Origin of the sequence: Sphingobacterium sp. SGR-19, from assembly GCF_011043555.1 — a bacterium.
Taxonomy (GTDB): Bacteria; Bacteroidota; Bacteroidia; order Sphingobacteriales; family Sphingobacteriaceae; genus Sphingobacterium.
Genome location: NZ_JAAKGS010000011.1, coordinates 1 through 57,671, shown reverse-complemented (window position 1 = coordinate 57,671; position 57,671 = coordinate 1). Strand labels below are relative to the sequence as shown.

38 protein-coding genes (1 of these 38 running past the window's edge) are annotated in these 57,671 nt (G+C 45.2%); 6 read left to right on the top strand and 32 right to left on the bottom strand.

Going from position 1 to position 57,671, the window contains the following annotated elements; all coding sequences use genetic code 11:
- From G5B43_RS17550 to G5B43_RS19630, 5 genes are all read right to left on the bottom strand, one after another.
- Positions 1-285, bottom strand: the beginning of a protein-coding gene (locus G5B43_RS17550; protein WP_165296106.1) for a LytR/AlgR family response regulator transcription factor. The gene continues 432 nt to the left of window position 1, outside the view; only the first 285 of its 717 coding nucleotides appear in the window; its start codon is at positions 283-285; the stop codon falls past the left edge of the window.
- Between the two features lie 78 nt (positions 286-363).
- Complete coding sequence (locus G5B43_RS17545; protein ID WP_165296105.1) at positions 364-1,686, bottom strand: RagB/SusD family nutrient uptake outer membrane protein; 1,323 nt, start codon at positions 1,684-1,686, stop codon at positions 364-366.
- 21 nt (positions 1,687-1,707) lie between these two features.
- On the bottom strand, positions 1,708-5,034 hold the full coding sequence (locus G5B43_RS17540; RefSeq protein ID WP_165296104.1) for a SusC/RagA family TonB-linked outer membrane protein: 3,327 nt from the start codon (positions 5,032-5,034) through the stop codon (positions 1,708-1,710).
- Positions 5,035-5,046: 12 nt separating this feature from the next.
- Positions 5,047-7,650, bottom strand: a complete 2,604-nt coding sequence (locus G5B43_RS17535; protein ID WP_240904910.1) for a zinc-dependent metalloprotease — start codon at positions 7,648-7,650, stop codon at positions 5,047-5,049.
- Between the two features lie 143 nt (positions 7,651-7,793).
- Complete coding sequence (locus G5B43_RS19630) at positions 7,794-9,113, bottom strand: sensor histidine kinase (RefSeq protein WP_165296103.1); 1,320 nt, start codon at positions 9,111-9,113, stop codon at positions 7,794-7,796.
- Between the two features lie 166 nt (positions 9,114-9,279).
- Between G5B43_RS19630 and G5B43_RS17525 the strand changes: the two genes are divergently transcribed.
- From G5B43_RS17525 to G5B43_RS17515, 3 genes are all read left to right on the top strand, one after another.
- Positions 9,280-11,043: a histidine kinase gene (locus G5B43_RS17525; protein ID WP_165296102.1), complete on the top strand. Its 1,764-nt coding sequence runs from the start codon at positions 9,280-9,282 to the stop codon at positions 11,041-11,043.
- Positions 11,040-11,801, top strand: a complete 762-nt coding sequence (locus tag G5B43_RS17520) for a LytR/AlgR family response regulator transcription factor (RefSeq protein WP_165296101.1) — start codon at positions 11,040-11,042, stop codon at positions 11,799-11,801. Before G5B43_RS17525 ends, G5B43_RS17520 begins: the two co-directional genes overlap by 4 nt.
- Before the next feature lie 142 nt (positions 11,802-11,943).
- Positions 11,944-12,774, top strand: a complete 831-nt coding sequence (locus G5B43_RS17515) for a hypothetical protein (RefSeq protein ID WP_165296100.1) — start codon at positions 11,944-11,946, stop codon at positions 12,772-12,774.
- An 80-nt stretch (positions 12,775-12,854) separates the two neighbouring features.
- On the opposite strand, the gene G5B43_RS17510 is transcribed toward G5B43_RS17515, so the two are convergent.
- From G5B43_RS17510 to G5B43_RS17480, 7 genes are all read right to left on the bottom strand, one after another.
- Complete coding sequence (locus G5B43_RS17510; protein ID WP_165296099.1) at positions 12,855-13,616, bottom strand: glycerophosphodiester phosphodiesterase; 762 nt, start codon at positions 13,614-13,616, stop codon at positions 12,855-12,857.
- Positions 13,613-15,079, bottom strand: a complete 1,467-nt coding sequence (locus G5B43_RS17505; RefSeq protein ID WP_165296098.1) for a RagB/SusD family nutrient uptake outer membrane protein — start codon at positions 15,077-15,079, stop codon at positions 13,613-13,615. Before G5B43_RS17505 ends, G5B43_RS17510 begins: the two co-directional genes overlap by 4 nt.
- A gap of 2 nt (positions 15,080-15,081) precedes the next feature.
- A complete protein-coding gene (locus G5B43_RS17500) occupies positions 15,082-18,411 on the bottom strand; it encodes a SusC/RagA family TonB-linked outer membrane protein (protein ID WP_165296097.1) in 3,330 nt (1,109 codons plus the stop codon).
- 187 nt (positions 18,412-18,598) lie between these two features.
- Positions 18,599-19,792 carry a FecR family protein gene (locus G5B43_RS17495; protein WP_165296096.1) on the bottom strand — a complete coding sequence of 398 codons (1,194 nt, stop codon included), beginning with the start codon at positions 19,790-19,792 and terminating at the stop codon, positions 18,599-18,601.
- 46 nt (positions 19,793-19,838) lie between these two features.
- Positions 19,839-20,426, bottom strand: coding sequence for an RNA polymerase sigma factor (locus tag G5B43_RS17490; RefSeq protein ID WP_165296095.1), 588 nt, complete (start codon positions 20,424-20,426; stop codon positions 19,839-19,841).
- A 234-nt stretch (positions 20,427-20,660) separates the two neighbouring features.
- Positions 20,661-21,299 carry a Crp/Fnr family transcriptional regulator gene (locus G5B43_RS17485; protein ID WP_165296094.1) on the bottom strand — a complete coding sequence of 213 codons (639 nt, stop codon included), beginning with the start codon at positions 21,297-21,299 and terminating at the stop codon, positions 20,661-20,663.
- A 338-nt stretch (positions 21,300-21,637) separates the two neighbouring features.
- Complete coding sequence (locus G5B43_RS17480; RefSeq protein ID WP_165296093.1) at positions 21,638-22,702, bottom strand: NADH:flavin oxidoreductase/NADH oxidase; 1,065 nt, start codon at positions 22,700-22,702, stop codon at positions 21,638-21,640.
- 422 nt (positions 22,703-23,124) lie between these two features.
- Here G5B43_RS17480 and G5B43_RS17475 point away from each other — a divergent pair, with 422 nt between their 5' ends.
- Entirely contained in the window at positions 23,125-23,982 is an 858-nt protein-coding gene (locus tag G5B43_RS17475) for a mechanosensitive ion channel family protein (RefSeq protein ID WP_165296092.1), read from the top strand.
- Between the two features lie 177 nt (positions 23,983-24,159).
- Here G5B43_RS17475 and G5B43_RS17470 read toward each other — a convergent pair whose 3' ends face one another.
- Positions 24,160-25,017, bottom strand: coding sequence for a bestrophin family protein (locus G5B43_RS17470; protein WP_240904909.1), 858 nt, complete (start codon positions 25,015-25,017; stop codon positions 24,160-24,162).
- Positions 25,018-25,167: 150 nt separating this feature from the next.
- On the opposite strand from G5B43_RS17470, the gene G5B43_RS17465 reads away from it, so the two are divergent.
- Positions 25,168-25,869: a DUF3826 domain-containing protein gene (locus G5B43_RS17465; protein ID WP_165296090.1), complete on the top strand. Its 702-nt coding sequence runs from the start codon at positions 25,168-25,170 to the stop codon at positions 25,867-25,869.
- Positions 25,870-26,023: 154 nt separating this feature from the next.
- Here G5B43_RS17465 and G5B43_RS17460 read toward each other — a convergent pair whose 3' ends face one another.
- From G5B43_RS17460 to G5B43_RS17375, 18 genes are all read right to left on the bottom strand, one after another.
- A complete protein-coding gene (locus G5B43_RS17460; RefSeq protein WP_165296089.1) occupies positions 26,024-26,635 on the bottom strand; it encodes a response regulator transcription factor in 612 nt (203 codons plus the stop codon).
- A 1-nt stretch (position 26,636) separates the two neighbouring features.
- Positions 26,637-28,586, bottom strand: coding sequence for a sensor histidine kinase (locus tag G5B43_RS17455; RefSeq protein WP_165296088.1), 1,950 nt, complete (start codon positions 28,584-28,586; stop codon positions 26,637-26,639).
- Positions 28,587-28,864: 278 nt separating this feature from the next.
- Complete coding sequence (locus tag G5B43_RS17450) at positions 28,865-30,985, bottom strand: cation:proton antiporter (protein WP_165296087.1); 2,121 nt, start codon at positions 30,983-30,985, stop codon at positions 28,865-28,867.
- Positions 30,986-30,991: 6 nt separating this feature from the next.
- Positions 30,992-31,579 carry a hypothetical protein gene (locus tag G5B43_RS17445; RefSeq protein ID WP_165296086.1) on the bottom strand — a complete coding sequence of 196 codons (588 nt, stop codon included), beginning with the start codon at positions 31,577-31,579 and terminating at the stop codon, positions 30,992-30,994.
- A 230-nt stretch (positions 31,580-31,809) separates the two neighbouring features.
- Positions 31,810-33,432 (bottom strand): arylsulfatase, encoded by a 1,623-nt coding sequence (locus G5B43_RS17440; protein WP_206367408.1) that lies wholly within the window; start codon positions 33,430-33,432, stop codon positions 31,810-31,812.
- Between the two features lie 10 nt (positions 33,433-33,442).
- Positions 33,443-35,200, bottom strand: a complete 1,758-nt coding sequence (locus G5B43_RS17435; protein ID WP_206367407.1) for a RagB/SusD family nutrient uptake outer membrane protein — start codon at positions 35,198-35,200, stop codon at positions 33,443-33,445.
- Between the two features lie 21 nt (positions 35,201-35,221).
- On the bottom strand, positions 35,222-38,644 hold the full coding sequence (locus G5B43_RS17430) for a SusC/RagA family TonB-linked outer membrane protein (RefSeq protein WP_165296085.1): 3,423 nt from the start codon (positions 38,642-38,644) through the stop codon (positions 35,222-35,224).
- Positions 38,645-38,765: 121 nt separating this feature from the next.
- Positions 38,766-39,908 (bottom strand): FecR family protein, encoded by a 1,143-nt coding sequence (locus G5B43_RS17425; protein ID WP_165296084.1) that lies wholly within the window; start codon positions 39,906-39,908, stop codon positions 38,766-38,768.
- Positions 39,909-40,014: 106 nt separating this feature from the next.
- Positions 40,015-40,581 (bottom strand): RNA polymerase sigma factor, encoded by a 567-nt coding sequence (locus G5B43_RS17420; protein ID WP_165296083.1) that lies wholly within the window; start codon positions 40,579-40,581, stop codon positions 40,015-40,017.
- 194 nt (positions 40,582-40,775) lie between these two features.
- A complete protein-coding gene (locus tag G5B43_RS17415; protein WP_165296082.1) occupies positions 40,776-41,153 on the bottom strand; it encodes a hypothetical protein in 378 nt (125 codons plus the stop codon).
- Positions 41,154-41,447: 294 nt separating this feature from the next.
- On the bottom strand, positions 41,448-42,428 hold the full coding sequence (locus G5B43_RS17410; protein WP_165296081.1) for a TolB family protein: 981 nt from the start codon (positions 42,426-42,428) through the stop codon (positions 41,448-41,450).
- A gap of 193 nt (positions 42,429-42,621) precedes the next feature.
- Positions 42,622-43,758: an MBL fold metallo-hydrolase gene (locus G5B43_RS17405; RefSeq protein WP_240904908.1), complete on the bottom strand. Its 1,137-nt coding sequence runs from the start codon at positions 43,756-43,758 to the stop codon at positions 42,622-42,624.
- Positions 43,759-43,984: 226 nt separating this feature from the next.
- Positions 43,985-48,055, bottom strand: a complete 4,071-nt coding sequence (locus tag G5B43_RS17400) for a two-component regulator propeller domain-containing protein (protein ID WP_165296080.1) — start codon at positions 48,053-48,055, stop codon at positions 43,985-43,987.
- Between the two features lie 96 nt (positions 48,056-48,151).
- Positions 48,152-49,408 (bottom strand): purple acid phosphatase family protein, encoded by a 1,257-nt coding sequence (locus G5B43_RS17395; protein WP_165296079.1) that lies wholly within the window; start codon positions 49,406-49,408, stop codon positions 48,152-48,154.
- 1 nt (position 49,409) lies between these two features.
- Positions 49,410-50,975, bottom strand: a complete 1,566-nt coding sequence (locus tag G5B43_RS17390; protein WP_165296078.1) for a hypothetical protein — start codon at positions 50,973-50,975, stop codon at positions 49,410-49,412.
- A 21-nt stretch (positions 50,976-50,996) separates the two neighbouring features.
- On the bottom strand, positions 50,997-52,610 hold the full coding sequence (locus G5B43_RS17385; RefSeq protein ID WP_165296077.1) for a hypothetical protein: 1,614 nt from the start codon (positions 52,608-52,610) through the stop codon (positions 50,997-50,999).
- A gap of 39 nt (positions 52,611-52,649) precedes the next feature.
- Positions 52,650-55,484: a TonB-dependent receptor gene (locus G5B43_RS17380; protein ID WP_206367406.1), complete on the bottom strand. Its 2,835-nt coding sequence runs from the start codon at positions 55,482-55,484 to the stop codon at positions 52,650-52,652.
- 252 nt (positions 55,485-55,736) lie between these two features.
- Positions 55,737-56,618 carry an NAD(P)H-binding protein gene (locus G5B43_RS17375; RefSeq protein WP_165296076.1) on the bottom strand — a complete coding sequence of 294 codons (882 nt, stop codon included), beginning with the start codon at positions 56,616-56,618 and terminating at the stop codon, positions 55,737-55,739.
- Positions 56,619-56,738: 120 nt separating this feature from the next.
- Between G5B43_RS17375 and G5B43_RS17370 the strand changes: the two genes are divergently transcribed.
- Positions 56,739-57,080, top strand: coding sequence for a winged helix-turn-helix transcriptional regulator (locus G5B43_RS17370; protein WP_165296075.1), 342 nt, complete (start codon positions 56,739-56,741; stop codon positions 57,078-57,080).
- 40 nt (positions 57,081-57,120) lie between these two features.
- Here the strand turns inward: G5B43_RS17370 and G5B43_RS17365 are convergent, their stop codons facing one another.
- Complete coding sequence (locus G5B43_RS17365; protein WP_206367413.1) at positions 57,121-57,570, bottom strand: NAD(P)H-dependent oxidoreductase; 450 nt, start codon at positions 57,568-57,570, stop codon at positions 57,121-57,123.
- Positions 57,571-57,671 lie beyond the last annotated feature (101 nt).

Genomic DNA, 57,671 nt, shown 5'->3' with positions numbered 1-57,671 from the left:
TTGATTCTGAAAAGCATCAAGTGCATAATCATCGTAAGCCGTCGTAAAAATAACAGGCGCTGATACCACTACTTGCTTAAAGATCTCTAAGCTGATACCGTCTGCCAGATGTATATCCATAAAAATCAAATCTGGACTATTTTTTCGTAGCCATTCCACCGCGTCCCGAACGGTATCCAACCTAAACAGCATAGGATTTTCTGCGTCAAGCAATGCCGTCAACATATCCCGGAGATTGTCCCACGCCCATTCTTCATCCTCTACGACAAGTATTTGCCAAGCCATGCGGTAAAAATAGAAAAAATCCCTTATGCTACGGTCATAGCATAAGGGATTTTTCAAACAGTCGATTCCGCGAATCGATTAGAGCAACTCGGGGTTATTCTCGATCGCTTCTCTCGGATAGCGGATCGTATACCGTGGATCTTCCTGCTGTAGCGTATACGTTTCACCCAAAAAAAGATGTTGGATTTCAGGACGGCCCCAACGCTTCAAATCATACCAGCGCAAACCCTCTAAGGCCAATTCCCGTGTCCGTTCTTCCTGCAGGAATTCCAATAGCTCTCCGTTCGATAGCGCATCCAGCTTATTTTGCTGTTCCGATGCAGCCGATGCCGACAATCGATGTTGCGCCAACGTATCAAATGCTTCCAAGGCAACCGTTTTGTTATCTAGATGCAATGCTGCTTCCGCGACAATCAAATAAAGTTCGCCATTTCTAAAGCTGACCTTAAATCGGTTACTCCCCCCTTTAAGCGATCTGTATTCATCATCGGATTTTTTAAAATAGTGTGCAAAACGTTTATCGTTGATCTGATCGTACAGCGCGATGATGTTGTTCGCAACATACGTGCTCGAATGTACTTGCGGTGTCGCTGGATTATCCATTGCTTGGATAGATTCGACGGATTCAAAATCTGTAGGTACCAAAGCGTCACCATTATTCAGATCAACCAGTCCGTCCTCGATTGCCAAGGCCTTTTGCGCTTCCGACAAAGCTTTAGCCCATTCCGAACGATATAGATGGAGCCTGGCACTGAATGCATAGAGCGCCCGTTTGCTAAACCTGTATCGATGTTCAGCGGGTTGATTGCTTACTTGCATCAATTCGGTGGCGCGTGCCATATCGTCTGCGATAAAAGCATATACCTCCTCCATCGTCCTGACCGGGAATTTCTGTTCCAAATCGATCGTCTGCGCAATAGGAATCCCCTTGTGCCGTCTGTTCGTTTCGCTATACACCGGCGCATAGCAGTTGAGCAATTCAAAATGGCTATACGCCCGCAATAGGTAGGCTTCCGCCTTTAGCTGCTTCGTTACCTCATTATCACCCAATTTATCATCGATTTCTGTCAACAGCAAATTCGCATAAAATATACTCTTGTAGAACGTCGCCCAAGGATAAGACAGCGTTGTCGGATCGGGTGCTTGGTCATTCCAGATATAAATATCTTTCAGAACCGCCATGTCCGTGGAAAATTCATCCAATAGCAATTCGTCGGTCCGTAAGGATAATAAAGATTTATGTGTCGGAAAAACCGAATATCCACTGGTCAGCAGCGCCCGAAAGTCGGCTTCGGTCGAGGGTACAACCGTTCCCACAGGCTGTATATCCAAGTATTTATCGCAGGAATGCATAAATACCCCTGCGATGGCTATGCATATATAAATAAATTTTTGTCTCATATCAATAGAATTAAAAAAGCGTTAAAACTGGGCAGATAAACCAAACGTAAACGATTTGGTAATAGGCTGCGCATAGAAATTACCATACGTTTCAGGACCGAAGTAACCATCATACGAATCACCGAAAACGAAAAGGTTACGTCCCTCCACATTGAAGCGGATATTACCCGCACCTATACGCTTTGCGATCTTACTCGGCATGGTATACCCTAAACGAATACTATTAATACGCACATAACTCATATTTTTCGCCCAAATATCGTAATAACCAAAAGATCGTACCGGGTCATGGTCCATCATCCAACTGTACGCAATCCAGCGTGCATTGTCCTCGATATTCGTGCTGCCCAAGGCCGGCAAGCCATTTCCTTGGAGCGCATCCATTACCCTATTGGATTGGTTCATACCCCGATCCACACTTGCCGGATTGTACGGCGGTGTAGCGCGCATCCATCTGTCCAAGTTGAATGCCGCCGATACCGCTAAATCAAAGCGATCAAAGCGGAATCTATTGGTCATACCGCCCACAAATTTCGGATCTGCATTCCCTAAGTACCGGAATTTGCTACGGTATGTATCCGGTGTAAGTTCCGTAGCGACCATATATCCCGGCAGAAAATCAGCCCAAGGATCGTAGAGACCATAAAATTCTTCGAAAGCTACCGTTTCTCCGGTTGCTCCCTGAAATTGCATCAGGCCGTCCGCATCCAGTCCCGCTGTCGGTAACACGAATATGGAGTTGATCGGGTAACCTTCCTGATTATCGAGTACGTACGATTTTGGATCCGCCAGTACTTTCGTTAGCTTATTGTTATTATGGGCGATATTAAAATCCGTTCCCCATTCAAAACGTTTGCGTACGATATTTCTGCTGGAAATCATGAGTTCGATTCCTTCATTTTTCACCGCTGCCCAATTCCGCTGGATATTTTCAAAACCATTCTCTAACGCAAGTTGGCTCACACTGATCACATCGGTACTATTGCGGTTGTAGTAATCCAGCGTGACGTTTACCCTATCTGCCCAAAGTCCGATATCAAGCCCCGCGTTCCAGGTCTGCGTACGCTCCCAACGGAGTTTATCATTTGCGGGCATATCCACCACGATAGTTTCTTCATTAGATCCGGGTAGTAACATTCCATTACTATACTGACCAATGAAAAAGGGATAGGTATTACGGTCCACATTACCCTGTATCCCATAAGACGCGCGCAAGCGCAAGTTGGAAATCGTCGGTACAGCCCTCATGAAAGATTCTTCGGAAACGATCCATGATCCAGCAAGCGACCAAATAGGCAGGAAACGGTATTTGGGATCCACGCCGAACATATTTGATCCGTCGTAACGAATACTCCCGAAGAGGTTATATTTACGATCCAGCGTATATGTCGCATTCGCAAAAAAGGAAGCATACGACGTTTCACCAATACTTTTGGCGTATTGACGGAAACGTTCATCGTTTTCATATCCCGAATTTGGAAAAACGATGGGCTTGGTTGTCAGCGTTGTTGGATTAAATCCAAAACCTTTGGTGGATATCAAGGTGTTTTTGCTACGGCGCAATTCGGTTCCGCCCATGGCTTCCAGTTCATGGCGTTCCCCAAAGCTCGTATTATAACTCAAGAACGACTTCCAATTGTATTGGAAACTACTGTTCGCCGTATTTTCGATCAGACCACCCGCTGGCAAAAAGTACTTTTCTCCATTACTAAAATATCGTGTGCCGTGATACAGCTTGCGCCTGTAATAGCTGTCCTGATCCATAAACCTCTCGGTACCGGTCTCGTCAAACTGCAAACCGAGTTCCGTACGGATATTTAAATTATGTAAGATATCGTACTGCAAGTAGGAGATCGACTTGAGCGCCTTGTTGAATAAGCTATATCTGGTATTCTCCCTCTCTTCAATAGCGTTAAACGGAATGTATGTATCATTCTCAAAGCCGTCAATATCCGGATCATACACATACGAGCCATCCTCATTTCGAATCGCCAAATACGGATTGACTGTACGGGCGTAATAGCTCGGATTGGTAAATCCGTCCGGATCTTGAATAGGGTTTTGTCGATTCGTGATCGATCCCAAGAGGTTTATCCCTGCTTTTAATCGGCTATTGATACGAAAATCATTATTCAAGGTTAAGTTATAACGATTCATATCGACATTGTGCATGCTTCCCTTCTCGTCAAAGTAGCCTGCCGAAACGTAGTAACGATGGTTTTCCGTTCCGCCCGATACCGATGCATTGTATTGCTGATTGATCGCATTGCGGAACAAATTATCCGCCCAATCATATTCTTTGCCACGCAGCGCATCGATTGCATTTCGGGTTTCGGCGGACAATGCTGTTAACCCACCTGCACGAAAGCTATCCCATTCATTGGACGCCGTCAGCAACCGCGCAATGGCCCCCTTACCCGATCGGTACGTCAAATCAGGCCGCTTAGCCATCTCCAGTTCAAAATCGACCTTTTGGGAAGCATTCATCAAGTTCAGACGATCAAAGTCCGGTCGTTGCGTCACAAATGTATTCGCTGAGACGCTTACTTTTGCCGGCCCGGCTTGTCCCCTTTTGGTGGTAATCACGATCACCCCATTTGCCGCGCGCGCACCGTAAATCGCTGTAGCAGCCGCATCCCTTAAAACAGAGATGTCTTTGATATCTTCAGGGTTCAATCCGGCAATCGGCAGATTTCTTAAGGTGTTTATATCATCTTTATCCAAGCGGTTGGGCAACTCCGTACCCTCTATTGGCATACCATCCACCACCCATAACGGGTCCTGCGTACCGTTCATCGAAACCGTACCACGGATGCGGATCTGCGATACACCGTTTGGTCCGCCGTTTATATTCGAGAACTGCATACCCGACACCTGTCCTTCCAGCATCTGTTCGATACTCGCCACACCCGACTGCTTGATCTTTTCCGCATCGATTTTCGTATACGCTGTGGTATTCTTGCGCTTCTTAATATCGCTGTACCCCGTTACAATAACCTCTTCCAAAGCGGTATCGTCTGGTTGGAGCAACAACGTTTTATGCCCTTGATAAACCCTAATCCGTAAAGGCTCATACCCCATAAAAGACACCGTAACCGTGTTGACATCACGCGGTAGGTCAAGCGAGAAATCGCCGTTCGCATCGGTGATTGCCCCTAAGACCGACTGCTGTACCTGTCCCGCTACACCGGTTTGTTCCGCTACAGCAGAACGGTCTACCGTAACAGCCGCACCCGCAATCGCCGTGTTTGTCACAGCGTCCAACACACGCCCTTTCAAAGGCTTCATATCCTGTGCCCAACTTATATGCACACAGCATATCATCAAGATAATTACTATTCTATACATTAAAAATATTTGTTAGTTATTCATATTTAAAGCCACGCCTATACGCAAGAGAAGATCTTCATAATGCGCTTTCGTAGCTGCATCGTTTGTGTTTCTCGCTTTCTTCAGCAACTCATAGATGCGAAGAAGCTCCCCCCTTTTCAAGGTCAGCATATCCGATGTTCTGGCCATCCCTGTTACATGTACGTTCCGTAGTTTCATATCGGTGTAGCCGTGCTCGTGCCACGGGCAGAGTGGTGGATTTAACGCCTCCAACAAGGTATTCACCTGCTGTATTTTCTTCTCGTTAATTTTTTCCATGGCTTTATTGCTCGATACCATCAGCACATCGATATAATTTTGCTGTAGCATACGCGTATCCAAATCCAAATTTTCTTTCTGCATGGTTTTATCAAAAACTACTTTACGCAATGCCTGGAAGAGCTCCTCCGCTGTCCAGGTCATTTCCGGCCCGAATAAGTTTTCCATCTCAATCATACGCAACAGCCGCTCATCCTTAACCAAATTATACAACAAGCTGTACTGAAATTCCCGTTGAAGATTGTAAGGCGCATATTCAAATACACCGACAGGGCTATCGCGTAGTGGAAACGTCTTGGTCATCAGCTCCGGTACAAACAACCAAGAAGGTATCCGAAGAACCTGCTCTTCCAAGTAAGCAAAAGCCTCCTCCTGCGTTGCCCGGGAGACCGGACTGTACGCACTTTTGCCGTCGCCCAATACCGGATTCTCCAAATAGATGCCGCCTATATTATTGACCACGTGGTCTGCGTAGGTATACCACTGTCCGATCCCGCCCATATAAAGCTTACCTGCTTTATAATAGTCTTCTCCAGCAGATGTCGTCCACTGGATAATCTGTGGCATCATACGTTTCAGATTTCGCAAACCATAACGACCCGCTAGCATAGCGTTGTCGCCCAAATCTTCCGATTGCGCCCGCGGGTCTACCACATTTTTACTATCCTGTTGTTCGCCGTACCAATAATTCGGATCGTGTTGGTACTTCTCGATCGCTTGGCGCAACGTGGGCAATTCCTCCCAAGGCGTGTTCACATCGTACCAACGATAAGCCCATTCAATAGCGTACTTATCGTACAAGCCGATTACAGGTGTAATCGCCTGTACACCATCCTCCGGTTGTGCCACGTAATTAAAACGGGCATAGTCCATAATCGATGTCGCTGTCCCTCCCATCTTTTTGGTAAACGACGGTGAACGCAAAGAATCCACTGGGAAAGCATGAGAAGACCCCATATTATGCATTAGTCCAAGTGTGTGCCCGATTTCATGCGAAGAAACAAACCGTATCGCGTGGGCCATTTTTTCGTCCGAGAATGTATTTCCGCGGGCTGCTGTATCGATGATACCCGTCTGTATACGCATCCAGGTATTGAGCACCGTCATCACATTGTGCCACCAGATGACATCCGCTTCCAAAATCTCTCCCGATCGTGGATCTACAACCGATGGTCCCATGGCATTGGCTTGAGAAGAAGCCGCATATACAATAGATGATACATTCGCGTCATCAGGATCAAAGGACACCGTATCGGGCAGTTCCTTTGCCACGATTGCATTCTTAAAGCCCGCCGCTTCAAAAGCGACCTGCCAATCGTATACCCCGGCAATAATCTGTTGACGCCATTGCTTGGGCGTAGCAGGATCTATATAGAAAACAATCGGTTTCTGAGGTTCCACCAATTCACCCCGGCTATAGCGTTCCCGATCCTCTTCCTTGGGCTCTAACCGCCACCTTGTCACCAATTTACGTTTATCCAGTTCCTGCTGTTCATCCGAGAAGTACCAACGCGGTGTTGTAAAGAAACCCACTCTGGGATCGGCAAACCGCGGAAGCATTGGCTGCTCCGGCAGTTCGTAAAGGTTACTTGTTACCGAGATTGAAATCGGGATTGACGCATTACCTTCCGTCACCTTAGTCGAATAGATGGACTTGATAACGATATTATTGTCAAACGCTTTCATCTGTTCTATCGAAGAGATGGCCTTATTAGGAGAAGTGCCGAGTCCCAAATTGGCAAATACGTCCAGAAAGCTTTTTTCCGATCCATCAAATACCTTATTGACTTTAATAAAAGCCGTCGTGGAGTCGGCATTGTAGCACACCACTTTAAATGATTCGATAAACGAAGCCCGATAGTTATCTGCTACAGATTGTGCAATCGCGTCCTGATCCTTTACATCAACTTTTGGATCATATTCGCCTACCCAAATTTCCTTTCCATTTCTCTTGGGCACGAAGCGAATCACTTTGTTCTCGAAATTCATCCCTTTGTTTACGCCAGCCTCATTAATGGCCAACGGTACCGACGATACTTTATGGATCAATAGAAAATCTCTCTCCAGAGCAGTTTTGGGAATCCCAAAATAATAGTCGTCATCCTTCGTCAGGACGGTAAACATTCCACTATCGATACGTGCGCCATCGGTCAACTTTTGATAAGAAGTAGTGGATACTGCCGTATCAATCCGGCTCGTCTTATCGTCCTGCTTTTTATAGCCCTTAAAATTTGGTAAAATGGCACAAGACTGTACGAGCGCCATCAAACACAACGCCAACCCCACGCCGTTGTAAATCTTCTTTTTGTATCTCATGTGTATTGTATACTGATACGGTTAATAGATAATCAGGAGCTAAAATTGCTTACAAATAATTACAAACGCAATCTTCAATACGTGAACACGAGAAGTAAGGGCGTGAACACGCATATTTAACCGACGGGCATATTCTCCATATTTTATAGAAAAGGGAGATAAACTGTAAAATATTCCACATCTACACGATAATCAAAGCCCGTCCGACCTTCTGCTTGATATACCGAATGGATATAACGCAATCCATACCCCCCACTTTCCGTATCGGTATTGCTTTTGGGACGATAGTTGTTGCTTACTACCAGCCGATCTCCGTCTACGGCGATTTGAATGGATAAAGGTGCTACAGGGGTGAACTCATTGTGTTTGATTGCGTTTTCCACGATGATCTGTAAACTCCAACGCGGAAGTAAACGCCGAAGATACTGTTTATTGACCTGTACATCGATAGGTGTAAATGCGTTCTTGAAACGGATTTCCTGAAGAAAAAGATAAGCTGTAGCCAGCGATAGTTCTTCTTCCAATGACGCATATACGTCCGGATCTTGCCGAAGCATTGTCCGATACATCTTTGCCATTTTGCCAACAAACATTTGGGCACGATCTTGATCTTGTTTGACCAGTTGCTGCAGTGAGCCGAGCGCGTTAAACAGAAAGTGAGGATTCATTTGCTCCCTCAGCCGTTCAAAGCGAGCCAGTGCCTGTTCCTTTTGCATATTGGCGTGCGCTAAGGCGAAGCGGTGTTCCTTTTTCCGCTGAAGGTATAAACTTATCGAAAACGCGACCACCGTGAATATCAACGTCGTTCCTAACACCAAGCTGATAAATAACACGTCCCGTACCGCTTGATCTTGTTCAAATATAGGAACCGAAACCAACATATAGTCTTCTGTCCCAAAGTAATTTAGTTCATAGACAAACTCACGGACAGGCAGATCTAGGTATGCAGAATGCAGCACCTTGCCGTCTAGGTTGTTACGCCATCGCCTTCCTTCCGGGTGCATGGTCCCCAATTGAGACGCATCGGGGCTCATCAGACAAAAACCCTCGGCGGTAAAAACAGTTATATATCCGCGCGCATACCTATAAGTATCTCCTAAGTATACATGAAGTTGATCAAGGTCCAGATAAATCTGCAAAGTTTCACCCCGCCGCTGCACCTTTCTGAAGGGAATGACGCTAAGTCGCTGCTCATCGGATGAAAAACGAAATAGCCTAGGCAGTAGCGTATCACTATTGTTATACATTTCTGTCGGAAATCCGGCGTGTCCAACTTGCGAACGCAAAAATATACCCAAACGCTGATCTAGTAGGTCCAGTTCCTTTCTCAACAGAATAGACTGATCCCAAGCTTTTACCATACCATTCTGGCGGTCTACCTGTTCCATCCGGTCAAATATGATCCGTACGGCGGCAATAGCCAAAATCAGCAAAAGTATAAGAACGAAACTAAAAATATACACAGGCTTGATTTTCCAGGAGGACAAGCCGCTTACTCGAGATACCACGAGACAAAATAACGGAATTTTACATCATTTGGTTGTCAAATCCGCAAATAATGCAAGTTGCAGGCTCTCTTTTTTTATATAAGCACGTAATCTCAACAATCTTGCTATTTTTGTTGAACACATGCATAAGCAAATCTTTAGTTCATCTTTTCTAAAAGTAGGAAGTATCCTTTTGCTGCTATATATGCATATGCAGATGTGCGTCGGGCAGCAGCACAGCAGGACAGTATTGATCGACAGTGCAGACCTATTACTCAAGCGCGGCTTAACCGAAGAAAGCAAATCGTTGTATAACGAAATCTTGACGAGCGCCGAAACCGAGGCTTTACCAGACACCTTAAGGCTACGAAGCCATCTCGGCATGGCACGTGCCTGGCATATGCACCAACAACTGGACAGCTCGCTGCAATCCTACCTAAAAGCGCTGCAGCTGGCCAAATCCACCGGACAGCCCTCATTTCTAACCGATATATACATGGGAATCGGCGTTCTGCAGGCACAAGTCAAAAATCTTACAGATGCCATACGCTATCTTCAGCAAGCGGACAGCCTCAGTCCTCAAATATCCATTAAGAAGTTGCAGATCAGAATTAATCTAGCCAACACCCTGATGGATGCCGATCGAGATAAAGAAGCGCTTGAGTACCTGCAGGAGTCGCTGCAAACAGCTCGATTGTTAGGGCAGGAAGCCATACAAGCCATTATCCATACCAATCTGAGTAATCTCTTTATCAAAGCAAAAAATTGGGAAGCAGCCATTCGCCACAGTAGAGAGAGTCTACAGCTTCGGGATCAATTGCAGCAACCCCCATCGATCGTAACGTACAATAATCTGGGGTATGCCCTGATGCAGTCAGGCCAACTGAGCGAAGGAAAAAAGGCCTATCTACTTGTACTGCCTATCGCCCATGGCAAACAGAGACAACAATTGCTGAAAAACCTAAAAGACCTTTCCTTATTGCAAAACGATTACCCTGCGGCATTACAGTATTTCGAAGATTATGATCAACTCAAGGACTCCATACAGCAGCAAGAAATAGAGCAGCGGATCGCCGAGATCACACAGGCCTATGAAAGTGCCGAAAAATCACGGCAGATTCAATTCCTACAGCATGAAAATGCGACAAGCAGGCAACAACTTACGACAGTTATCGTGGGCAGCCTACTCCTTATCCTGTTGATTTGTTTGGCCACCTATCTTTACCTGAAAAACGAACGCGTGAGACGGGAACTTAGCCACTCCAAGACTAAAAACCAATTATTGCGTGCACAATTGAATCCACATTTTATATTTAATTCGTTACAACATGTACAGCACTATCTCTACAAGAACGACAAAGAGACCTCTATGGCTTATTTAAGCAACTTCGCACGTCTTATGCGAGCCACATTGGCGCACTCCAATACCGATTGGATTTCGCTTGAGGAAGAAATCGAATTACTTCGCAATTACCTTTATTTACAGCGTTTAGCATCGTTTAAACCTTTCCACTACCATGTGCATGTCGATCCAGAAATAGATCTTTCTTTCGTACAACTACCGCCGATGCTCTTACAACCCGTCGTTGAGAATGCCATTAAACACGGCATTACGGACCAACCAGATCCCCATGTTGCAATAGATGTCTGTTTAGAAGATCAAAAGCTAAAAATACGTATCTCCGACAACGGCCGAGGTCTATCTACGGGCTCTATAGATCGCTCTAATAACCTCCACAAGTCCATGGGAATGCAATTAGTTAATAAAAGAATTCGTGAAATCAACAAACAATATCCTAATTTCGTAGAGGTCGTGACTGCTAAAGCGCATCCTACGAAGACCTATACCGGTACGAGTGTTGAATTCCTATTTGATCTTACCAAACAATCAGAAAGCCGACTATGAAACAACATATGACCTGTCTGCTTCTGGAAGATGACCACTTGACTATGGCCATGGCGGCAGACGTCATCGCCAAAGCATACCCGCAGCTTACGGTTATTCCCTGCTACCAGATTGCCGAGGCAGAGCAGTATCTAGTTTCTACCAAAATCGATTTTTGCATCCTGGACATCAATCTTCCCGATGGAAATTCGTTCGATTGGCTAAGTCGGCTTTCCAACGAATTAACGTATCCTTTCCGAATCATCTTCATCACCGCTTATTCGGCTTACGCAGCTAAGGCATTCCGCTTCAACGCTTTGGACTTTGTCGTTAAGCCTTTCGCTCCGGCCGATTTATATACAGCTATCGATAGGGTATTACAGTCGATCGACGATGCATTCCGGAAGCTGGAACTGGAGCAGGCTCTAGAAAATTTAGCCCGTCGTGATGAAGCAGAGCAACGTTTGGTACTAAAAAGCCAAAAAACGGTTCATATTGTACGGCTTGGAGAAATCTTATACCTTTCTGCTGACAACAATTATTGCAACTTTCATTTAACCGATGATCGCATAATCTTGGTTTCTCAACCATTGAAACACTACCACGATAAGCTAAACGGTTACGGTTTTCTCCGTATACACCAAAGCTACCTTGTTAACCAGGTATACATCACGTCATTCAAAAAGAAAACCAGCCAACTTATTATTTGCAACACAGAAAGTCTTCCCGTTGCGCAGAGTCGTCGCGCAGATGTAATCGCGTGCCTCGGCCAACTATGAGGAGAATTGGAATTCTCAAAAAATACAGGTGAATACTCTATCACCGGCCTCCCAACTCGTCTTTTCCCCTCAATTCTCCTACATTTAGTTCGCAAAACAGGAAGGAATTACCTTCAACATTATTGTTTTTAAAGAAAAATTTATGAAAAGGATTGTACTTGTTTTCGTTTTTATATTCAGTATGACGGTAAGTAGCCATGCCCAACTATTAAAGAACATACAGCGCAAAATGGAAGAGAAAGTCGAGAAGTCGGTCGATGATATTTTAAATGGTAAACCAGACGAAAAAATACAGCAGTCCAACACCGGCATTCCGGGCACCCCAGGGCCTAAAAACTCGGGAACCTTTGATATTTTGACAACGACAGAACCATTTGTAGGTGGCCATGTACTTTTGTTTGAAGACAGCCTGAACTACGATACACCTGGTCGCATGGCCAAATATTGGCAGACAAACAGTACAGGTACCGTAGTTGAAATAAGCGGAGCACCGGGAAAATGGTTAAAATTGGCCGATCAAGCTTCCTATCAGCTCGATACTTTACTTCAATTACCGCAAAAATTCACGTTGGAGTTTGATCTTCTAACGCGCGCCAATGAAGCTAAGGATCTACAATCGATAGACTTCGGATTTTCAAAGAATAACAGCACACGGAAATACATCTACGGCGTGGCAAACGAAACAAATGTATACACCAGTTTGCGATACAATTACGAAACCATCTATACAACCAGCAATAATAACAATAACGAAAGCAGAATTGAGTTTCCTTTGAGTAACTATGCCAACGCCATCATGCATGTATCGGTGGCTGTAGATGGCAGCCGGATGCAAGTTTATATCGACGAACATAAGATTCTGGACGCTACGGTCTTAGATCCAAAAGCACCCAAGCATTTTTTCCTATCGACAGAAAGCTACCGTAACAACGCCTCTGTTCTTCTCAGCAATTTACGCATTTACGGTTTTTAACACAATATCTATCTCTTCCGTCAAAAAAACTCCCGAGGCTTATGCCCCGGGAGTATGATTATAGTTTTAATGGATGCTTCCTAAAAAAATTTATCAAAACGGCTATCCAACTGGATATATTCCACTCCTATTTCTTTTAATGCCTTCGCAGACTCCTCATAATTATCCTTCTTTGACGGGTGATAGTTGATCACACCCACCACCTGTATATTATTCCGTTTTGCCCACTGGAAATCGTCAGGTGAGGGATTGGAAAATAAATAGTAGTGCTGCGCAGCATAATCCGATCGTTGCTGATAATCTTCAATTTGCATTTTTGTACAGCTTAATTTAATTTTCCCCCTAAAGAAGTCTGTGGCTTCCTCGGTGGGGATAATCAGAGCTCGGTCGGCCAGATGAAGATCGGAAAGCAAGGTATAGATTTCCTCGAATCTACGCGACTGATAGCCTTGTATCTTAAGATCGATCATAACCTGTAGTCTCCTGTCCGCCGCCACGCGCAACATATCCTCCAGCTTTTGTATAGTGTGTCCGTTAGCAGATTTAAGCGATCGTAGTACATCCCAATTTAGCGCATCTACCTTTTTGTCCACACCAAAAAAGCGCTTTAAGTCACGGTCGTGGTGTACGATTAAGACACTATCTTTCGTCATCCGTACATCGAGTTCTACCATGTAGTATCCCTTCGCCGCGGCTTTTTCTATTGAAGCTATACTATTCTCGTCGGTCTGTTCGTCCACCACCCCACCCCTGTGGGCGATCAGTTTAACATGGCCAAACTGTGCTTTGCAGCATAACGTTACTCCCAGTAGGAGCAATGTCATCAATATATATTTGTTCATTTATAATGTTGATTTTGTACCAATACGCCACCGCTCTTGTCAATTTCTACCTGCGGCAGCGGAAAAAAGTAATGTTTCGGTCTTGAAAAATTAATTCGATTACGATCGGCATGATATACAGCATCCGGATTTTTCAATATTTCCGCTACATTGACCCAACCCATCCTGTCCCAGCGGATAAGATCAAAAAAGCGTCTGTTTTCGCCGGCCAGTTCTAATCTTCTCTCTAATATAAGATCATCTTTATCTGCTCCCGAGATAGGTTGAGCGTGTGCTCTTCTGCGCACGGTATTAATTTCGGCATCGCCGGCACCTGCTCCCGACTTCCGGATTTTGGCCTCTGCCACCAATAAATAGACATCACTGGAACGCATAAGAGGAATGAGCAGGTCGAAACTCAATTTGCCCTCAGGAGTGAAGGTTGTATACTTATTAAAATGATAACCTGTTTCCGAGCTATTACCGTCATATCTCATTTCGGAATTCCCGACATCAATCATATCTCCGTCACTCCACATGGTGGCCAACCTGCGTGGGTCGTTACCAAACGCATCAAAAAGATTTTTCATTGGGTGGAAAAAGTTCCATCCGCCGAGCGTACGTGGGCTGAAATAATAAATCGTAGATGAATTACGCCATGCCTGTGAAGATGTCACGTAAAGCAACATTTCGGGAAGAGCGGTTGTTTTCTGACGAAAATTATCCTGAAAGTTGTCGGCCAATCCATACATCGCATTGGCCGTAATATGCTCGCCAGCCTGGATAGCCAGATCCAGCTTATCCTCGTTGTCCGGATAACTTGACCAATGCATGTACAACTGCGTTAAATATGCCCATGCAGTACCTTTATTGACGCGGCCGGCGCTTGACGTTGGGGGAAGCAGCTTTTCAGCGGCCTGTAGGTCCTGTTCGATAGCCTGCAGCACTTCCTCGATGGCCGCTTTCGGCTTGTTATAATTTGCGTTCACAACGTCCTCCTGGGTAAGGAGTGGAAACTCACCATAAGGCAAATACAACCACCAATTGGCAAATGCTCGAAAGAAATAAGCCTCTCCGAGACTTCTATCCTTGATTTCTTGGGAAATATCGGCAAGCGCGGGCACATGCGTAAGAATAATATTAGCCCTCGAAACCATTTCGTACTTCCATGTCCAACCAGCGCTCAACTGTGGGTTGGAGGCATCAAAAGTGAACGTTTCGATGGCTTCGTCCTCCGAATGGTCACCGGCACGGTATACATCGTCGGATGCAATATCCCATGTATAATCCCCGTGCGCTACAAAATCTTCCGCTATTAAGATCCCGTAAAGCCCGGTAACGGCATCCACCACCGACTGTTCGTTTTTGAAATAGTTTTCTTCGGTATACTGTCCTTTTACGTCGATATCCAACAGATCATCGCAGGAGGAAACTCCCCACAACAAACACAAAAGGACGACGGTTAACATACTATTGTTCTTCATCTTTAAAAATCAAATCTAAGCCCTAAATTAATTTTTCTGCTAAATGGAAAGTTCGCGTAATCCACTCCGCGCTGCAGATTTCCATCGGAGTAGCCTATCTCCGGATTATATCCTTTATAAGCGCTCATCACAAAAAGATTTTCTCCCATGACGTACACGTTCATATCCCGGAACAAGCTCCTTTCCGATGTAGGTATCTTATATGATAAGGTAAGCGTCTTCAACTTCACAAAGTTTCCGTTTTCAATAAAAAGATCGGACGTCCGATGGTTTAAATTTGTCCGCTGCGTGCTCATACGCGGAATCGTATTGCTGGTACCTTCGCCGTGCCAACGACCTAGTGCCTCCGCGTACATATTATACGAATAAGTAGGGTCGAGTCCTTGCATCCGATCGGCGTTGTAAAGTTGTCCGCCAAAACTTCCGGTTAGATTTGCATGCAACATCCAACCTTTAAACCCTACCCCCAGTTGCAATCCAAGAATGGCATCCGGATTTGGATCACCTAGATAGACACGGTCCTGCTCATCGATCTGTCCGTCGCCGTTGATGTCCACAAATCGCACGTCGCCGGGTTTTATGTCTGCCTTACGTTCGTCATTTTGAATGTGCACATCGGCATCGATTTCGGCTTGATTTTGATACAGACCATCGCTCTTCCATCCAAAAAAAGAAGCCAAAGGCATATCTTCGTAGGTCCGGGAAATCTCCTGGGACTGGCGTCCATAAAAAACAGATCCTATGTAGTTGTTATTCCCATAAAGTTTGGTCACCTTATTCTTCAGGAAAGTAAGATTGAAGCCTACATTATAAGCAAAGCCATTATCTAGTTGTTTCTGTTGGGTCAGTTCGATTTCCCAACCCCAGTTACGCATCTCCCCGATATTGGAATCCGGAATAGTTGCCCTACCTACGGTACCCATGACGACCGCGGGAATAAGCATATCGCTTGTCCTTTTATCAAACCACGCGACATTTGCCGTCAAACCACCTTGGAATAATACAGCATCTACCCCCAAGTTGGTCATCGCCGTTTTTTCCCAGGTAATAAAAGGATTGGCAAGGCTCGTAATACGGGAACCACCAACTTGGTCAGCGCCGAATGTGTATTTATTACCATAGTCGATATTCCTTTTGATGATGGTGAGGTATTGCAAATCTGCCACTTCTTGGTTGCCCAACATCCCCCAGCCCGCTTTGATCTTTAGATCGTCCAGAAAGGATATATCCGCCATGAAATCTTCTTCCGATATCCGCCATCCTGCAGAAAATCCGGGAAAATATCCCCATCGTCTACCGGGCATAAATTTGGAAGAACCATCGCCCCGCATCGTCATGGTCAAGAGATATCTATTGGCGTAGCTGTAGTTAAGCCTGGCAAAAGCCGAGGCTAATTTTTGTGGCACGTCATAATTTCCGATGATACTGTTCATCGTAGCGCCGTTATCAAATACGATCTGGTCTAGACTTTCATCTGCGTATCCTATCTTTTTTACCGTTTGGAAACTGCCGTTTCTAGATTGCATGGATACCCCGGCTACTGCATCGAGATGATGGCTGCCAAAAGCACGACGATAATCTATATACGTTTCGCCCAAAACCGTATAACTTTCCTGGTTTGTGATCCCCAATTCTGCGTCATTACGTCGTCTCATCTGTTGGGTAACACTTGGGAAGAAGTCCCGAGATTGATAGAGATTACCCTCAAATCCAATATTACCTTTCCATTTCAAATCGTCAGTAATTGCATACTCTAAGGTCATCGAAGCTAACATATTATGGTTGCGTTTCGTCCGGTCCTCTGTGGAAAGCTCGTATACAGGATTGTTGATGTCGCCCAGTTCATTATTTGCCGATGCCGTTCCCCACTCACCGTTTTCGTCCATCACCGGGATGGCCGGGTTAAAACGAAGTGCCTGCCACAGCACACCGCTGTACACCGAACTCGTAGACGGGTTATACCAATTCCGATAGTTATATTGAAAGTTCTGAACCAGTTTCAGTTTATCGGAAATTACGTGGTTCGAGTTGACCCGTGCCGATAGTCGACGAAATTTGGAACTTAACATAATCCCTTTTTCGTTATAATATCCCAAGCTGGTCAGATAAGACGATTTCTCTCCGCCACCTCTGATGCTTAGATCGAAATTTTCCAACCTGCCCGCTTGAAAAAGTTCGTCTTGCCAGTCGGTACGATCTTCCGCATAATACGGATCGTCCCAGAAGACATTCGCTGCGATCCCATCATTGGTATAGCGTTCTTTTTTAAGCATAACGAGATCTTCCGCACCAAGTAAATCCAGTTTATTATTTACGTTGGTGATCCCGGAATATAAGTTGACACTGTATTGCGTCGGCTGACCAAATTTACCTCGTTTTGTCGTCACTAAGATAACCCCATTGGCCGCTCGCGTACCGTAAATTGCCGCTGAGGAAGCGTCTTTTAATACTTCTATCTGTTCGATATCATTGGGATTGATATCGGTCAATTTTCCAGAAGGCACACCGTCAATCACCACCAATGGATTCGATGAATTGACACTACCAGTTCCCCGAATCTGTATCGTAGGCTCTTCTGCCGGAGATCCTCCTCCGGATACAATCTCAAGCCCTGACGACAATCCCTGAAGCGAATTGGACAATTGGCCTATAGGCGCAGCGCTCAATTGCTCGCCTTTGATACTGGATACAGATCCCGTGAGGTCACTCCGGCGTTGTGTGCCGTATCCGACGACCACAACTTCATCCATTTCCGTAATGGCGGGAACCATTTCTATAACCACCTCGCTTCCTTGACTTACCGTAAGCTCCTGCCGTTGGAAACCCACCGATGAGAAAACGAGTAGCGCCGGCCACTTCGAAACACGCAGCTCAAAATTTCCGCGTTCATCGGTAGCTGCAAGGTTATCTGTGTGTTTTTCCGCAACCGAGACATTAGCCAACCCAATTCCGTCGACATTGCTGACGCGCCCCTTTACGACGGCTTGTTGGGATATATCCGCCGGAGATTGTTTGGAGCGATGTACCGCTGTCCTCCTTTTGCTTTCCGTTAGGATAACATTCTTATCTACGACATTATAGTCGATATAAAAAGCAGTCAAAATTTTCGAAAGAGCCGACTGGAGAGATAATCCCCGTAAATCGACATCCAATTTCAGATTCTGCGGCACCAATGCGGAATCATAAAAAATGTGATAGCCACTTTGCTCTTGGATTTCCTGTAGAACATCGACCATCTTCGCATTCTTTCGCTTCAAGGTGATGGTTTGGCCGAAAGTCATTGCGCTGACCTGTATTGTTGCTGCGCACATTAATAAAAGTGCTAGTTTCATGGGCAAAAGCCTGTTTATTCGAGGAATAGAACTTTTCCTACGTCTTGAACTATTATTTTTTTTATACATTTGCTATTGCGGTTGTTTTTTACTTATGCAATCGTTGATCAACATTTTACTATATTATCGGGAGCGTTCGCGGCGTTCCTGATAATTATTTCTTCATACATACGTTTTCTGTATTTATTTAAATCACCTTGATCCTCCTTTCTTTTATCTCAAATTTTACACTGTTTGTCATTTCAATCAACTTCAACAGCGTCTCTATATTTTCATAGCGGGAAATCGAACCTGTAAACCGAACAGGCTCTTTATCAACAGTATATTCAAAAGAAACATCGTACCATCGGGAAAGACAGTCTAAAACTTCCCCCAGCGGCGCATTGTCAAAAGCGAACGAGCCATTCCGCCAAGCGATGGTGTAGTATGGATTTATTTTTTCTATCTGAATTTTTCCCGAACGAGGACTGTAAATGGATTGCTGATTAGGTAGAAGCTCTTTCTCTCTACCTTTAGGGAAGCGTAAGCGAACGGCACCTTCCACTAAGGTTGTCTTTATTCTTTCGGCATAGCTGTTTAAATTAAATGCGGTACCCAGCACCTCTAATTCCTGTTCACCAACTTGCACAATAAAAGGCAATTTTTTGGTACCGGCGGTTTTCTTAACAACACGGAAATATGCCTCGCCTGTGAGCTCAACTTTTCTAGCCGCCTCCCCAAAATTCAAAGGATAGCGGAGGCTGCTTGCTGCATTTAACCAGACTTCGCTCCCATCTGGCAGATTCAGCTTGTATTCGCCGCCCCTCGGTACAACAATCGTATTATATAATCCGTTTTCCAGTGCCTTTCCGTCCAACATCCTGTAGGAGATTTCTCCCTTCTTATTTTTCGTTATTGTGTATCCGTCCATCGCTATGGACGTATTATCCGCAAGTTGCTCCAGATCGATTTCCTGTCCGTTTTCCAATACGATTTTGGCTTTGTTCGTCCCCGGAACGATTGCCGACCATTGTCTCTGCTCCCAATCCGCCCTATCTTCGCTCCGATCGAATAAATCGGTATCTGTAAAGAGGAGCGCTGTAATACCAATCAGTATAAAGAGGGCTGCAGCGACCCTCATAAACCGCCATTTTCGAATACGAGTGGATAGTACCTCATATTGTCTATTTATCCGATGCTGAATAGCACTATAACGCTCATCTACATGTTCAGTGGTCGGCCATGGCAAAGGTGATTTCTCGGCGAGTTCGGCAAAAACGTCCTCCAATAGCTGATCGGAAGTCTCCTGATGAATATATGTTTTCAGTTCTTTCAGCTCGCGATCTGTTATGCTGCCGTCACGGTACCGCCGAACTAAACGATATAGCTTATCCTTTTCCAATATTATTGTCCTTTATTCTTATAATTACCTCAAGCCGGTAAAAGGACTACTGACGAAAGAAATAAATTAAAAAAATAAAAGCGTATAGCTTGTGCAAGCTCAGTCTTATTTTTCGTGATGCACTTATTAATTGGTTTTTCACTGTATTTTTAGAGGTTCCCATCTGCTCGGAAATCTCCTCGTAAGAGTAACCCGCAAATTTGTTCAACTGAAATATCTCCTTTTGTTTGGCAGGCAATTGTTCCACCAATTCCAACAGTAAGGAACGCAAATCATTGCCGGCAAGTTGGTCGATTGTTGCCGTGGAGCCTTCATCCCAATCGCTGCTAAGCTCATCTTTAAATTTCGCTTCGACAATCGACCGGCGGAAAACACGTAGCAAATATCTTTTGGTCATGACGAACAATAAGGGATAAATTCCGCTAGGGCCGTCAACCTTTGAGCGATTTTGGTATAATTGAACAAAACTCTCTTGGACCGCGTCGGATGCAATATCCTCTTTTCCGCATACGGAATACGCATATCGAAGAAGTACTTGCTGGTATGTGTCAAAAATTTTCCGAAAAATCCCTTGGCTTCCATTCTGGAACGCCGTAAACTCTTGTTCGGAAATATCTTTGGAATGTGGTCTCATAAGGAAAAATTCACCTTACAAGGTTACACAACTGGTATAAAGGTTTTGTTAATAAATATTTATATTATCATTAGCATCCCTAAGAGCATAAAGATACCAAAAGAATTCACATCATACCCTATATAGGGTATTTTATTCTGATTTTTTAAACTACTTGCCGGAATCGTACAAATGCACCAATTCTCTCACTATCGACGCTACCAAAGCGCGCCTATTTATTGGTCTGAGGCAGCATTAAAGTGCGTTTAGCAATAATTCTATGTTATTACGGTTCATTTTTATTTTTCCTTCATTTTCCAACGCTTTCAACAGCCGTGAAATAACCACCCTTGAACTATTCAGTTCATAGGCAATTTCCTGATGTGTTTTTATAATGACGGAAGAATTATTAACCTTACTTTTTTCCCATAGATAATTGTAAAGACGCTCATCCATGTGCATGAAGGCAATATTGTCTATGGCAGCAAGCATTTCATTGAAGCGGTTATTATAACTTTCAAAAACAAAGGCACGCCAGCTTTTGTATTTGGCCATCCATTCTTCCATTTTGCCAACAGGAATCATAGCCACTAAACCATTATTTTCTGCTATAGCACGAATTTCACTTTTTTTATCGCCCATACAGCAGGTAAGCGTCATGGAGCAAGTGTCTCCTTTTTCAATAAAATAGAGCAATAATTCGCCTGTGTCAAAGTCCTCCCGCATGATTTTGATAGCTCCGCTGATGAGCAATGGCATGGTTTTGATATACTTGCCTATATCGATCAATACATCACCTTCTTTAAATTCGACAATTTTGGCGACAGAAACAATTTCGTTAATTAGCTCCTTTTCAAATATACCGCTGTAGGTTTCCTCGATTAATTCTTCCATATTTATTTCTATTTGATGAGGTAATTTAAAGATTCTCCGATACGTAGATAGTTCAAACTGGCATTTTTCGCTGTAACATACAGATAGGCGCATTCTCCACTTCCCGGTTCATATCGTTTCCCCCGTCGCTTGCCCGGTAATCGTCACTATCGAAAACTAAACTATGGCGTTCCGTATTCGCTTGTAGCTTATCTTACAATTTATAGTCGTCGTTATAAAAGCAAAAACATAGGAGATCAATTAAATTACGAATCTCATCGGTACATCCATCCTGTACCGTCTGTGCCACAGGGGAGCATGAATAGCCTGTTTCTTATATCTTCTGAATGCCTACTCCTTTACCACTGCGCCCGTTCATACTGTACGGGCCAGTCGATATTGACTTTCAAATCGCGGGCTGCTCGCAGTGGAAAATGGGGGTCTCTCAAGAGTTCCCGAGCAATCATAATTAAATCCGCTTCCTCATTGACCAAGATAGATTCCGCCTGTACAGCGTTCGTGATCAATCCAGCAGTAGACGTCAACGCGCCTGTTTCCCGTTTTACTTTTGCTGCGAAAGGCGTTTGGTAAGCCGGTCCAATGGCTATTTTCTGATGGCGTACCAGACCACCGCTGGTCACATCCATGACATCTACTCCTTTGTCTTTTAAGATCTGGGCAAGTGCCGAGGCGTCTTCCGGCGTCCATCCGCCTTCTGCCCAGTCTGTACCTGGCATCCGGACAAATAAAGGTGTTTCTGTCGGCAACACTGCCTGTACGCTCTCCACGATCTCTAGCAACAACCGAATCCTATTTTCAAAACTACCGCCATACGCGTCGCTCCGGTGGTTGCTCAAAGGCGAGAGAAACTGGTGCAGCAGATAGCCATGCGATGCGTGGATTTCGATGACCTCAAAGCCCGCTTTTAACGCCCTTTCCGTTGCCGATGTAAAATCGGCGATCACCTTTTGAATACCTTCAACATCCAACGCTATTGGTTTGGGATAATCGTTAGCATACGGAACCGCTGATGGTGCGACCGTCTGCCAACCACCGTTTTCCGGCGTCACCTCAACATGACCTTCCCAGGGAACCATCGTACTGGCTTTTCGGCCGGCATGTGCCAACTGTATGCCCGGAATCGCGCCTTGTTGTTTCACAAAAGCGTTGATCTGTGCTAGTTTTTCTATCTGTTCGTCTTTCCACAACCCCAAGTCGGAAGAGGATATCCGAGCCTCAGGCGAAACACCAGTCGCTTCTACCAAAACTAGCGCTGCTCCACCTACTGCGAAGCCCCCGAGATGCACGAGATGCCAGTCGTTGGCAACGCCATCCACGGCAGAATATTGACACATTGGGGACACAATAATCCTATTTTTTAAGGTTACTCCTTTTATCGATATCGGATTGAATAGTTTGGACATATTATTATTATTTGAGCAGTATGCTCTTTTCACGAATACCCGAAGTTACTGACAAAAGCCTTCTTAATCAAGAAGGGTATGTGGAAATCAAGTCATAAGATACCGCTATCCGTCCCAGTAAGAGCGGAAGCCACCAACATGCAGGAAATCAAATTTTAATACAGAAAATCACGTAGCCATGAAAGAATTTTGTTGCAGAAACCCTAGTCCGGCATTCGAGATACTGCACCCCGAAATAGTGGTGGCTCCGTTACACTAAAATCGGAAATATTTTGCCTAAAAATTCGATTTTCTTTTTATATTAGGGCAACTGAACATTAAATTGCTAGTATAAAGTCTAAAAATTTTGAATATTTTAGTAAAACTGCAATAAAAATAGGTACAAACAAAATAGAACTATAAACTTTAAAAAAACGTCTATTATGGATAATCTAGATTTCGATAATGTGAACCAATATTGGGATAATTTCATCACCGCCGCCGTCGCTTGGGCTCCACGAATCCTGATAGGACTTATTTCAGCAGTATTGATATACCTAGTCGGTTCTTGGCTGATTAAAATTATAAAACGTATAGCTGAAAAAACGTTTCAACGCAGAAACATGGATATATCCCTTCAGCGGTTTCTCCTAAACCTCATCCATTGGGCCCTTCATATTCTTTTATTCATTGTCGTGGTTTCACAGCTCGGCGTGCAAACCTCTGCTTTTGTAGCGATGATCGGTGCAGCTGGATTGGCCATCGGCTTAGCCTTGCAGGGATCGCTCGCGAATTTTGCGGGAGGAATATTGATTCTTCTTCTCAAACCTTTTAAAGTTGGCGATTACATTTCTTCTGATACGGGCGTATCTGGCACCGTCCAGGAAATAGACATCTTTAACACCAAGCTTACCACCCCACAAAACCAGTTGGTGGTTGTCCCTAATGGCCCTATGTCCAATAGCAGTATTACAAATTATACACAACTCGGCACCCGGAGAACATGGTTTGACATCCGCGTGCCCTATGATGCCAATTTGAAGCAAGCAAGAGAAGTCTTATTGGCCGTGGCCGAAAATAACACCTACGCGTTTAAGGAGCCGGCTCCTCAAGTTGTAGTCACGGAACTGGGAGAAAGTGCTGTGAATTTATCGGTGCGGGTGACTACTTCCAACGACGATTTCTGGACTATGAACGAACAATTACTGATCGATTGCAAAGCGGCGTTGGAGAACGCCGGAATCGAAATAGCTGTTCCGAAACGAGATATCTCTATTCGCAACGAAGGCTCCAATCAGTAATCCGTTACATTCGGTTACCCATCTTAATGCCACACATTCCTAAGTTTTGCGGTGACGGGAGGTCAATAGATGGATGTATCGACTTTGGAATAATTTAGTATCCTATTGATATTGCGTAGACACATCCTTAACGTAAGGGTTGTTACTGCAAGATTGGAGAGTGGATGACGTCCGAAACTAAAGAATAAAGAAGGTCTTCGGTTTTAGTGGCTCAGGAATTTCTGTTTCTTTTAGTAGCTGCTTGATGTTAATCTCGATATTCCGCGCTATGGCCGTTACGGGTGTATCACTGGGCCGGTTACGGAACGGATCTTGCAAGTTGTACGCGGTTTTTTCAGCAAGAAAAAACACAGCAGCGATAAGTACCAACAGCGGGATTTCGAAAATCGCGTGAACATCTTGTATCGCAATCGATAACGTAATCAGAAAAAGATAAATGGCTGCATGCAGAAAAAAACGATAAGTCACTGGAAATACGGTCGTATTTATACGTTCTGCCCTGCCCATAGAATCCACAAGACGCACTAAGGTCTGATCCAGTTGCACCCTGTAAAATTCGGGGACTGACTGCTTATCTGCGATTTCCTTTATACGGGTTGCCTGCATCTGGGTTATGGCTAAGGGCACATTTTTATGATGTCGAAGCGTATCCTGTTCTGCCGCCGTGAGATTCAGTTGTCTACCCAATGGATTCAGACCCCGCAGCGAATCGCCTAATGCGTAACACCATGCGATCTGTTTATAAGCGACGTCTCTAATTACGTCTTCGTATGCGCTGTCCATATAACTTTGAAGTTGTATGACGAGCGAACGGGAATCGTTTACAATCGCGCCCCATATTTTGCGCGCCTCCCACCACCGTTCGTAAGATTGACTCATCTTAAAAGACAATAACACGGATATGGCTGTACCTAAAAATGCCGGAACACCCAAAGGCATGTCTGGAAGCCGATCACCAAGAAAATACGTAAAGGCATTGAAGATCAAGCCCACAATAGCCACTGTGGCCACTTCGCTTTTGATTTTGTTAAGCATGTAGCGTAACGGTATACCAGAAGAATTTACTATCATACTATGATGAACAAATATCTTTTAGATGTGTTTGTGAACCTGATTTTTTTATTTTGACTGCCTTGGCATTTCCCCTGCTTATCATTTTTAGTATATTTAAAAACTCAACATCATATGAATCACGAAATTAATACAAACCGTATGACACGTACTATCCTTTTAACGAGCCTCTTTAGTTTATTTTTTCTTACCCATATCTTTAGCGCAGAAGATATCCAAGTAGAAAATAAACAAGAAAAGGAAAACCACCATCACCAATTGGCCACTAAAATAATCGGTGGGATGCGTCTTAGTGATACCGATAAATCCGCCAGACTAATCGTAGCTACGGTCAATTATCTGGATACACTTGAAAAAATATTAAAGGTCAGGGCAACGAAGCTACAACATTTAGATCGAGCCTACACAGCAGAATCAGCAGAAAAAACCGCGCTGATCGTAGATGCCTACGAAGTGGCGAGAGACGCGTTCCTACCGTTAAAAAAGAAATATGTTTCACAGCTAGCAGATGGATTGGTACCTTACCAAGTAGATCGTGTAAAGGATGGTTTGACTCGTGATGCGTTTCCCAACTTTGAAGCGATGTACTTCGAAATGGTACCCACATTGAAGCCGGCCGAGCGTGCACATATTTTGTGTTTGCTAGTGGAGGGTAGAGAAAACGCCATGACAGCCACTGACGACGAAGGACAAAAGCAGTGGTGGGATAAATACCGTGGTATCATAAATAACTTTATCGCCTCACAGGGATACGATTTTGGAAAACTCAGTAAGGCGTGGGACCAAGCGAACCCCGACAAGGAGTGGGCGCATTGAAAAATCCCCGAAAATAGATACGCTTCGGGGGGTTACGATGAGGCCACGAATATGTCTAGCGAGCATCAGGCTTTATTTAACTAAGAGATCAAACAACACCTGCGCGTTCAACAAACTCCTCCTGCATAAGATTTGCCTCTTTTCTTTGGGGCTTTCAGATAAATTTCAATTCGGTTGCTCTATGTATCAAGGAGGCAGAATTGCTTACTTTAAATTTTTGGAGTAGATTTCTCCGATGACTTTCCACCGTGAGCGGACTGATAAACATCTGTTCCGCAATCTGGGGTGTCGTCTTGCCGGTTACCATCAAGCGAAGCACCTCGAGTTCTCTCTGCGTGATCTTGGGAACAACGCTCTCCGTTTGTTTCATGATCGGTTCTATCTCGGCACTTAAAATCTTATTGCCTGTATTTACGGCATGGATAGCATGTATGAGTTCGCTGGCAGAAACATTCTTGAGCAGATATCCTGAAGCTCCTGCATCAAGCATTCGCTGTACAATACTACCTTCACTGATATTGCTTATGGCGATAACTCGCGTTTCCGGCTGACTCTTTTTAACCAACAATGCAGCCTCAATTCCGTTCATGCCAGGCATATTAATGTCCACTAAAACAACATCTACCGAGTTTGTTTCCAAAAATAGCAGGGCGTCCTCCGCACGGGTAAAAGTATGTATCAGCTTGATATCCGATTGATTGTCGAGGATAAATTCGAATCCACTAAGCACCAACGGATGATCATCTATTATTATTACAGAAATCATGTTACTCATGTGTAGGTATTTGAATATGAAAAGACGAGCCTTTTCCTGGGGACGTATCTATTTCAAAATGGCCGTTCAGCAGAGCGATCCGGTTTCCGATATTTGACAGCCCCATGCCTATATTATTTACATTTTCAGCACATTGTTCAAACCCTTTGCCATTATCCTCAACAGAGAGGTATAACATATCGTTCTCTTCCGAACATTGAACCCATACTTGACTGCCTTCGCTGTGTTTCAGTGCATTAGTCAGCAGTTCCTGCACGATGCGATACACCGAAATCAGAAAATGGTGTGAATAGCTTCCGGTTAGTTTAGATGATTGAAAATCAACAAATATAGTAGGTTGTGTCATGCTTCTGCACAGGTCTTTCAACGCATCTTCCAAACCTCTATATAATAGTGCAGCCGGCATGAGATTGCGGGATACCCGTCGTAGTTCGTTGACAGATCGGTCAACCTGCCCCATAATGGATTGCAGGTCCGTGATGGTTATAGCATCAAATTCCTGTACTTCCATATTATCCGTCACGGCCGACAGTTTCATCTTGACGCCTGCAAGCATGCCTCCCATTCCGTCATGCAGATCCCTTGCTAATCGGCTACGCTCTTTTTCTTCTCCCTGCAGCATTGCATTGTAAAGGCTTATTTTCGATTCCTGCCGATGATTTTTAAGCTCCTCCCGCAGCAGCAACTCCTTTTGTTCCAACAATCTTTTCTTATTTTTCTGCGTCCTATACCAGGTAAAACCCAATACAGTAAGAAGCATACACAGCGAAACAGAGAGGATGGCGATACTTCGGTTTCTTTGAAGGGCAAAAGATTGTTCCTGATGTTGGGACTTAATTTCCAATAACTCTTTTTCTTTTTCGGTCGTTTGATACCTTTGTTCCAATTCCAATATCTTTGCCCTGTTTTGATTTGTAAAAAGGCTGTCGGAAACAATTTTGTGCACTTCGTACCATTTAACTGCCTCTTGATATTGATTTAATGCCACGGCCGTGGTCGCTAGATGATAATAAACCATCTGTTTGTTTGTTAAAGAAGAAGTCTTCTCTATATAAGGAAGTACCTCCAATAATTTCCCTTTCGCTTCGCTATATTGTCCATTCTGCTGGTACGCTTTGAACTGATCATACAAAAGGGTTGCAATGAGTTCATCATTCTTTAAACTTTTTGCCGAGACAAGTCCTTCAGAAAAATGTTCATGGGCTTTCTTGAAACTTTTAGTAGCGGCATAATAACTCCCAGCTACCGTATGGTACATGGAGATGTAGATCGAGTTAGGTATCAAATTTGCTATCAGGGCGGCTGTATCAAGCATCCTTTCAGATCGGTGATAATCCTTCGCCAACAGGGCATTCCGTGCTGCATTGACATAGAGCGTTAATCTTTCTTCCGATGCATTCTGTTTTTCCCGAAGTAAAGATAGGGCCTTACAGTAATAACGGTCGGCTTTCGCATATTCCTGCTGGTTCATCAGGTTTATCGCGACGTTCTGATAATTGTTCCCGATCAGCGTTGCATCCCTTGTCTGCTCGGCTAGCGGTATCACTTTATCCAATAAAATATCAACATATTCGTTTGCCCTGCCTTCACGTTGTAAAAGCGCGCCGTAACTTCCCCAAAGACGGGCACGATAACGAAGTACTTTCCCTTCTTGACCTGTATTCGCTTTCTGGAACAATCTTTCGGCTTCCATGTATAAGTCTTTTGCCCGATTGGGGTCTTTGTCAAAATAGACAGAAGCCGTATAGAACGCAATTATCCCACCATAATAAGCTGTTTGTATTTTTGCTCTCAACAGATGTTTTGCCTGTGCGATGTAAAGCAAAGCCTTGGTAGTATCGTGATCAGACCAGAAGAAACTTAGATCAAGTAAAGACACCGCCTTTTCTTCCAGGTTTTCGATCTGTTCAAGTTCGCGATACAGACTATCGCTATACTGCATTAGTGGGTCTTCTGACTGGCAATATACCGGAGTAGCTATTAGTAAAAGATATAAAATAAGAAGTCCTATTGTTTTCGGCACGGGCAACACAGTTAATTTTTATTATGGAAATATACATAAAATACATATACTAACAATCCGGTACCATGAGCGTCGATATCTTTTTAAAACTAATCATGCAGAATTTTTTCATACCTTAAAATATTGTGTTGTTTCAAAGTTATCTAGTAATCAAAAGACAAACAATCCACGAAAACTAGGATTTCTCACCGCGTTTTCTATCCAAAAACTTTCCCGATAACTTTACCGATTGCGGCGAAATCATCAAGATTATTGACGGCTCTTCTTTCGATCGGGTTTTCTCGTGCTTCCGAATACGGATAAATCAAGATATAATTATTGTGAAGCAAATTGTTATTTAGGAACTCCGGTACCGCATGCATTGGAGAGGTGTAAGAGAATCGATTTCTATCAGCCATGAGCACAATTAATCCTTGATCTGTCTCCAATCCAAGCAATACATTCTCCTCTTCGTTCCAAGACTCCATTTCTTGCAACTCGGCTTCGATTGCTGATTTCTTTAAAATACGTTCAAGAACGCCCAACATCCTTCTGTTAGCATGAAACGTCATCGTAGCGCCCGAATTACGTGCAATGTTCCAGATTTTTAACAGCGCGTGAAAAAAGCCTGGTTCCTCCTCGGCGTCACGCGGAATAATAACAACATAGTTTTTTACCGTAGATATTGGCTGAATGGCACGGTATATCAATAAATTGACATGTTCGTTTGTCAGGTAACCATTATAAAGATTATAAATAAATGACGCAGAAAACCCCTTTTCACGTTCCAAACCAATGATTAAATCGGTGATATTTTTCTCTTTGATTACATTATTAACACCGGACACAACCTGTTCATCATGCCGAGTTATAGGTGTAATAACGACATCCGCTGCTGCTCCCATTTTTACCGCTGCATCCAAAATACGTTCCGCATTTTTTACCGACGACTCATTTTTATCCTCATTGATAATATTTAGCGCAAATATTCCCTTTTTATTCGACGCTGTTTTAATAAGCAGTCCAAGATTGACCATTTTTTCTGTCATCTGCTCATTATTGATCGGCAGTAGAATCCGTTCACTTTCAACACCTTTACCAGTAACCGTGTTGTCCTTGTCCACATCCGCTATTTTCTGCCCGCTCGACATCGACACGAATGACGATATTGTACAAGACACTAAAATGAGTAAGATACTTCCATTTAACACATGGTCATTTAACAATCTGATTGGTTCGCCATCCGCAGTTTCGCCAATGATAATCGTATAACCGACCATTACAGAAGCCAATGTTGCCGCAGCGGACGCTGCACTCATGCCAAAGATTAAGCGTCCTTCGTTGGCAGTAAGTCTAAAAGTCCGTTGCGTCAAATATGCGGCTACATACTTTCCGCCTATCGATGCCAAGAGCATAATTGCCGCTACCCCAAGCGTTTCCCAATCGTTTATAAAAGCCTTAAAATCAATCAGCATACCCACGCTGATCAAAAAGAAAGGAATAAATATGGCATTACCTACAAATTCTACCCGACTCATCAATGAAGAAGTATGTGGTATGAGTCTGTTGAGCGCCAAACCAGCAAAGAATGCTCCTATAATAGCTTCTATTCCCGCAATCTCGGCGAGAAGCGCCCCCAAATATATCATCACAACTACGAAGATATATTGTGAAATCTTGTCCTCCACACGTTTGAAAAACCATCGGGCAATGACCGGGAACAACATTAACACGATCACCGAAAACAAAGCCGTAGAAACCCCAAGTCTTACCCAGAAGGCCGTACCTACCTCTCCCTGAGACATACCCACAATGACAGCGAGCACTAAAAGCGAAAGCACATCGGTTATCATCGTCCCCCCCACCGTAATATTAACCGATAAGTTTTTCGCAATTCCCATACCGCTAATCAGCGGATACGCAATAAGAGTATGCGACGAAAACAAACTAGCGAATAAAATGGATGTCGAAATGGAGAATTGCAGCACATAGTAGCCCCCAATAAAACCCAAAATAAAGGGAAATATAAAGGTGTACAATGCAAATGTCAGACTTTTCCATTTATTCCGCTTGAAATCGCCCATATCGATTTCTAATCCTGCTAGAAACATAATATAAAGCAAACCCGTTGTCCCTATTACTATAACGCTGCTATCTCGTTCCAGCACATGAAAACCATTAGGTCCAATCAAGGCACCAGCGATAATTAAGCCCAATATGTGTGGAACTTTAATTTTGTTCAATAAAAGGGGGACAAACAAGATAATGACCAATTCAATCAAAAATTTGATTAACGGATCTGCAATTGGAAGCGTGATTGGATGAATAGCAAGCGTCATATATCGTTATTCTGCTTTGGGTGTCAATTCCACGGAAAATACGGTTTCACAATTATTTTTACCTATTAAGACAAGTGTACCTTTCATTACATTGGGAGATATATTATCGAGCTGAGCACGTCTGGTTACCATACTTCTAGTCATATTGTTATCGGTTAAGATATTCAGTGTTATTTCGTTGCCGTTCTGTTGTCCTTTAAATATGCGAATATGTTCGTCGTTGTTGACAACCTGAACATACGATCCAACGGAGTCTGAATAAAACCGCCAGACCTCATGGCGTTGATCACCAACAACATAATTTGCACAACGTGAGGCACGGCAAACCATCCGACTATTCCATTCACCTAATACACTATCTGGCCAAGGTTCATGAGTTGAAGTGGTATAGCCTTCCAATGCTGCCGATTCGGTGGCCAGCAGGCTATCCCTCATCTTTAACAACGTGTGATACTCTTCCTCCATTAATGCCATATTGTGTTCCCGTTTTTCTAGCTCTTTTTCGCGATCAGCAAGCACCTGCCTTCCGCTGTCTTGTCCGCAGCTCATCAGCAGTACTATCACCAGATATATTAGATAAAAGCGTGCTATCATGTCTATTCTTTTATTAATAAACATCATACGGCGCATACTGTTTTGGTAAATGATCTGTGTTACAAAAAAGGGGTGAAAATCCATCGCATTTTTCGTTTGCTTTCAAGAAACAATTTGGGTATGCCGACAGCAATGATAGCCCAACGAAAAGGTTAATAATACAAAACTCCCGAGACTTACGCCCGGGAGTTTAAATCAGTTACGAGTTCTTAGGCTCGATCGCAAAACCCTCACGGATTATTTTTTACCCCAACCTCCACCGCCCACTTCAGGTAGGCCTTCTTCATCTTGTCTACGACAGCGGGCTGTTGTTGACTCAGGTCGCGCAACTCGACAGGATCATCCTTCATATTAAACAGTTTAACTTTTTCGGTCGCATCGCCCCCTATTATCTTCCAGTCGCCGTCTCGCACTGCCCATTTACCAAAATGCTCCCAATACAATGTCCGATCCTTTCTAGGATAGCCTTTAAAAACGGGCAATAAGGAAACACCTGGTGTATCCTTAATTTCATGACCGTTGAATCGTTTAGGATAGGTAGCTCCGGCAACATCGACGCAGGTCGCCATGATATCCGTAATATGCCCTACAGCGTCCGTTTGATTAATTTTTATGTTGCGGACGCCATTAGGCCAATGCACAATAAACGGCGTGATGATCCCGCCTTCCTCCGTCCATGATTTGTACTTTGTATAAGGCGTATTTGAGACATTGGCCCACGGTTCATCGTAAGCCAAATAAGATCCCCGTTGCCCAACGCTTATACCCGGGTTGTGTAATTTCCGTGCGTCAATATTTTCGGCACTTGCCCCATTGTCGGAAAGAAAAACAATCATCGTGTTGTCGAGTTTCCCCTGTTCTTTCAATGTCGCCATGATTCGACCGATGCCTTGATCCATACGGTCTATCATCGCCGCATAAACCTCCATCCGATCTGCCCATTCTTGGGGATCATCCAACAATTCCCATCTCGGTATCCCTTCAGGAGTAACAGAAAGCTTATGCCGCCCATCGATTATTCCCAGCTGTTGCATCCGCTCATAGCGTTTTCTACGAATGTGTTCCCAACCTTTGTCATATACCCCATCGTAGCGTGCTATATCTTCCTTTAGAGCATGCAAAGGCCAATGTGGCGCCGTGTAAGCCAGATACAAAAAGAAAGGCTTATCCTTTTCATTCTGATTGTGCTCTTCGAGGAAAGACAGCGTCGTATCGGTAAAGGCATCCGTCATATAAAAACCTTCATTCGGAGGAGTCCACAAGTCATCGTCGTTCACCATTTGCCTTTTACGCGGTTCTTCCACCAGTTCAAAATAGCTACTAGCCCCACTGATCAGTCCAAAATAATGGTCAAATCCGCGTTGCCGCGGCCAGTGCTCCGGACGCTCACCGACATGCCATTTACCGACCATATAGGTCTTATATCCAGCTTCTTTCAATACCTCTGCTAAAGTCACACTATGGTTATTGAGGAAGCCTTGATAGGGTCCCGGCTCAGGGGCGCTCCCGACGTTACTCACCATCTTTCCCATCCCCGCTTCATGCGGATACAATCCCGTCAGCAGTGCCGCCCGGGAAGGGCAGCAACGTGTCGCGTTATAAAAAGAACGGAACTGAAGTCCATCACCTGCCAGTTGATCAAGGTTTGGTGTACTAATTTCACTTCCATAACAACCTAGATCGGCATACCCCATATCATCAGCCAATATCACGATAATATTTGGCCGGTTGGTCGGTGAAACCTGGCCGAGGGCCGCATGTCCAGAAAGCAGGACTCCCATAGTAAAGATCCCAAAAAGTAAAGCGCCATAACCACGCAAAGTACAAATCGGATAAGAAAAAGAATATCTCATATGCTATTTTTTAATCTGCAATCTCGGTTAACGGCGGCAGATTCCGCTCTGTTCCCTGGTATCCCTCATTCTGGTTAATTACGCCTAGGGTGTTCGTATTAATCGCATCAGCCGGTATCGGAAACAGTACATGGTAGGGACTAATCCGACACTCCGACGCCCCCCATTTTAAATGGGTCTGATAAAAGTTATTCGTGGCCATAACCCGGTCGTACCAAAAATTTTTCTTGCTAAAATCCGCCAACGAATAGCCATTACGACCTTCAGCGGCCATGATATACGAAATCCGTACCAGCTCAGATTTACGGTGTTCTTCCGCGAAGAGCTCCCGGGCACGTTCGTCGAGGACAGTTTCTATCGTCACATCGCCAGGAGCAATCTCAGCAGCATCCGCGCGTCTCCTCACCTGATTGATATCTGCCGCAGCAGATTCCATCCTTCCCAGCCAATAATAGGCTTCTGCACGTAACAGATAAGTTTCTGCCGAGCGGAACACATAATAATCGCCCTGACCTCCATTCGGCACCTGATCTGTTGTTGCTTGCGGCACAAAGGTTTTATAAAACGGAAAAGAATGGTAATGCTGGAACGTATCTACTATGGCCGAAAAGTTTGTAGGGTCTATTGGTTTTCCAAAATCGACCGATGCCGGATTGTTATATAAAAGTTCCTCCTGTAACACCCAGTTGCCATCCTTTCGTCTTAAGTCATCTTCATCCTGCCACAGCTCATAAAGATAGTAATTAGAAGGTCTAAGATTCGAATTACCGCGACCGAGGGAGTCATAGGTGTCACCTCTATCTAAAGTACCTCTTGCCGCTTTACTATCCAGTACACGGGCGTTCCACCATGCTGGGTGATAATTGCGCATCGTATGGAGTCCCCCGGTACGTACTTCGTCCGGCAAATCGTTTCTATCCAACACACCAAGAATCGTTTCGGAATTCGCTGCATGATGCACGTTTATCGGACGGTGTAGGTCCCAGAATAAGTTTCGATATGGCGCAATTTCTACTTCAGGTCCAAACCGTTCCTGCATTAACGGGTGTTTTTCAATGACGTCAGTGGCCATTTCAATCGCCTGTTCATACGCCCGGTTTGCCAAGCATATTTTCGATAATAGATGTTTACCTGCCGACTGGCTTGGTACCCCTGGCCGCATCTGTCCCGGAAGCCACTCTACAGCGAATTCCATATCGCTTTGGATACGATCCAGGATCGTCCAACGCGAATGGGTATAAAAATCCAATTTGGCTTCTAGTAATTCCTTATCGAGAAAGGGTACATCTCCAAATTGATTGACCAGTAGATAGTACCAGTAAGCACGATGGAAGTATGCTTCGGCCAGTATTTCATTCCGATCCGTTTCGTTCTCCCAGGTAATATCATCAATCCGGGAGATAAGCGCATTCACCACACGTACCGGCCGGTACGCCCACTGGAAATTATCCAGAACGTAATAATTTCCATCAGCATTCGGTGTCAGCTGCAGGTTCATATTCCGTATACCGTTGTCATTGAGCGGCCCTGCAACCCCTAGCTCCGTAAAGATAGATTCCGATACCACCGTATTGAGTTCTCCGTAAAACGAATTTCGGAGGTTCTTGCGTGCAGTAACCAACATAGACTCATATCCAGCCTTATTGATGAGTAGGTTTTCCGGCGCATAAAACGACAGCGGCTCTGGTTTCAACCAGTCTTTGGAACAGGCAGAGATAGCCAACATACTTACGATTAGCACTAAACTATATAAAATTCTTATTTTCATTTCATCAATCATTAAAATAAACTAAAACGATGCGTTCAACCCGAAGGTAAAAATGCGTGGCATTGGACTATTCGCCGACTCGGGATCCCAGCCCGTCCATTTTGTCAGGGTGAGCAGATTGCGCCCACTCAAGAAGAGTCGGAGATTATTTACTGAAATTTTATCCAGCAATTCTTTGGGTAAACGGTAGCCGATTGCCGCGTCCTGTAGCCTCAAAAAGCTACGGGACTCATACATATTGATCCCTCCCTCAAACAATCGATAATTTACATTAAGTCGAGGATGCGTATTCGACCGGTTTTCAGGCGTCCAATACGGGATATCCAAAGTATTTGCCCGGTCATAGATATTCGAACTTGAGTGGTTAAAATCACCTCGATCGCCCATGTGCCCAAGGTCAGCCCTTATAAAAATATTTGCATCAAAGTGTTTCCAAAAACTGAAATCGTTGCGCCAGCCGAGTGTGTAACGTGGCTGACGCCAGCCAATAAACTGCTTATCGTCAAACTGCCGATATGCGCCATCCGCGTTTACATCTTCCACACGATATTCGCCGGGACGCAGACCGTATTGTGCAGCTGCTTCAGTTTCCTCTACCTGCCATATCCCCTGTATCCGGTAATCCCAGATCCTGTCCAAGGCTTCTCCGGGGAAATATCCATTTGCATAATCTGGAACTTCGCGCTGCACCAACTGTCCGTTTACCTCTTCTTCCATCATGTCGCCCCAAAGGCGGTCGATACGGTTACGATTCAAAGAAAACACGAAGCTGCTCCGCCAATTTAGATTTTCCCGTTTTATAATCTGCCCCTGCACCGTTGCATTTATCCCTCTATTGGAAAGCTCACCAAGATTGGTCGTAACCGACTCATAGCCAATAATCCGTGGCAACCTACGGTCTAATAAAAGATCATAGGTCGTTCCGTTGTACGCATCTACTGTCGCGGTAAGCCTACTATCAAAAGCAGTCAGGTCGAATCCGATGTTGTAGGCCTCCGTTCCCTCCCATTTCAAGTTGGGGTTTGCCATCGAACTATTCGTCAAGCCCACCACAACGTTCGAACCATCAAAATATGCGTTGCGCGCAAGATTTGAAAGCGCCGCATAGGCGGGCACATCCCGGTTTCCGTTCATCCCCCACGAAACACGCATCTTGAGGTCGTTTATCCAAGCGACGTCGAAAAAACGTTCTTGAGAAACTCTCCATGCAAATGCCGCCGACGGAAAGAAACCTCTGGGGTTATTTTGTCCAAATGCAGAAAACCCATCTCTCCTCCAGGAGAAGGTAAACAGATAACGTTCGTCGTAATTGTAGTTCATCCGTGCCATCAGCGCATCCCCGGTACGTACCCTATCATTGTTGCTGATGGACGGGTTCGCCCCATATTGCAAACCATGCCAAGAAAGATTTTCATTGGGTCCGAAATTCTCATTTTCCTGAAACGACTGCTGTATCTGTAATTTTTCCGCATTAACCAAAAAAGTAACGTCGAGTGCATGCTTGTCGAAACGTTGCGACCAAGTTAAGATATTATCGACCATCCATTCATAGGAGTGTTCATCAGACCGCGTACCATATCCATTACGGCGGGTTACGCCCCCGAGCATCGTTGTAGAAGGCCAAAAATTATAGTCTTTTTCCGTCACCAGGCGGTTTTGGAAAGACGCCCGGTATTTAATACCGAAAGGCAGTTTTAATTCTGCATAGAACGTCGCAAACAAGCGATTGTTTTTTCGATACTGATCCTTATAATAGGACTCTAAGAAAGCGTTAGAAAAAGAAGGGTCTTCTTGCGGAAATCTAACCAGCATGCCGTCATCCTCCATAAACTTACCGTAAGGGCTCAGTCTATCTATTCCTCCCGCAGGCACCGAGCTGTTGTCGGAAGTTGCAAATTGCGTATTTACTCCAATTTTTAAGAATGTAGCAACATCCCCTTCCAGGTTTAAACGTGTACGCCAAGTCTTGAGCCTGTCGCCATAGATGATTCCTTCATTATCCGTATATCCGGTAGAAAGGTAATAGTTTAGGCGGGACGCCTTTCCAGACAGCGCGATATCATTGTTGTGACGCAGGCCTTGCTGCATGCGTTTACCGTACCAATCAATGATCCGACCTTGTTGGAAGCCCTCGATTTCTACACTGTTCAGGCGTAGGCGCTTTAGCCATTCCACCGTGTTATCCGCATCCGCATTATTACTATAATTCCGCCATTGTTCCAAAGACACATTATCCGGTAGCTGGTCCGGATTCATATAATAACCTTCCGCATCACGTGGCGCCATCTGCTGCATAAGATCCTGTCTAAACCTAAGGTAGCCCTCGGCATCGAGGGGTTTATAATCATTTGCTACAGAGGCAAGACCCCACATGGACGAAATGGTTACAGTAGGTACCTCGCTTGCACCGCGTTTGGTGGTTACAATGATTACCCCTGAAGCGGCACGCGCACCGTAGACCGCGGCCGAACTAGCATCTTGCAGCACATCTATCGTGGCGATATCAAATGGATTGATATCCTGCAATGCACCGTTATAGATTACACCGTCCAACACGATCAACGGGCTTGAACCCGCGGTGATGGAATTGGCTCCCCTGACCTCCAACGATCCGCCGCCTGCCGCTCCAGTCGCTTGGTTACTAGCTATACCTGCCACCGTTCCACTCAAGAACTCGCTCAGATTGGTAGCCGATTGGCTTTCGAAATCACGCGCATCTACGCGTGATATCGCGCCCGTTAAGTCGCTTCTTTTCTGTGTGCCGTAGCCTACTACAACTGCTTCCTCCAGGTCGTTCATGGCGACCCGCATAGCGACGTCCAAACTAGCGCGACCTTTTAACTCCACTTCCTGAGTTTCATACCCCACAAGCGTAATCAATAAGATCCTGGCCTCTGCCGGCAAATCCAAGCTAAAATTCCCATCGCCATCCGTTTTCGTTGCATGCGAAAAATTCTTCACTGATATCGTTGCTCCTTCCAACGGAACTCCGCTCTCATCCCGTATCCTCCCGTTTACACGGCTTTGGACGGTTCCTTCCGCGCGTCCCTGCGGAGCTACATTCCGTTTGCTGGGGACCTCCGTTTTGACTTTACGGCGCACAAGCACTGTCCGGTCGCGGAAGGTATAGTCGAGCGGCTGTCCATCAAAACACACCGCCAAGGCCCGTTCCAGACTGGCGTTCTGCAAATTCACCGTTACTGGACGCGCCCGTTTTAAATCGCGGTCCGCGTAGATAAAATCCACGCCGCTTTGCTCACTCAATACCTTCACAATATCCCTTAGCGAGGCATTCTGTCTTGTTATATTGATCTGCGCTCGTGATTCTGCAGAAACCTGTAGAATCAGCGCAGTTAAAAAGAATACTGTTATCCGCATTGCTTTCCATATAGTATGATCGTCCCGACTGTCATTGCCGAACGTCTTATTATAGTTTATAATCATTAACTTTGTTTGTTTGGTTATTCTTCAATTGTTTAGACGATAAAAAAGGAACGGCCAAATATCTGGACGGAAGGGGTCTCAAGCACTTCCGTCTTTTTTTGTTCCCACTACAAGCCAGCTTCTACATCACTTTTACCCTCCTTCCCTCAATCTCAAACTGGACCGCCTGTGTATAGCTAATCTTATCCAAAATTTCGGATATATGCTCATATCGGCTCACGGATCCGGTGAAGGTGACGGATGATGCATCACCTTGATACATAATTTCTACGTCGTACCAACGGGCCAACATTTTTAAGATATTCGCCAACGGTTCCTGCTCAAACACGAATTTACCATCTTTCCATGCCGTGAACAGGCTGACATCAACCCTATTCACCTGAAAGTCATGCCCCTGTAATACGGCCTGCTGTCCGGGATTGATTTCATGGTACGTCGCTTGCTCCCTCTGTTCTACACCATTTAGGGATACCTTAACGTTTCCTTCGACCAATGTGGTAAGAATTTTAGTGTCGTCCGCATAAGCCGAAATGTTAAATTGCGTTCCGAGTACATCTACGATCTGTGCGCCCGCCTGCACGCGAAAGGGTACTTTGTGTGAAACACCAGTCCGGTCCACGGACACCGCTTTGGCCACATCAAAATAAGCTTCGCCTTCAAGGAATACTCGACGCTCCTGCTTTCCGAAATGCAATGGATAGCGTAATGATGATCCGGCATTCAGCCATACATGCGTACCATCAGGGAGTGTTAGCGCATACTGCCCGCCGCGCGGCGTCTTTAACGTTAGCATTTGTCCGCCAATCGTCGGGCTCACGACCTGTCCATCTTCATACTTAATTGAATCGCCTATTATAATACCTTTATGCAGATCACTTAAAGCAATTTCCTGTCCAGTCTCCAGCAAGAGGGTCGCCCTATTTTTTCCAGGTACAATACTATCCTGCTGTGTTGCTATTGTACGCCTCTCAACAGAAACGGGTTTGTAGAAAAAGATCAACAATCCCATTATGATGATAGCAGCTGCCGCATAGTAGCCGTATGGCCGAAATCGTTGCGACGCTCTAATTTTCGCTATCTTTTTATCTACCTCCCGTTTGATCCTGTCCTTCAGCCTTTCCCGATCATCTTGGTTCAGCTGCTGCAGAACATGTTTATCCTTCTCAAATAACCTATAGTATACATCTACAAAATGTCGTTCCTCGTCAGAGGCTGTGCCATTTCGATATTTTTTCAGAACTTCTAAAAAAGTTTTTCTGTCCATGATTAGCGAGGTTTACACTTATAAGACAGGGCAAGATGGTATATTCCCGAAAATAGTCGTTTTTTTTAAAACTTAATCTATCAGCATGGAGCCAATGCGGGATCCATTAGAAGAATTTCGTCAGGACAAGTAATAATGTTAACGATGCACGCAGCTGCGCCAACGCTAAACTTAATTGGTTTTGAACAGTTTTTCTGTTCATATTCAACTTTTTGGCAATTTCTGCGGTATCCAGATCCTGTTCATACCGCATTCTATATATTACTTGCTGTTTAGTACCTAAGGAATTAATGAGTGCCTCGGCCACGGCGACCAGCTCTTTATCCAACAACGGGGTATCGCTGGAATCAGTAGCAGCCTGATATTCTATCAAAAGTTCCGCAATAGGCACATAACGCCTTTCCTTTTCAAACCAGTTGAGCACCCTATTTTTAACGGCTGTATAAAGATATCCCCGAATATTTTCAATACGTAACTCTTCCATTTGGTCCCATAATGCGACGAAAATATCTTGGGTAATGTTCTCGGCAATGTCGTATTGGCGACACCGTATAAATGCCTGCTCAAAGACGTAATCCCAATACTCCTCGTACAGCGCGGTAAAGGCCTGCTCCTCCTGTGTTTGCGAGCGGGATAATAAATTTGATGTCTTGTGAGATTTACAATCGGACATAAGTTGCATGCCATATTATGCACACAAACTTATAAAATAATTTGATATTCCGTCCCCCAATTAACTTTTATCTTTCGATTTATTGCTTTCACGACGCGATTTGGCTATTCCCCGCAGGCGTTAATTGCCTTATGGGAGGGTTGGTTATAAAAAAACTCCCGAGACTTGCCTCGGGAGTTTCAGCAAAAAATCATTTAACTCATCCCCAAAGTCAGGGTCGTCACGAAAACCAATCCCGTCGAGCTTATGGCTTCCACATATACTTTGTAAGAACCCGCTGTTAAGCTTTCCGACGGTTTAACCCGGACTTTCCCGGAAGATTCTTCAACCTCGAAGGTGTCGCTGGAATTCGCAAAGGGAGCCCCATCCTTCTCGATCTTCTGCAAACGGAAAGTTGATTTATATTTCTCTGGATAAAACTCAGGAGCATCCGATAGGTAACCATTCTTCAGTCCGATATGGACCAAACTATAATCCACGCTAAATCCAAGATCAGGATAAGACTTTCCGAAAAGGTCAGCTAGAAGCGTATATCCAAGGAAGCAACCTCCTCGATAGTGAAGCGCGCCCACAGCAATCGATATTAAAATACCTATCCCCGCTGCCGGGGAGACATATAAGTGTGGGCATCCAAATGGGTATTTGAATTATTTGCTTTGGTACTTCCGTTGCTGACGGAAATCAAGGCTTTTCCATCTCGCGCTTTCTAATTCTACTAAATCTCTCGGCAGACATCTCAAGCACGGAAGCGACATACTGCATACGTTAGTGGTATTAATGGAAACTTTTGTACATCTGTAATGTTTCGTTTTGGTTTCTTTGGGCTCACCAAGCAGTGTCTTTGGCACATCATTCTGTTTTTTACGTTATCGCCATATCATCTGTCCGCTACCGGCCTCCATTTTGTCCTTTCCCTTCCAGATTACCGGAATTACTCCCGGCGAATTATTCTCTGCATCGGGATTTGTAGTGTACTGCTGGCCGTCGTTCGGAATGATACTCATTTGCCACAGTCGACCAAAGCCCTCACCGCTATACCGATAGTAGCTCCCTAGAAGAAGGTATTTTCCATCAGGGGAAAAAACAGGAACTGATTCCGTAAAATTGCTCGTCGTTACCTGTTTCAGATTCCCACCCTCCATATCCATCGTATGGATATGGTTGGCGATACGTACAGCCAGCTTAGTTCCTTGCTGATTGACGGTAAGGTCTCCCCAATCCTGGTAGTTCATTTCCTTGAGCAAGGTTCCAGAATCATAGGGGGGTGCGACCCGGATGATATAGTTTCCATGTGTCATCAGAAAATGATTTCCCGGAAGCCAAAGCGCAGTCACACCGAAGTTTATCCGTTCACCATTTATGTCCAAAATACGGGCTACAAAATCCCCATTGCGCTTGAGGATGGTGATGCCATCCTCCTTTTCATTGGAAGTCACGAGGATTAAACTATTGTCTGGCGACAAGTATCCTTTACAGTAGGCATTCAGGCCAGGTCCGTTATAGACAAATTCCTCAGCGACGGCCCCGGTATTGATATCGCTGATTGTAAAACGAATATCGTATTCTCCAATGCTGCTGGCATTGACCACGGAGAGCTTCCATTTGCCATCCCTGGATATGTCAAAGTTGTTAAGCTTGCTGTCATCGGGAATAAAAGATCCTCCCGTCCCATCAGGCAAACTTATCTTGATTATGCCTTCGGTAGCCCAGTCGTAATAAATGGTACCTTTCAATTCCGAGGGGTATAGATCACCCGGTCTGTTGCCCTCTCCGTTGTTTCCATCCTTAGAACACCCCACTAAAAGAAAAAAAAACGAGATCAATATCGATGCAGCTAACTTTTTCATACCTTGAAATATTGTGTTGTTTCAAAGTTATCTAGTAATCAGAAGACAAACAATCCACGAAAACTAGGATTTCTCGCCGCGTTTTCTATCCAAAAACTTTACCGATAACTCTACCGATTGCGGCGAAATCATCAAGATTATTGAAGGTTCTATTAGCTTTTGGATGAGCGACACTGGATCAAACACGAGTTTACTATCGAAGTTCTTCCCACCATGGCTTGAACCGCTGGCTGGAATCGTTCAAATTAACCAGTTCTCCCACGATCGGTGTTACCAAAGGGATATTAAGCATCTTATTGTTTTCCGTTATCCGGATCAGGGGTTCGTCCCAAGCATGGAATCCTAATTTAAACTTCGAAGAATGTACCGGAAGTACGCGTTTTGCTTTCAGGTCTTGTGCGGCTTGTAACACCTCTTCCGGCAACAAATGAATCTCGCGCCAGCCCTCATTGTATTGACCGTTTTCCAGAATCGCCAGATCAAATCCGCCAAATCGCTCGCCTATTTCCGCGAAATGCGTATCGTATCCGCTATCTCCACCCAGATAGAGGTTCAGCTCGGTCGTTTGCAGCACATAGGATAGCCAAAGCGTATTGTCCCGCTGGAGCCCTCGGCCCGAAAAATGCCGGGCAGTGGTCGTGTACAAGGTCATCTCATCATTGATCTTAACGCTTTCGTTCCAATCTTTCTCGATGATTTTTGCACGGTCGTACTTCCAATACTCAAAATGTGCGCCCACCCCCAATCCGCATACCACCTGTTTCACTCTTGGTCTTAACTTGATAATTGTCTGGTAATCCAGATGGTCATAATGATCGTGCGAAATAAGCAGATAATCAATATCAGGCATATCCTCAACGGTATATATATCTGTTCCCTTGAATGCTTTGTTGGAGTTGGGAACAGGCGACGCGTTGCCGGAGAAAACAGGGTCTATTAAAAATCGAATACCGTTCAGCTGGATAAAGTACGATGAATGGCCAAACCACACCAGTACATTTTCTGTGATCGGTAAACTTTTAAGGTCTGTTTTTACCGAAGGAATAACGTCTGTAGGCACGGTTCGCGGAAATTTGGTGAACGCAAAGTCATAGGCTGCTCTCGTCATGGAATAGCCTTCGCTCACCATTGGGGTGAAATGTATATTTTGAAACTTGCCGTCCTTATAATGCGGTGATTGCCTTATCCTTTCAAGCCGTTGTCCGCTGGGGGCTTTCCCAAATTTTGGATGCTGCATATACAGAATTGCGCCTATAAGCAACGCACCCACTAGAATGAGTATGGTTATCATTGCCTTTTTGATTATTTTAAAGCGTTTAGTTTTAGCCATCGGTTTACCATCTTAGCTCCATACACTCATGATATAAACTATTTGTGCTTTTTGCTGAAATTGTGTTTACACAAAAGTAGTCGGTAGCTTTACAACAAACAAATATAGACCATACTCTATATTATATTTTTTTTCAACATTGGTAGATTACAATAGCTCTCTCCAACAGTAAGTTCTACACGGTTGGAGAACTTGATTTTTCTGCACCTTCGACAAATTTGTATCATTACAATAGAGTATTCATAAACGCTGTCGGGCTCTTCCCGATCTCCTTTTTAAACACCTTGGCGAAGTACTGGCTGTCCTGAAACCCTACGCGAAAGGCAACTTCAGCGACGCGGAGATCCGTCTGCGTCAGAAGCTGACAAGCATATTTCATCTTATAGTTTTTGATATATTCCGAAGGAGACAACCCCGTGAGGGATTTGATCTTCCTAAACAGGTGCACCCTACTCAGGCCAACCTCGGCACCTAGCCATTCTACACTCAGATCCGCACTTTCCAGATTTTCAGAAATGACCGTGTTAATCCGGTCCAGAAGCCTCCGGTCGTGGTCGTTTCCAGTGACAGCTGCAGAATTAGGCAGATAAGTTGCTGCTCGGTAACGCGTATGAATCCGTTTTTGATGGTCGATTATATTCTTTATCCGCAGCTTCAACTCCAGTATATGAAAAGGCTTGGGGAGGTATGCGTCTGCGCCATGACCAAGTCCTTCCATCTTGGCCGCATGTGTGTCCATGGCGGTTAAGAGAACCAGAGGGATATGACAGATCTCCGGTTTACTTTTGATGCTGGCACATAACTCGTACCCATTCAGGCCCGGCATGACCAGATCGCTGATGATCAGGTCGGGAACCAGTTCTTCTGCCTTTTGAAGACCTTGCAGGCCGTCATAGGCTGTGAAGACCTTATATGTCGTTTTGAGCTGTGCTTCCAGGTAATGTACTATTACGGCATTGTCGTCCACCAACAGTATAGTCCCTAGATCAGACTTCACGTCATTGTCAGTTTCGTCCTTATGAACCACGATTTCGACAGGCTCGTTCCAGGTTAATTTATTAGATGGTAGATTTTGATCTTCCTCTTGTTGTGTGGCCGTATCCAACATTTCGCAGGGTATGGTCAGCATGAAAGATGTTCCCCGCGCGACCTCGCTGTCCACCGTTATATGACCGTCCATCATCTCCAACAACGATTTAGACACCGATAAGCCTATTCCAACACCATGCCCAGCGCTACCCTTCGTGTAGAAGCGCTCAAAAATATGTGGCAAATCCTTTTCATTGATACCGACACCTGTGTCCCAGACTTTCAAGGCCAGCACGCTGTCCGTAAAAGAAGCACTGATCCCGATTTCTCCCTTAGGAGGTGTAAATTTAAAGGCATTTTGCAGCAGGTTAAAAATGATTTTTTCGATCTTATCCTTATCGAGCAGTAGTATCACCTCATCAAGTGCTTCAAGATCGACCAATAGCTGAATATTCTGCTTCTCGGCCATCGGCCAGAAACTCATCAATATTTCCTCCAGATGCTTTCTCAGCGGCACCGGCTCCTTATTGATGGCATACTGTCCGGTATCAATTTCACGGATCTGCATAATCTGTTCTGTCAGCAACCGTAATCGTTGCACGTTAAAGTGCATAATTTCCAACCGGTTTTTCTTCCATATGGAGTGTTCTTCCGCGGCTAACAGTTCTTCCAATGGCGCCAATATCAGGGAAAGAGGCGTACGAAATTCATGCGATACATCCATGAAATAACTCAGTTTTACATCGTGAATTTCCTTCCACTTCTCTTTCTCCAGCTGCTCAATACGGTAGGAATGCTTCAGTCTCAAACTTTGCAGATAACGACTCCAAAAAAGTGCTACGATCAGCCCTACAGACAGTAGATAAAGACATTTCGCCCACCAGCTCAACCATAGCGGATCCAGTACCTCTATCGACATCTGAGCTTCTCCCACGGAAGAATGATCGCCGGTCGAACGGACTTTGAGTGTATAGTCGCCCGCTTTGAGGTTTGTAAATGCCACCTGGTTCCCGTTTAGTCGGATCCACTCCTCGTGAATCCCCTCCAGCTTATAGTAAAACGAATGTCTGTTCGCCGACGAATAACCAAAATCCGAAAACTCCAGTTCGAAATCAGTATGACGATGGCTCAGTTGAATAGCTTGCGTACATTGTAGACTTGTCTGCAGTACCCTCGTGCTATCACCGGGTTCTACCCGATGGTTCCCAATTCGCAAAGTAGTAAACCGCACGGGCCGGTTTCGTGCAGATAAGCGATGCGGCGTAGTCATATCCATCTGTAACCACCCCTCACTTCCGCCGAGCAGCAAGCTATTGGAAATGTCCTGCGCAAAAGCACCTTCATTTATTTCCTCGAGGAGCATGCCCTCCTCGTAACCAAATGGCCGCAGCCGGTCGTTCTTGTCCAGCCGGCTAACACCATGTAAAGACACAAACCATTTCTCGGCCGATCGATCTACGATCGTACCGTACACGAGGTTGTCCAGCATGCCGTTGCCCGCGTGGAAATGTTTACAGTCGCCCGACCGCGGATTCCAGCCCAGCACCCCTTGGCCATTGCTCGACAGCCATAAGGTACCATCCGCTTCCTCTAGCACATGGTTTATCTGGTCCACCCTAAGCTCGACCGCACCCGTTCTAAACCTACTTTTATGACTGATTGCTCCCGTCCTGCTATTATATATCACGACGCCGTGACCATATGTCGCCAAAAAAATCTGACCATCTTTTCCGATGGATACATGTTTCACGGCCCGATGGTTCAACAACTCCTGTAGCTCCTTATCGTCTTCAAACGGCACAAATCTCTTTGTTGCCAGATCAAAACGATGCAGCCCCCCAGCTCCGTCCGTTCCGATCCACAACCCGCTCGTATCTCCCGCTATGGAATTTATAATCCATCCTTTTGTACGGTTCAAGAGGACCGATTCGGGCAGCTCATATTTTTGAAAGCTCCCTGTCGCCGCCGAAAAGCTGTACAGCCCCTTTCCAAATACGCCGAGCCACACCTGTCCGTTCCTATCTTCGTATATCGCTTTTATTGCTCCGTTTTCGGGCAGCTCATAGCGGGTATTATGGTCGCCTGCGACATGATATAACACACCATCCTCTGTTCCCACCAGCACCGTATCCGCTCTGGATGCCAGTAAAGCCGAGACACTGGTGGAAGAGGTGCTGCTGCCGGCGCCATAAAGGCGGTTGAGCCGAAAACGACGATCACCTCGCCGATATAATTTGATACCATCCGTATACGTTCCTACCCAGATATTGCCGAGCTTATCCATATGTATAGCACGTATACTTTCCTGATCTTGAATAGTACCGTCTATGAAGCGTCCTAAAGCCACCCTCGTCGGCATCCCCTTTTCCGCCAGCTGGTATAGACCTTCAAAGGTGCCTACCCATAGCCTTTGCTGCTGATCCAGCCTCAGGTCGCGAATAAGATCAGACTGCAATCTAGTCCGTTCGTCCACAGCCTGGGTATGCCAATGCCGGATAATCTCCCCATTCTTTTCCAGTAAAAATAGCCCCGAACCATAGGTTGCTGCCCAAATAACAGAATCTGTAACCACCAACGATTCGATACGCGAAGGGAACTGCTTCCTATCGCTCTCACTCGTTATGGAACATCCCTGTCGCGTTGTTGGGTTATAAGTAAACAAGCCGAGCTTTGAAGTTCCGACCCACAGCATTCCCGTACGATCTTCGGCGATGGAACTTACTGTCCCATGTGCTAAATAATACATACCATCCCCAACGAAACTATGTTTGGTCAGCAAGCCAGAGAGACGGTTCCACTCAAACAGGCCATAACGGCATCCCATCCATACACGTCCGTCGCGTCCCACAAAGACTTCATGGATCGAAGAAGACTCGTAGATGCTGGATGGTAATGTATAGGTGGTGAATTTATCATGATTGCGGTGATAACAGCTTAGTCCCTTGTCCGTTGCTATCCATATATTGCCATCGTTGTCTCCGGAAATAGAAAAAATAGTATTGCCTCCGATACTCGTCGGATTACCCGTTTGATGTCGATACACGACAAACTCATAACCATCATAGCGGCACAACCCGTCGCGTGTGCCAAACCACATAAAACCAAATCCATCCTGATAGACGCTTAATACAGAACGTTGCGGTAATCCGTCTTTATGCGATATCGTCTCAAAATTTAGATCCTGCGCGTAAGAGCAAGAAAAATAGAAACTCTTTATAAGAATGAAGACGCAGAGGAAACATTTATTTCGAAACAGACAGCTCATCATAGTAAGCAGGATAATAATGACGCCACAAGCGTGTTACAAAATTGTAAACAATAAATTAACCTACTATTACCGTTATGTTATGCTATCGTGATTTTTTCAGTTATCTTCTACCACGGGCTTGTCATCCCGCTTCACAATGCGAAAAACATCCAGTACATGGCCGTCCAACGCATATGTTTTAAAGACGATGGCTTCATCAGACATCTCGACCAGCTGATAGGTCTGTACGTTACCCATCTTTACCTCCATCCAAGGATGATTTCCCACCGCATATGCCTTTCTTCCTGCAACAGAAATCACATAAGTCGGTCCTATACGATTACCTTCCGAATCAGGGATTCGACCTCTGGCATACACATGGTCGTGCCCTTGCAACACGAGGTCAACGTTGTATTTGTCGAATAGTGGTTTCCAACGCGTCATGACGCCGTCATTGATTCTTCCTTCCGTGGCCGAAACGACCGGATGATGGCAAACCACGATAGCCCATTTCTTTGTATTGTACTTTAGCACCTGCTCCAACCACTGCCCCTGCAGATCCAGTGCATCATTGGAATCCATGAAGACGAAACGGCAATTTTTGATATCGATAAAGTAAGCGCCGTTAGATAATGACGACGGACCATTAGGCGGATATCGAAACTGATGCGGCCAGCTCGGCGTGCTATATTGCTTCACGCCCTTTTCGTCCTTTACATACTCATGGTTACCACGTACGGCGAGCTGCGGCTTCGCGGCAAGCATAAAATCGCCTGCCCGGAACCATTCTGCCCATTCATATTCGTTTTGCGAATGATTGATCAAATCGCCCACGTGTATCACAAAGTCAGCCGCTGGTGCTGCAGCATATGCCTTTCTAAATACACGGGACCAGAGCGGGCGAATGTCGTTTTGCGCGTCGCCCATGTAAATAAACTGAAACGCATCCTCGTCTGTTGGCATCGAAAAGTCGATCCATTCGCTCCACATATCCCCTTCGCCTACCCGGTACACGTAATTTTCTCCAGACTTTAGCATCCGCAACGTAGCCGTATGGTAATACACTGTATCGCCCGTATACGTTACAAACCGCTCACTGCGGGCGTTCACGCGGTTGGCATCTCGGTAGAAATCGATCTGGGTTATCTTGTCCGACCATTCCAGCGTTCCTGTTTGAACCACCTTGCTCGTCCGCCAGGTGATCGTTCTGGTCTGCGCAAGCGAATCCGTGATCGACATCAATATCCGATCCGGCATTTCACTGGCCTTGTAAGGTATGAACGGCTGGTCTGGAGGTAATTGTTTTTCATGGGGCTGTGCATAGCCGACAGTCCCCATGGAAAATAAAAATATAACAAAAAATAATCTATGCATTTTATTGATGGATATTCCCCTCATAATTCCGAACCCAGCCCTTCGTCCAATCCGCAGAGGACTCGCTTACAGCGCCTACATAGTTTGCTTCCGAGAAGAAAGCATCTACAGAGACAGGATTAAACGCACTGTTGGTAATTGCCTGTGGTATATAGCTTGTCGTGCCGATACCATCGATCGTGGCCAGAATCGGTTCATCCTCATCGTTATCTTCAAAACCTGTCACATTATTGAAAAACGGATTCTGGAAAGCATTCTCCGCATCTAAGTATCCTTGGAATGGATTGCCGTTATCAGTATCATCACGGTAGGGATCGCGAGGCACATGGAAGATATACGAGTAGGCAAAAACGGTGGGTCCTTGTAAATCCGTCACGGTAACCTCATCGTTGAGGCGCAAGCCGCGTCTAGGGAAGTCTGCTACAATGCTGTTATACACTTTTCCGCTGCTGTTCGCGCGCATACGCATGCCATGCGTATCATCAACATCTTCTCCGGGACCGACTATCGTAACATTTGAGATAACAGGAGACGCTGTTTCCCGGATCGTGAACGCCTCCACCTCATCGTAAAAACTGGTGGTCTGTGAAATCGCAAATTGCACATACCCCGCATACGCATCACCAAAGCGAAAACCACCACCTTCACAATTGGTAGCCACAAGATACTTCATGCGTACATCACCGTCCGTTGGCATAATACCTTCACCAAGCGCCCGGTAAGCTTGTACGTAGTTGATCGTTGTCCCGCTACCTACACCCTGCAAGCGGAAACCACGATCTCCCGCATATTCTACCCGAAGATATTCGACATGGCCACTTGAACTACCATTGCCCTCACCTTTAATATTAAACTGCCCCCAATCACCTGGTTCCGCCTCCTGATCGCGCAACAATTTGTCACTGGTCACCACTACTGGAGCAGTCGCCGTACCCGTTACATCCACTCGTGCTCCCTCATCAATGACCACATCGTATGTTTCTCCGGTTTCGGTATTCATGTACAGCTCCACGCCAGCCTCCATCTGCAGCTCCGTTCCGCTCATAAAGTGCACAGAATGGGGCAACCAATATTTACGGCCGGCTGCTAATTTTACCTTCCCGGTTTCGATAATACCATCCTCCGGAAGCTCGATCCGGTATACCGGAGAGGATCCAATCGCTACCTCATCGTAAAGCGCCACAGATACTTCGAATGCCGATGCATCCGATGTGATGGTGTTCTTTTCATCTGCTATAAAGAAAGCATAGGGGACAACGTCGCCTTCTTCAAGGTCTGCCGGTAAAATATCCTCAAAGGTGTAACTCGTCTGTCCATCCTGAAGCGGCACGCTACGAAGCGGCGCTTCATCACGGTGGATGACGAGCATCGTCCCGTTTCCTGGGTTAGCAAACGAGAGCGCAACCGATACCGTGGTTCCTGGTTTTGCTATTGTACTCGCTTGCGCAACCTCTATCGCATTTCCTTCAATGTTCGCCGGAGTACCCTTGTCGTCTTTTGAGCAGGAGACAAAGGTCGAGAGCATGCCGGCCAATACAACGGCGAATACGCCGTTTCTTTTTTTCATTTTCATATTACTTAAGTTAAATTATTCTCTAATACTGCCATCGCGATTCTTAAACCATACTCCCTGTCGTGTCCAATCGTTGTTGGTATGCTGGACAGCACCAATGTAGTCTGCAGCGATAAACCAGGGGTCCAGTTCCTGCGGATTGAAAGCAGAAGCGACCGAACCTACATAGTTATCCCGCGCGATACCGCTCACCACGTCTTCCGTCACATCGTATAAGCCGGATTGGAAAAAGACAGATTCCGCTTCTTGCGCATAATTGGTGGCCGAGCGGAATGCTCTTACATTGTCCAGCACCATCTCTCCGCCGAGCACTTCTACCGGTAAATCTTCAACACGAACCGCATCGCTGGGAAAATGCGCTACAATCAGATTCCGCAGCTGCCCAATCGCTCCCCGTCTGACCCGCGCTCCCCGCCGAGTGCCATCTGTGGTCCCTTCACCATTGCCAATCAGCGTCACGTTGGCTATCTGGAAGGTCGTTCGCGGACTGGAATCATAGAAACTATCATGGTTCCGTAGTTCGAGCGACCGCGCCTGATTCCAAAAGTTTCTCGGAACCAAGGTGGCCGGAATATTTGTTTGGAACAACCAAAACTGTCCCTTTCCTTGCCAGCCCTCGTCCGCCCATAAGCCATATCCACCGTGATCAATGGCAGCAATGTACCGTAGATTTACGCGGCCGCCACGAATACGAAATGCATTGTTCTGACACTGGAATACCTGCACATGGTCAATCCCTGTAGCAGAACCCACACCGAACAAATTCAAGGCGTGATAATCGTCTTTACCAGCGTACTCTATCCGTACATAGCGCAGGCGGCCAGAACTTTCTGTCGTCGCCGACCCGCCGTAAACAAAGCCATCTTCGACCACGTTGCTCCCACGATTCGTCGGCGCAGCCCCGAATAAAAACAAGCCGCCCCAATCATCGAAAGAAGGATTCTCTCCGCGCAATACTTTCTCCGAGGTCAGGACAATTGGTGCCGCTGCCGTACCGGTCGCCTGTATCCTACTGCCGCGTGCAATAACCAAACGGGAATTAACAGCGTTGTCAGCACTAGTCCGGAAATAGACCGTGCTGCCGGCGTCGATCGTCAAGGTTCCCCCGTCTTCAACAGCCAGCGTTCCCGCTACCACATATGTTTTTTCTCTCTCGAAGTGAAAGTCTCCATTGATTTTTCCTTGAATAACCGACACTTCTTTTCCAGATACTGTTTCCACCGTTATGGTATATGTCGCATCGACTGAAACGGTAATCGGAAAGCTCGTCGAGCGACCTATCTTATCCGTTAGGGTTACCACAAAATCATAGACTGTCCCTAAGGAAGCGTCCGCTGCGACGTTAAACTTGAAATCATAAGTGGCCGATAGTTCATTGTTCGTGTAACTGACTTCATCATATCGCTCTGCCCCCAGATAAACCACAAGCGATTCCAGGCCAGAGGCCGCTTGTACATTCAACGGCACATTAATAATCTTCCCGGGCTCCTGCACCAGCGTTAGCGCAGTTTCATCGGTCATACTCAAAATCATTGGTTCAGGAAAGACAAAATCAATTTCCTTATCCGCACAACCCGTCATCAATAGATGGAGTATCACGACCAGGAAATGCAACGATTTATTTTTCATTTTCTTTGTTTTACTTTAATCTTAGTACCTTATCTCCATTTACCGAATGACATAGCCAATTCCCGCACGAGCGGAATAACCGAAGTACGCAACACGCGAAACGTAATCGGATGTACCTTGATAACGTATACTTGGCTCATTCAACAAGTTGATCCATTCTGTAAACAACCGAAAGTTTTTCCAACTATAAGAGGCATTCATATCCAGTTGTGTGCGATGTCGCTGTATGATGTCGCCGTCGGCGTCGCTGGCGATTGAGTTCGCATACGAACCATTATGATTCACTGAGCCTCGGATCGTAAACCGCTTGTAATCGAATGCCAACATAGCATTGAACGTGTGTTCTGCCTGTCCCGGCAAACGTATATCCGATCGGTCCTGCGTATGCGCATTTGAGCTGGCGAACGTATAATTTGCATTGACAGAGAGCCCTTTGGCTATGCCGGGTAAAAAATCGAGCGAACGCGACAGATTTACCTCCACCCCGGCCACCGTTGCCTGTTTGCCATTCTGCACCTGCCGAAATTCGAACCCTTGTGTTTCAGGGTATCCAGGGAACGGTTCCGGCAGGGAGTTAATGACACTGGTAAACTGAAACCGGTCCAGATTTTTGTAGAACACCCCGACAGATAATAGACCGGCATTTGCAAAATAACGTTCAAACATAGCATCTACATTCCATGCCGTTGACGGCTGCAGGTCTGGATTCCCCAGCTGTAGGCGCAACGCATCCACATCGTAGTTGACAAAGGGTACGACATCCACAAAATTTGGCCGTGCGTAATTGCGCAGTACAGAAAAGCGCAGGTTAGACCATTCGTCCAACCCATACTTTAGGTGCAGATGCGGCAAGAAGAAAACGTAGTTTCTGTCTCCCGATATGGGCGAGGCCTCCACAACCGTCCCTGTACGGAACACATCAAATGCATCGTACCGGACACTATTCGACTCCAAACGTAGCCCAGCAAGCACCATTAATCTATCCATTTGCCAACGCCCCATCGCATATCCTGCGTAGATATCTTCATAGGCATCATAAGTGTCATTCAACGACAATCGTTCCGCATCCCAAGCATCACTTCCTTGCGTCAATAGGTATCTATTGTCGTGTATATAGCCGGTGAACTTCTCCTCGTTGATAAGCGGGCCGAAACGATAATCACGGAACAGAAAATTTGCAGGTTCTTTATTTCCTATGACACGTGTAAAGGCTTCATTTAGATTCAGCACCTCGTTTGGATCCCAGAACGCCAGCACCTGATTGTTGCGCAGTTTGCTATTCGACTGCGTGCGGTATTTCCCACCCACCTTTACGCTTAGCGGAAAGCCCCATAACCAAGTCTGCTTCGTCAGGTCTGCACGCAAAACAAGATTGTCCGCGGTTGTATTTTCAGCATCTTCCTCGTAACGCCTAAAGTCATTATACAATAGCGGGTTATAGAGGTTCAACTGCGGCTGGGTCGCTTCAAAGACGGGATACGCACTATAGATATCATTTTCGTCCGCCACACGCAGGTCGATATCGTCATAGGAAAAATCACCCCGGGTTGACGCAAATTCCCGGGAGGAACGCGTATAGGATCCAGCCCAATCGAGCTGCCACGACCGTATGGTATGATAACCTTGTACACTGAAGTTGTGGTTGGTTTTATCCTCGTCCCAAAGGTTGATATCTCTACGCACGCGTGCACCTGTCGCTTCATTGAAGGAGATCCATTCTGTGCCACTCCGGTCGAAATCGTAACGCTGACGGTTTTGTACATCGTGGTCGGTCCGCTGGTTGAACATATAATTAAATACAAGGTGGTTAAAACCGTTCGGTTTATAATCGAAAGTGGCGGTCACCCCCGTACGTTTCCGCTCATTTTCGGTCTTCCGAAAGCCATAATTTTGAGGAAGGTTCCAAGTTCCCTCCTGGCCAAGGATTTCCGTCTCACGCCACACCGCATCCAAGCGGTCTTCCGAATTGTTGGAACTAAAGTAAGAACCGCTCAGCATGACGCCGATCTTCCCTTCGGGAACTTTATCTGTCGCTAAAAAGCGTCTATCGACACGTAATTTCCCGATGCCGTTAAGCCCGCCGGAAATATCGTTATATCCCATCGCGCCTTCAGCCTTACCGGTCCATCTCAATTTATTTGCCGTGGGTGTCCGCAGGTTGACAATCCCGCCCACAGCATCGCCGTCCAGATCAGGCGTAGGTGCTTTAATAATCTCAATGGATGCCAACTGATCTGCCGGAATCAGGTCAAGCGCTTCGTTCCGCGAACCACTTTGCTGCACGCTAGGCAGTTGTTCACCATTGATCTGTACCGTCGTAAAATGTGCAGGCGTTCCTCTCAGGGAAATCGTAGATCCCTCCCCTTTATCGCGCTGTATATTAACCCCCGGAACCCGTTGTAACGCCTCAGCGACATTCAAATCTGGGAAACGACCGATCACATCGGCGGAAATAATATTCTTGATATTATCTGCATTTCGTTGCTGGTTCAAGGCCTTTTGTTGTCCTTCTAGGTTTGCCGAAACCAATACCTCGTCTATGGTGTTAGCCATCGGTTGTAGACTTATACGGATACCATTTGCTATCCGTTCAGGCGTCAAGACCACACGCTCTTCCTGATATCCCATGTAAGAGACTTTTAGTCTGATTGTTCTACCCTGAACTCGCCCAAAAACAAATTGACCGTTTAAATCTGTTGTAACTTCCAACGGCGTGGATTCGATCTGAACAGAGGCTCCCGGTAATGGGTTTCCTGTCCCCGCATCAACAACGAAGCCACGGACACGGAAATCCTGCTGCGCGTGTAACGATGCGGGCAAAAACAACAACAGCGCGTAGTATAAAAATAAATGAACGAGGGTGGATTTCTTCACGTTTTTTGTCCTCCTTTACAGTATAAGTTGGGTACAAAAGTATACAGGGGCTCCTGAAATGACGCGGAAAATCGTTACATAAATAGGGTAAAAATGTTACTTCGGTATAATTTAATATCCTGTTGATATTTCGTTAACACGCTCTTAACGCAGAGATATCACTGCGAGGCTGGACGGTTAATATATTCGTAATCAGTATCAAAAAAGTTTCCATTACTAATGGAAGATTTTATCCATTCACAATGGAAGCTTTTATCCATTTGCAATGGAGTCAGCTAATAATTCAGCAGCACTTTTCGGTTCGCGGCCTAAGATTTCTGTCAGTAGGCTACTGCCATTATCTAATTTGCCCGTTCTAGAAGCTTGAAACATGGTTAGGGTAAATCTGGCGACATGCTCCGGAAGTCCCTTTGCAATCTGTTTTTTCACCCACGTTTCATCATCCAATACGATTCGTTTTACCCTCTTTCCAGTAAGATCAGACGCATATCGTGCAAAGTCTTCTAATGTCACAGCTTTTGCAGGTGCCAAATTTACGAAGCCTTCGTAATCGATTTCACTCACCATTATCTTAGCTATTGCTTCGCCAGCATCTGTACGGTCAACCCACGGAATGGGTCCATCCTCGGGCATTTCAATAATACCAGTTTCCCGCCAAGAGCCGAGCAAGGCGTTCATGTCGCCATAAAAGCCATTACGTAATGACGTCCATTTTACTCCAGAATTAGCGAGGTACTCTTCTGTTGCCTGATGAATTTTCATAGGCGGGTAATGCGTATCTGCCGCACAACCTTGTGCGCTGGTGTATAGGATACGTTTGGCCCCTGCCTCCACAGCCGCCTGGATGGCTCGTTTGTGTTGAGCCAGTACATCTCCACCGATATCGTTGGACGACACCAATAAAATCTGTTCACCATTTTCGAAAGAACGGCGAAGTGCGTTTGGTTCGTCATAACTTCCATATCTTACGCTGATCCCACGGTCTGCATAATGTTTTGCTTTTTCTATATTACGTGCACTCACACCAAGCTGCTCGGCAGGAATAACTTTTAACAAGTTCGCCATCGTTGCACCATTTAACACACCGGTTGCACCTGTTATGATGGCTTTTTTTCGGTCATTTTCTTTATTCATCACGATTGTTTTTGATCAACAAAATACGAATGACACAAATTTAACTATATTTGATTACCTAATGTAATCAGTTACTTCAAGGTAAGTGGTTACATTTAAGTAATTAACGGCCGCATAAGGATGAAAAAATTAGAGCATAAAAACTGTATGTTGTCTATTTTACCTGTACAAGACACATTAGATGTGATCGGAGGAAAATGGAAGATCTTAATATTAATTTCAATTATGGAGGGCAACCATCATTTTCGTGAGATAGAGCGGAGCATACCAAACTTGAGCACCAAAGTGTTATCTGATCAACTGAAAGATTTAGAAACAAATCAACTAATCAGCCGAAGCGTTTCAAATGGTTTCCCAGTTAGGACAGCGTATACCCTAACGGAACACGGAAAGACTTTACAGAAGCTGATTTTAGAAATGCATAACTGGGGAGTTCTCCATAGAAAAAAGATCATTCAGTAGCTTCCGTCAGCATCAATAACACCAAGAGTTCGTAGGGTTGCTACTTCATCTTCGATGTGATTTGTTCGGTCCAATGTTTAATCGTTTTGACATCGGCTCTATCCGCTTTATCGAAGAAAAAATGTTGTTTTACCGCTAAACCACAATAGGTATAAATACCTTTGTCCGACGTAAGCGAAAGTGCTTTATCCATTCCCATCTCGCTATATTCGGCCTGTGATTTTCCGTGCGTATTGATAATGATGGCTTGTTTGCCCGCAAGCAGGCCTTTCTGAACGCCTTGCTCATATCGATATGCAAAACCATAGCTAAAAACCCGATCAATGTAACCTTTCAGCATAGCCGGCAGCCCCGTCCACCAGATGGGATGTATAAATGTAATACAATCAGCCCAGGTAATGTAATGCTGTTCCGTTTTTACATCTTCGTCAACCTTTCCGATGCGCTGTCCTGCTATATCTTGCGATGAAAGTACAGGATTAAAATCCAGTTAGTATAAATCCCGAACCCTTACTTCGTGTCCGTTGTTAGTAAGATGTTCTACCACCACTTGTTTTAGATAACCGTTCAAACTTTGTTGATCTGGATGCA

Coding starts and splice junctions, on each gene's coding strand:
- G5B43_RS17545 (WP_165296105.1), bottom strand. CDS start 1,686: ATGAGACAAAAATTTATTTATATATGCATAGCCATCGCAGGGGTATTT.
- G5B43_RS17540 (WP_165296104.1), bottom strand. CDS start 5,034: ATGTATAGAATAGTAATTATCTTGATGATATGCTGTGTGCATATAAGT.
- G5B43_RS17535 (WP_240904910.1), bottom strand. CDS start 7,650: ATGAGATACAAAAAGAAGATTTACAACGGCGTGGGGTTGGCGTTGTGT.
- G5B43_RS17525 (WP_165296102.1), top strand. CDS start 9,280: ATGCATAAGCAAATCTTTAGTTCATCTTTTCTAAAAGTAGGAAGTATC.
- G5B43_RS17520 (WP_165296101.1), top strand. CDS start 11,040: ATGAAACAACATATGACCTGTCTGCTTCTGGAAGATGACCACTTGACT.
- G5B43_RS17515 (WP_165296100.1), top strand. CDS start 11,944: ATGAAAAGGATTGTACTTGTTTTCGTTTTTATATTCAGTATGACGGTA.
- G5B43_RS17510 (WP_165296099.1), bottom strand. CDS start 13,616: ATGAACAAATATATATTGATGACATTGCTCCTACTGGGAGTAACGTTA.
- G5B43_RS17505 (WP_165296098.1), bottom strand. CDS start 15,079: ATGAAGAACAATAGTATGTTAACCGTCGTCCTTTTGTGTTTGTTGTGG.
- G5B43_RS17500 (WP_165296097.1), bottom strand. CDS start 18,411: ATGAAACTAGCACTTTTATTAATGTGCGCAGCAACAATACAGGTCAGC.
- G5B43_RS17490 (WP_165296095.1), bottom strand. CDS start 20,426: ATGAGACCACATTCCAAAGATATTTCCGAACAAGAGTTTACGGCGTTC.
- G5B43_RS17485 (WP_165296094.1), bottom strand. CDS start 21,299: ATGGAAGAATTAATCGAGGAAACCTACAGCGGTATATTTGAAAAGGAG.
- G5B43_RS17480 (WP_165296093.1), bottom strand. CDS start 22,702: ATGTCCAAACTATTCAATCCGATATCGATAAAAGGAGTAACCTTAAAA.
- G5B43_RS17475 (WP_165296092.1), top strand. CDS start 23,125: ATGGATAATCTAGATTTCGATAATGTGAACCAATATTGGGATAATTTC.
- G5B43_RS17470 (WP_240904909.1), bottom strand. CDS start 25,017: ATGCTTAACAAAATCAAAAGCGAAGTGGCCACAGTGGCTATTGTGGGC.
- G5B43_RS17465 (WP_165296090.1), top strand. CDS start 25,168: ATGAATCACGAAATTAATACAAACCGTATGACACGTACTATCCTTTTA.
- G5B43_RS17460 (WP_165296089.1), bottom strand. CDS start 26,635: ATGATTTCTGTAATAATAATAGATGATCATCCGTTGGTGCTTAGTGGA.
- G5B43_RS17455 (WP_165296088.1), bottom strand. CDS start 28,586: ATGCAGTATAGCGATAGTCTGTATCGCGAACTTGAACAGATCGAAAAC.
- G5B43_RS17450 (WP_165296087.1), bottom strand. CDS start 30,985: ATGACGCTTGCTATTCATCCAATCACGCTTCCAATTGCAGATCCGTTA.
- G5B43_RS17445 (WP_165296086.1), bottom strand. CDS start 31,579: ATGATAGCACGCTTTTATCTAATATATCTGGTGATAGTACTGCTGATG.
- G5B43_RS17440 (WP_206367408.1), bottom strand. CDS start 33,432: ATGAGATATTCTTTTTCTTATCCGATTTGTACTTTGCGTGGTTATGGC.
- G5B43_RS17435 (WP_206367407.1), bottom strand. CDS start 35,200: ATGAAAATAAGAATTTTATATAGTTTAGTGCTAATCGTAAGTATGTTG.
- G5B43_RS17430 (WP_165296085.1), bottom strand. CDS start 38,644: ATGATTATAAACTATAATAAGACGTTCGGCAATGACAGTCGGGACGAT.
- G5B43_RS17425 (WP_165296084.1), bottom strand. CDS start 39,908: ATGGACAGAAAAACTTTTTTAGAAGTTCTGAAAAAATATCGAAATGGC.
- G5B43_RS17420 (WP_165296083.1), bottom strand. CDS start 40,581: ATGTCCGATTGTAAATCTCACAAGACATCAAATTTATTATCCCGCTCG.
- G5B43_RS17410 (WP_165296081.1), bottom strand. CDS start 42,428: ATGAAAAAGTTAGCTGCATCGATATTGATCTCGTTTTTTTTTCTTTTA.
- G5B43_RS17405 (WP_240904908.1), bottom strand. CDS start 43,758: ATGGCTAAAACTAAACGCTTTAAAATAATCAAAAAGGCAATGATAACC.
- G5B43_RS17400 (WP_165296080.1), bottom strand. CDS start 48,055: ATGATGAGCTGTCTGTTTCGAAATAAATGTTTCCTCTGCGTCTTCATT.
- G5B43_RS17395 (WP_165296079.1), bottom strand. CDS start 49,408: ATGCATAGATTATTTTTTGTTATATTTTTATTTTCCATGGGGACTGTC.
- G5B43_RS17390 (WP_165296078.1), bottom strand. CDS start 50,975: ATGAAAAAAAGAAACGGCGTATTCGCCGTTGTATTGGCCGGCATGCTC.
- G5B43_RS17385 (WP_165296077.1), bottom strand. CDS start 52,610: ATGAAAAATAAATCGTTGCATTTCCTGGTCGTGATACTCCATCTATTG.
- G5B43_RS17375 (WP_165296076.1), bottom strand. CDS start 56,618: ATGAATAAAGAAAATGACCGAAAAAAAGCCATCATAACAGGTGCAACC.
- G5B43_RS17370 (WP_165296075.1), top strand. CDS start 56,739: ATGAAAAAATTAGAGCATAAAAACTGTATGTTGTCTATTTTACCTGTA.